This window comes from Bartonella sp. CL435QHHD (assembly GCF_042195095.1).
Lineage (GTDB): Bacteria > Pseudomonadota > Alphaproteobacteria > Rhizobiales > Rhizobiaceae > Bartonella.
Window position 1 is genome coordinate 172,790 of the sequence record NZ_JBHINS010000076.1, and the last position, 57,671, is coordinate 230,460.

The 57,671-nt window shown below is 38.3% G+C and carries 42 protein-coding genes and 1 tRNA gene (2 of these 43 running past the window's edge); 20 read left to right on the forward strand and 23 right to left on the reverse strand.

All coding sequences use genetic code 11. From position 1 onward, the window contains the following. The 3 genes in view from truA to def are tightly spaced (at most 1 nt apart) and all read right to left on the reverse strand, a layout consistent with a single transcriptional unit that may run on beyond the window. Positions 1-435 carry the 5' portion of a tRNA pseudouridine(38-40) synthase TruA gene (gene truA, locus ACFILH_RS06590; RefSeq protein ID WP_375637220.1) on the reverse strand. It extends 309 nt beyond the left edge of the window, so 435 of the gene's 744 nt are visible here — the first part of the coding sequence; the start codon lies at positions 433-435; the stop codon falls past the left edge of the window. Between the two features lies 1 nt (position 436). Then, the gene (gene fmt, locus ACFILH_RS06595) at positions 437-1,366 is read right to left on the reverse strand and encodes a methionyl-tRNA formyltransferase (protein WP_375637218.1); all 930 of its coding nucleotides are present in this window, start codon (positions 1,364-1,366) and stop codon (positions 437-439) included. Further along, on the reverse strand, positions 1,366-1,902 hold the full coding sequence (gene def, locus ACFILH_RS06600; protein WP_273790310.1) for a peptide deformylase: 537 nt from the start codon (positions 1,900-1,902) through the stop codon (positions 1,366-1,368). The genes fmt and def overlap by 1 nt, the downstream gene beginning before the upstream one ends. A 96-nt stretch (positions 1,903-1,998) precedes the next feature. Between def and ACFILH_RS06605 the strand changes: the two genes are divergently transcribed. From ACFILH_RS06605 to ACFILH_RS06615, 3 genes are all read left to right on the forward strand, one after another. Further along, positions 1,999-3,180 (forward strand): DNA recombination protein RmuC, encoded by a 1,182-nt coding sequence (locus ACFILH_RS06605; protein WP_273790242.1) that lies wholly within the window; start codon positions 1,999-2,001, stop codon positions 3,178-3,180. A 111-nt stretch (positions 3,181-3,291) separates the two neighbouring features. Then, complete coding sequence (locus ACFILH_RS06610) at positions 3,292-3,879, forward strand: hypothetical protein (protein ID WP_273790243.1); 588 nt, start codon at positions 3,292-3,294, stop codon at positions 3,877-3,879. After that, positions 3,870-3,992 (forward strand): hypothetical protein, encoded by a 123-nt coding sequence (locus ACFILH_RS06615; protein ID WP_375630550.1) that lies wholly within the window; start codon positions 3,870-3,872, stop codon positions 3,990-3,992. The genes ACFILH_RS06610 and ACFILH_RS06615 overlap by 10 nt, the downstream gene beginning before the upstream one ends. A gap of 1,479 nt (positions 3,993-5,471) precedes the next feature. Here the strand turns inward: ACFILH_RS06615 and ACFILH_RS06620 are convergent. Together ACFILH_RS06620 and ACFILH_RS06625 are read right to left on the reverse strand one after the other, a co-directional pair. Then, a tRNA-Ala gene (locus ACFILH_RS06620) sits at positions 5,472-5,547 on the reverse strand. A gap of 117 nt (positions 5,548-5,664) precedes the next feature. After that, a complete protein-coding gene (locus ACFILH_RS06625; protein ID WP_273790244.1) occupies positions 5,665-6,045 on the reverse strand; it encodes a TIGR02300 family protein in 381 nt (126 codons plus the stop codon). A gap of 187 nt (positions 6,046-6,232) precedes the next feature. Between ACFILH_RS06625 and aroA the strand changes: the two genes are divergently transcribed. The 5 genes from aroA (at position 6,233) to pncB (ending at position 20,276) form a co-directional block, all read left to right on the forward strand. Further along, positions 6,233-7,561, forward strand: coding sequence for a 3-phosphoshikimate 1-carboxyvinyltransferase (gene aroA / locus ACFILH_RS06630; RefSeq protein WP_375642996.1), 1,329 nt, complete (start codon positions 6,233-6,235; stop codon positions 7,559-7,561). Further along, positions 7,558-8,205: a (d)CMP kinase gene (cmk, locus tag ACFILH_RS06635; protein ID WP_375617510.1), complete on the forward strand. Its 648-nt coding sequence runs from the start codon at positions 7,558-7,560 to the stop codon at positions 8,203-8,205. Before aroA ends, cmk begins: the two co-directional genes overlap by 4 nt. A gap of 133 nt (positions 8,206-8,338) precedes the next feature. Next, complete coding sequence (rpsA, locus tag ACFILH_RS06640) at positions 8,339-10,039, forward strand: 30S ribosomal protein S1 (RefSeq protein ID WP_026500132.1); 1,701 nt, start codon at positions 8,339-8,341, stop codon at positions 10,037-10,039. Between the two features lie 228 nt (positions 10,040-10,267). Continuing rightward, on the forward strand, positions 10,268-18,838 hold the full coding sequence (locus ACFILH_RS06645) for a GH36-type glycosyl hydrolase domain-containing protein (protein ID WP_375667550.1): 8,571 nt from the start codon (positions 10,268-10,270) through the stop codon (positions 18,836-18,838). Positions 18,839-18,971: 133 nt separating this feature from the next. Next, positions 18,972-20,276 (forward strand): nicotinate phosphoribosyltransferase, encoded by a 1,305-nt coding sequence (gene pncB, locus ACFILH_RS06650; RefSeq protein WP_273790248.1) that lies wholly within the window; start codon positions 18,972-18,974, stop codon positions 20,274-20,276. Between the two features lie 1,561 nt (positions 20,277-21,837). On the opposite strand, the gene ACFILH_RS06655 is transcribed toward pncB, so the two are convergent. The 10 genes from ACFILH_RS06655 to nth all read right to left on the reverse strand — a co-directional run bounded on the left by ACFILH_RS06655 (position 21,838) and on the right by nth (position 31,582). Next, entirely contained in the window at positions 21,838-22,224 is a 387-nt protein-coding gene (locus tag ACFILH_RS06655) for a YbaN family protein (RefSeq protein ID WP_273790249.1), read from the reverse strand. Positions 22,225-22,632: 408 nt separating this feature from the next. Then, positions 22,633-23,538, reverse strand: a complete 906-nt coding sequence (locus ACFILH_RS06660; protein ID WP_273790250.1) for a metal ABC transporter permease — start codon at positions 23,536-23,538, stop codon at positions 22,633-22,635. Next, entirely contained in the window at positions 23,535-24,401 is an 867-nt protein-coding gene (locus tag ACFILH_RS06665) for a metal ABC transporter permease (protein WP_273790251.1), read from the reverse strand. Before ACFILH_RS06665 ends, ACFILH_RS06660 begins: the two co-directional genes overlap by 4 nt. After that, positions 24,398-25,228 (reverse strand): manganese/iron ABC transporter ATP-binding protein, encoded by an 831-nt coding sequence (locus ACFILH_RS06670; protein WP_273790252.1) that lies wholly within the window; start codon positions 25,226-25,228, stop codon positions 24,398-24,400. The genes ACFILH_RS06665 and ACFILH_RS06670 overlap by 4 nt, the downstream gene beginning before the upstream one ends. After that, on the reverse strand, positions 25,225-26,133 hold the full coding sequence (locus ACFILH_RS06675; protein ID WP_375667552.1) for a metal ABC transporter substrate-binding protein: 909 nt from the start codon (positions 26,131-26,133) through the stop codon (positions 25,225-25,227). Before ACFILH_RS06675 ends, ACFILH_RS06670 begins: the two co-directional genes overlap by 4 nt. 289 nt (positions 26,134-26,422) lie before the next feature. Beyond that, positions 26,423-28,837 (reverse strand): phenylalanine--tRNA ligase subunit beta, encoded by a 2,415-nt coding sequence (pheT, locus tag ACFILH_RS06680; protein WP_375657967.1) that lies wholly within the window; start codon positions 28,835-28,837, stop codon positions 26,423-26,425. Between the two features lie 39 nt (positions 28,838-28,876). Beyond that, positions 28,877-29,953: a phenylalanine--tRNA ligase subunit alpha gene (gene pheS, locus ACFILH_RS06685; RefSeq protein WP_375630537.1), complete on the reverse strand. Its 1,077-nt coding sequence runs from the start codon at positions 29,951-29,953 to the stop codon at positions 28,877-28,879. A gap of 94 nt (positions 29,954-30,047) precedes the next feature. Then, positions 30,048-30,449, reverse strand: a complete 402-nt coding sequence (gene rplT / locus ACFILH_RS06690) for a 50S ribosomal protein L20 (protein WP_012754515.1) — start codon at positions 30,447-30,449, stop codon at positions 30,048-30,050. Between the two features lie 33 nt (positions 30,450-30,482). After that, on the reverse strand, positions 30,483-30,686 hold the full coding sequence (rpmI, locus tag ACFILH_RS06695) for a 50S ribosomal protein L35 (RefSeq protein WP_183193590.1): 204 nt from the start codon (positions 30,684-30,686) through the stop codon (positions 30,483-30,485). A 155-nt stretch (positions 30,687-30,841) separates the two neighbouring features. Then, positions 30,842-31,582 carry an endonuclease III gene (gene nth / locus ACFILH_RS06700; protein WP_375667553.1) on the reverse strand — a complete coding sequence of 247 codons (741 nt, stop codon included), beginning with the start codon at positions 31,580-31,582 and terminating at the stop codon, positions 30,842-30,844. Positions 31,583-31,702: 120 nt separating this feature from the next. On the opposite strand from nth, the gene ACFILH_RS06705 reads away from it, so the two are divergent. The 3 genes from ACFILH_RS06705 (at position 31,703) to ilvD (ending at position 35,244) form a co-directional block, all read left to right on the forward strand. Continuing rightward, positions 31,703-32,134 carry an Hsp20 family protein gene (locus tag ACFILH_RS06705; RefSeq protein ID WP_012754518.1) on the forward strand — a complete coding sequence of 144 codons (432 nt, stop codon included), beginning with the start codon at positions 31,703-31,705 and terminating at the stop codon, positions 32,132-32,134. 26 nt (positions 32,135-32,160) lie between these two features. Beyond that, positions 32,161-32,412 carry a DUF1150 domain-containing protein gene (locus ACFILH_RS06710; RefSeq protein WP_012754519.1) on the forward strand — a complete coding sequence of 84 codons (252 nt, stop codon included), beginning with the start codon at positions 32,161-32,163 and terminating at the stop codon, positions 32,410-32,412. Between the two features lie 993 nt (positions 32,413-33,405). Then, the gene (gene ilvD, locus ACFILH_RS06715; RefSeq protein ID WP_273790257.1) at positions 33,406-35,244 is read left to right on the forward strand and encodes a dihydroxy-acid dehydratase; all 1,839 of its coding nucleotides are present in this window, start codon (positions 33,406-33,408) and stop codon (positions 35,242-35,244) included. A 1,038-nt stretch (positions 35,245-36,282) separates the two neighbouring features. On the opposite strand, the gene mutS is transcribed toward ilvD, so the two are convergent. Continuing rightward, positions 36,283-39,027: a DNA mismatch repair protein MutS gene (gene mutS, locus ACFILH_RS06720; protein ID WP_375667555.1), complete on the reverse strand. Its 2,745-nt coding sequence runs from the start codon at positions 39,025-39,027 to the stop codon at positions 36,283-36,285. Between the two features lie 195 nt (positions 39,028-39,222). On the opposite strand from mutS, the gene ACFILH_RS06725 reads away from it, so the two are divergent. Continuing rightward, entirely contained in the window at positions 39,223-41,523 is a 2,301-nt protein-coding gene (locus tag ACFILH_RS06725; protein WP_375637207.1) for an NADP-dependent malic enzyme, read from the forward strand. A 66-nt stretch (positions 41,524-41,589) separates the two neighbouring features. On the opposite strand, the gene secB is transcribed toward ACFILH_RS06725, so the two are convergent. Together secB and ACFILH_RS06735 are read right to left on the reverse strand one after the other, a co-directional pair. Continuing rightward, positions 41,590-42,066: a protein-export chaperone SecB gene (gene secB, locus ACFILH_RS06730; protein WP_375630527.1), complete on the reverse strand. Its 477-nt coding sequence runs from the start codon at positions 42,064-42,066 to the stop codon at positions 41,590-41,592. A 143-nt stretch (positions 42,067-42,209) separates the two neighbouring features. Continuing rightward, positions 42,210-42,704, reverse strand: a complete 495-nt coding sequence (locus ACFILH_RS06735; protein ID WP_375662942.1) for an FxsA family protein — start codon at positions 42,702-42,704, stop codon at positions 42,210-42,212. 174 nt (positions 42,705-42,878) lie between these two features. Here ACFILH_RS06735 and ACFILH_RS06740 point away from each other — a divergent pair, with 174 nt between their 5' ends. Both ACFILH_RS06740 and ACFILH_RS06745 read left to right on the forward strand, forming a co-directional pair. Next, positions 42,879-43,571 carry a Tim44/TimA family putative adaptor protein gene (locus tag ACFILH_RS06740; protein ID WP_273790262.1) on the forward strand — a complete coding sequence of 231 codons (693 nt, stop codon included), beginning with the start codon at positions 42,879-42,881 and terminating at the stop codon, positions 43,569-43,571. Between the two features lie 52 nt (positions 43,572-43,623). Beyond that, complete coding sequence (locus ACFILH_RS06745) at positions 43,624-44,214, forward strand: Smr/MutS family protein (protein WP_273790263.1); 591 nt, start codon at positions 43,624-43,626, stop codon at positions 44,212-44,214. A 914-nt stretch (positions 44,215-45,128) separates the two neighbouring features. Here the strand turns inward: ACFILH_RS06745 and ACFILH_RS06750 are convergent. Further along, positions 45,129-45,665 (reverse strand): GcrA family cell cycle regulator, encoded by a 537-nt coding sequence (locus ACFILH_RS06750; RefSeq protein ID WP_375642988.1) that lies wholly within the window; start codon positions 45,663-45,665, stop codon positions 45,129-45,131. A 486-nt stretch (positions 45,666-46,151) separates the two neighbouring features. Here ACFILH_RS06750 and ACFILH_RS06755 point away from each other — a divergent pair, with 486 nt between their 5' ends. Genes ACFILH_RS06755 through ACFILH_RS06765 form a run of 3 tightly spaced genes read left to right on the forward strand, consistent with a single transcriptional unit; the run spans position 46,152 to position 49,336 of the window. Next, positions 46,152-47,366 carry an aspartate aminotransferase family protein gene (locus ACFILH_RS06755; protein ID WP_273790265.1) on the forward strand — a complete coding sequence of 405 codons (1,215 nt, stop codon included), beginning with the start codon at positions 46,152-46,154 and terminating at the stop codon, positions 47,364-47,366. Continuing rightward, positions 47,363-48,298 carry an ornithine carbamoyltransferase gene (argF, locus tag ACFILH_RS06760; protein ID WP_375630517.1) on the forward strand — a complete coding sequence of 312 codons (936 nt, stop codon included), beginning with the start codon at positions 47,363-47,365 and terminating at the stop codon, positions 48,296-48,298. Before ACFILH_RS06755 ends, argF begins: the two co-directional genes overlap by 4 nt. Before the next feature lie 36 nt (positions 48,299-48,334). Then, positions 48,335-49,336 carry an Hsp33 family molecular chaperone gene (locus ACFILH_RS06765; RefSeq protein ID WP_375667557.1) on the forward strand — a complete coding sequence of 334 codons (1,002 nt, stop codon included), beginning with the start codon at positions 48,335-48,337 and terminating at the stop codon, positions 49,334-49,336. Positions 49,337-50,183: 847 nt separating this feature from the next. On the opposite strand, the gene ACFILH_RS06770 is transcribed toward ACFILH_RS06765, so the two are convergent. The 4 genes from ACFILH_RS06770 to ccmA form a co-directional block, all read right to left on the reverse strand. After that, positions 50,184-50,798, reverse strand: coding sequence for a DsbE family thiol:disulfide interchange protein (locus ACFILH_RS06770; RefSeq protein ID WP_375637349.1), 615 nt, complete (start codon positions 50,796-50,798; stop codon positions 50,184-50,186). 191 nt (positions 50,799-50,989) lie between these two features. Next, entirely contained in the window at positions 50,990-51,769 is a 780-nt protein-coding gene (locus tag ACFILH_RS06775) for a heme ABC transporter permease (RefSeq protein WP_375657962.1), read from the reverse strand. Positions 51,770-51,815: 46 nt separating this feature from the next. Beyond that, a complete protein-coding gene (gene ccmB / locus ACFILH_RS06780) occupies positions 51,816-52,481 on the reverse strand; it encodes a heme exporter protein CcmB (RefSeq protein ID WP_375630511.1) in 666 nt (221 codons plus the stop codon). Between the two features lie 11 nt (positions 52,482-52,492). Then, positions 52,493-53,104: a heme ABC exporter ATP-binding protein CcmA gene (gene ccmA / locus ACFILH_RS06785; RefSeq protein WP_273790270.1), complete on the reverse strand. Its 612-nt coding sequence runs from the start codon at positions 53,102-53,104 to the stop codon at positions 52,493-52,495. A gap of 297 nt (positions 53,105-53,401) precedes the next feature. Here ccmA and acnA point away from each other — a divergent pair, with 297 nt between their 5' ends. The 3 genes from acnA to dnaA form a co-directional block, all read left to right on the forward strand. Further along, on the forward strand, positions 53,402-56,095 hold the full coding sequence (gene acnA / locus ACFILH_RS06790) for an aconitate hydratase AcnA (RefSeq protein WP_375637199.1): 2,694 nt from the start codon (positions 53,402-53,404) through the stop codon (positions 56,093-56,095). A gap of 238 nt (positions 56,096-56,333) precedes the next feature. Continuing rightward, a complete protein-coding gene (gene rpsT / locus ACFILH_RS06795) occupies positions 56,334-56,600 on the forward strand; it encodes a 30S ribosomal protein S20 (protein ID WP_273790272.1) in 267 nt (88 codons plus the stop codon). Between the two features lie 700 nt (positions 56,601-57,300). Continuing rightward, positions 57,301-57,671 carry the 5' portion of a chromosomal replication initiator protein DnaA gene (gene dnaA / locus ACFILH_RS06800; RefSeq protein ID WP_375637197.1) on the forward strand. It continues 1,201 nt past the right edge of the window, so the window shows 371 of its 1,572 coding nt (coding positions 1-371); the start codon lies at positions 57,301-57,303; the stop codon falls past the right edge of the window.

A 57,671-nucleotide genomic window follows, 5' to 3' on the forward strand; every position in this document is an offset into this window, starting at 1 on the left:
TTCATGCATGGCGTCAGCATTAAGAGGCTTTGGCAACCACCACACGCGTTTGGCATTTAAAGCTGGTGGAGAGCGACGATTGAGGATTTTGAAAAGATAATGGCGTTTGGTTGCGGAAAATCGTGCATCAAAGTCATCAGGGACATTTTCTACATTTAAGATTGAAATCGCCTCTCCCTGTTTACGTAAAAGAGCATTGAGCGCATCTCGTACAGTATGGGAGAGCCAGTTTTTTTCAAAATCAACATGCGCAACTTGTCCGGTAGCGTGTACGCCCGCATCCGTTCGTCCTGCTGTTGTTATGGTCAATTGTTGTCCACTAAAGCAAAAACACGCTTGTTCAAGAGCTCCTTGTATCGTGTGAAGTTTTGCTTGACGCTGCCAACCAGCATAATTTGAACCATCATATTCAAGAGTGAGTTTAAAACGTGGCATCTTAAAAAACAGCAGAAATATGAGCACCTCGCAAAAAGGTTGCGCTATCAAGAATTTTACCGCCAGATCTTTGGAGAGAGGTTATTTCTATCCGTCCTTGCCCACAATGGATAATCAAAGAATCTGGTTCTATCCGTCCAATTTCAAGAGAAGGACCTGTTGTTAAGCGACTATCAAAAATTTTTACACGTTCTTCTCGTCCACCGATATTCATATTGCACCAGCAACTAGGAGAGGGAGAGAGCGCGCGAATATGCCTATGAATAAACTCTGCTGGTTTTGTCCAATCAATGCGGGTCTCTTCTTTTCTAATTTTGGCGGCATAGGTGATGCCTTCTTCTGATTGTGGGGTCAGTTTAAGTCGTCCTTTTTCAAGAGTGGATAAAGTCTCTACCATAAGTTCTGCGCCAATATGTGAAAGTCTGTTTGAAAGCTCAGCAGTGGTGGTGTTATCCGTAATGGGGATGGAGCGAGAAAGAGCGATAGGCCCCGTATCAAGTCCTTCATCCATTTTCATGATCATGATACCTGTTTCTTTATCACCAGCCATAATTGCTCGTTGAATAGGCGCAGCACCACGCCAACGTGGTAAGAGTGAAGCGTGGGCATTAAAACAACCAAAACGCGGCGTTTCGAGAATAGCTTTGGGTAAAAGGAGTCCATAAGCCACCACAATAGCAGCATCAACAGAAAGTGCTGCAAATTGCTCCTGTTGTTCGATTGTTTTAAGTGTTTGAGGTGTAAAGATGGGTATAGATTTCTCTTTTGCTACGGTGTGAACAGCGGAGGGGATTAATTTAAGCCCTCGACGTCCTGCTGGGCGAGGGGGTTGACTATAAACAGCAACAACATCATGACCTGCATCCAGTAAAGCATGTAAAATAGGAACAGAAAAATCTGGTGTTCCCATAAAACTTAATCGTAAAGCCATTACAAAACTGCTTCCTGCATGTTTTTTTCTTTTGCGCGTTTTTTAAATTTTCGTATCACCATATCGCGTTTGATCTTTGAAATGTAATCAATAAAAAGGCGCCCATCTAAATGATCAATTTCATGCTGCAAGCAAGTTGCTAAGAGATCGTCTGCTTCAATTTCTGTTTGTTTTCCTTCACGGTTCTGATAGCGAACACGAAGGCGTTTAGGACGTTCAACCTCTGCAAAATAATCAGGAATAGAAAGACAACCTTCTTTGTAAATATTACGCTCATCTGAAAGCCATAAAATTTCAGGGTTGATAATAACAAGTGGTTTTTTCTGCTCATCTTCAGAATTTCCAGAGACATCTATAACCAACATACGTAGCGGTATACCAATTTGAATAGCAGCAAGACCAACGCCCTTAGCATTATACATGGTTTCCAACATGTCATCTGCAAGTTTTTGGAGAGATGAATCGACCTGCTCAACAGGTTTGGACACTTCCCGTAAAATCGGATCAGGTAAAGTAATTAAAGATCTCATTGGCATAGGCATAAGTAGAGATTAATCAATGGTTTGTTATTGGTCAATATTGAATAACGGATTCTTGCGTTTTTTTACAATAAGAGCGTTATATTACAATTTATGTTTGATTCGTTTTTTTCCATACTCGCTGGTGATTTTTTTTCTAAACTAGTGCTTTTGCTTTTATTTATACTTGTCTGTTTGGCATTTTTTATGTTGATACATTCTCATCGAAAAAAAGCATTTTTGGAAAATGAAATTGCTGAACGCGCACGTGAGGCACAAATGCAGATGGCTACCTTGCTGAAAACACAAGCTGAAATGCAAGGGCGAATGCAAACGATGGCGGAAATTTTTGGTCAACGGCAGGCTGAATTGAATAAATCACTCAGTGAGCAACTCAATGGGATGACAACAAGCTTAGGCCAAACACTTCAGGTACAGACTAAATCCACTTATGAAAATTTGAATCGTTTGCAAGAGCGTTTAGCAGTGATTGATGCGGCACAAAATAATATTCAATCGCTTACGGGACAAGTTGTTCAGTTACAGTCTATTTTAAGCAATAAGCAGACACGTGGTACTTTCGGTCAGGGGCGGATGGAAGCTATTATTGCCGATGCCTTACCAACAAACGCTTATGCTTTTCAGGCCGTTCTTTCTAATGGAAAGCGCCCAGATTGTCTCATTCATATGCCCAATAAAGCCCCTTCTCTTGTTGTTGATGCTAAATTCCCTCTGGAGGCTTGGAATGCTATGCGTAAGGCAGAATCAGCGCAAGAGCGTCAAGAGGCAGAACGCCAATTTCGTACCAATATGGAAGTCCATATTCGTGATATTGCACAAAAATATTTGATTCCTGGAGAAACTCATGACACTGCTTTCCTTTTCGTGCCATCTGAATCGATTTTTGCAACAATTTATGAGGACTTTGAGGCATTGGTACAAAAATCCAATAGAGCTCATGTGATTATTGTTTCACCATCTTTGTTGATGCTCTCTGTCCAAGTGGTACAAACCATTATGAAAGATGCGCGGATGCGTGAACAAGCGCATTTAATTCAATCAGAAGTAGCAAAATTGATGGAAGATTTTGGACGAATGGATATGCGTGTTCGCGCATTACAGAAGCACTTTCACAAAGCAGGTGAAGATATAGAGGGAATTTTGATATCGTCCTCCAAAATTATGAAACGGGCAAATCGCATTGAAACTGTTGAATTAAAAGAAAATTACTCTGAACCAACAAAAATGACAACATTAGCTCAGTCGCAAACATTGCGTTTTGCTGATGAGGAATAAAGCAAAGCAAGCTTCTTAAATATCACAAGTTAGATCATGTTCTTTATTGATTGGTAATCATTTTTTAGTATCTCTATCTTGTTTTATTTCTTAAACGAGAGGAATAGGAATATGCGACACCTTTTGTTTTTAGGGGCACTGGTGTTTTTGCTAGAGGGATGTGCAACAACCACTCCCATCCACACAAATAATGCTTGTGCTATTTTGGCACAAAAAAATGGTTTTTTTGACAATTGGGGTAAAGTGTCTCAAAGAGCGGAAATGCGCTATGGAATTCCTATGCCTATCATTCTTGCAACCATTAAGATGGAATCGAGCTTTCGTCACAATGCACGTCCTCCACGCAAAAAACTACTTGGTTTTATCCCATGGAAGCGTCGGTCGACAGCTTATGGTTATGCTCAAGCGCTTGACAGTACATGGGCAATGTATCTTCGCTCGACAGGAAAGTCTTTTGCATGGCGTACGAATTTCGCAGATGCTGCTGATTTTGTTGCTTGGTATCATCGCCAAAGTGTTCAACGCAATGGGGTGAGATTTGATGATGCATATAGCCTTTACTTAAATTATCATATGGGACATGGTGCTTATGCGCGTAGTGGCGGGCATGCCACTACGGCACTCTCACAGGCAGCACAGCGCATGGCAAGGATATCGAGGCTCTATGAACAGCAATTAAAAAGATGTGGATGGCATTAGGGAAGATTTTTGAAAATCTCAATCAGGGAATTGATGTGGTAAAATCATTTGAGGGAAAAATTTTTTATGATACGACAAGGCTGTCTCGTTTTTCTGATCATTCAATGAAATAAATTGTTATTTTTTAGAATAAACTCAAGCAACAGAAAGCTTTTGCAATACACAATATATTTGAAGATACTCTCGACATTTTTACCTCCTTTGTTTAAAAAATTTACAATGGAAACTATCTTCTATTTAGCGCTGGCATTTCGCATTGGGCTAAGTACTAGAGGTTATTGAAGAAAAATTTTAAAATATAATATCATTTTTTATTTTCATTATGCGTATTACTGGCTGATTATTATATGAATATTTTCTTTGTTAAGCGTATAAAATAGCAATTAAAACAAATGCAATTCGGGCATCATAAAAAGGGTGAAATATTCAATATAAAAAAACGAGAAATGCATTAAACGAAAAAACGTTGTTTTGTATAAAGAGGGCGCTACAGTCCTCAAAAGAACTAAGTATATTTAGTATTGTATGAAATAAAACATACTCGTCCATCCAGTCCATTTTAATTGAAAGACGTTATCTTATTGTATTGTAAAAACACTATCGTTTATAGGATGATAAGGTATATGCAACTTTACACACAATGAATATTCAGGGTAGGGAGTATTCAGAGAAAGATTTGTAGCGCCTATGAAGTAACAAGTCAGTCTCCAATGTTGTGATAGCTTTTGCATTTGAGAATATTTATGAGAAGCATTTTTATTCTTTTTCTTAAATTGTTTAAGCATATTGATTTATAAAGATAATATATCGTTATTCATATTAAAGTAAGAATTTCGAATGACGTAGGGTTTTATCGTTTCAGATCTCTTGAGGTTGAATCAATAAAACCATTGGTTTGCACATAACAAGCGCAATTGGCATGTGGATAAAAACTGTGAAAGAAAAGACTAAAAATGTTTTTTATGAACATTCTAAAATGTAAGAATTATCGCCAACATTGGGAATTAGCACAATAATGATGGCGCTACTTTGCTCTCACACCTCAACCTTTCTTGTGATGCACAAGGAAAAAAACAATTGATTCAATATATTATTTAAGCGTTAATATACCTTAGTATTGAGCAGGTAGATGCTAATCAAAGTGAGTAATTTTTTTGGCAGGACATCTGATCAGATTAAAAATACTCAAAAAAAGCTCTAATTTTCAATAATTGAGAAGTATATTTTAATATTTTATTCTCTACTCTTTGTTTAAGCACTTCATACCTTTTAAAAAGATATCGGTAGCCAACATATTATGATTTTGTGGAAATATTGTGGTAAAGGAAATTCAAACTTTGTCCTTGAAGACAAGGCGTAGGTTAAACAGCACATTTTCTATTTCTGTGCAAAACATAAAAGAATTATCTACTTTCACGGTTGCAACAGTAAAATTTTATAATCCAACAAATGATTAAAAACGTATTATAATATCATTAAAATGCAAGGAACAAGCGCTATTGGAATTATGATTAAATAGCAAATAAACCTTTTAAATTGATGTACACATCCTTTATTATAATTGATTCCCTTGATAGAACAGTTTGTCCTTTTGGTGGAGCTAAGCGGGATCGAACCGCTGACCTCTTGCATGCCATGCAAGCGCTCTCCCAGCTGAGCTATAGCCCCTATAAAAACAAATTTTTCCAAAAGGACAGTATACAATTCCAACTTTTCTAGAACGATCAAAGTTGAAGATCAAGAAGAATTTACATTCAATGGAAAAGATGTCCTTTTTTATTTCTCTTAAGCATCGTCATCATTAGAAACACCGCCTCCGAGAATATTAGTAACGTCATCATCTTCATCGTCACCATCATGAGATAAAAATGTATCATCATCATCACCAAGATCTACATCACTATCTTCTAAATCAGGAAGATCGTCATCTTTAGAATCCTCATCATCCTCTTCAAGAAGCATAAAAGCAGATTTTTCAAGTGCTGTATCAAGCTCTTCAGTATCAACTTCTTCCTCATTGTTTGCTTCAGCTGCTGCAACTTCAAAGTAAGAACGCGGATAAGAAATTCCTGTATAGGGCGACACAATAGGATCGCGATTTAGATCGTAAAATTTTTTTCCTGTTTCTGGATCAACACGTTTAGTTCCAAGTTCTTGTTTTGCCATAAACCGTGCCTCTTTGATTAACTATTATTCCATTAAAAGATAAATTTTATGGTGCTTAATCGAAAAATAATACCTTTGTCAAAGATAAATACACTGTTCCACAGTGATTTTTTCATGACGTCTTTTAAAGCATGTGCTAAAGGATGCACAATTTCATAAAAGTTAGATAGAATTAAATAGAATTTCCATGCAAAAAGCAATCCCTATAACCACCTATAAATCGAGTAGTCTCTCTGGAAAAATTCAAATACCAGGAGATAAATCAATCTCTCACCGCTCTCTTATATTGGGAGGATTAGCAAGTGGTGAGACATATATTCATGGATTACTTGAAAGCGCTGATGTACTCAATACAGCTGCTGCTATGCAAGCTATGGGTGCCTGTATTATTAAAAAAGATGACTTCTGGATCATACGAGGAACAGGGAATGGTTGCCTTTTAGCTGCACAAAAACCTTTAGACTTTGGAAACGCTGGAACAGGTGCTCGTTTGGTTATGGGAATGGTTGGTCCGTATCATATGAAAACAACCTTTATTGGTGATGCTTCTCTCTCTAAACGTCCAATGGGACGTATCCTTGATCCACTGCGTCTCATGGGGGTTGAAATTGAGGCAACGCGCGACGATCATCTTCCTTTAACGCTTTATGGTCCGAAAATGGCTAATCCGATTCGTTACCGTGTTCCAATAGCTTCCTCCCAAATTAAATCAGCAATCCTGCTTGCTGGACTCAATACCGCCGGCATTACAACTGTTATTGAACCAGTTCTGACACGAGATCATACGGAAAAAATGTTAAAAGCATTCGGTGCGCAACTTGAAATAGAAAAAGATAACGAAGGTGCGCGTTTGATTCACCTTAATGGTCAACCCCATCTTACTGGGCAAACGATTCATATTCCGGGGGATCCTTCTTCTGCTGCTTTTCCAATTATCGCAGCCCTTCTTATAGAAGACTCTGATATCACCATTGAAAATGTTTTGATAAATAACTCTCGAATAGGACTTATCGAAACATTGTGGGAAATGGGTGCTCAAATTGAATTTTTGAACCGACGTCAAACAGGTGGAGAGGATGTTGCTGATCTACGAATAAAATCATCGGTCCTTAGAGGCGTTACGGTGCCCAAAGAACGTGCTCCATCGATGATTGATGAATATCCTGCTTTGGCAGTAGCAGCAGCCTTTGCAGAAGGCAAAACAGTAATGCTAGGAATTGAAGAGTTGCGTGTAAAAGAATCAGATCGACTGTCTGCTGTTGCTCAAGGACTCAAAATTAATTGCGTAGACTGTGAAGAAGGTCAAGATTTTCTTATTGTTTATGGAACAGGTTCTGCCAAAGGTTTGGGTGGTGGACATGTCTCCACACATCTTGATCATCGAATTGCTATGTGTTTTCTCATTTTTGGGCTTGTATCAGAAAAACCTGTTACTATTGATGATAAACGAATGATCGCTACGAGCTTTCCAGAATTTATTCCTTTTATAAAACAACTTGGGGGAAAAATCGCTTGAAGCCTTTTGTTATCGCCATTGATGGACCTGCAGCCTCAGGCAAAGGAACCTTAGCACGCAAAATTGCTGCACATTATCGCCTTCGCCATCTCGATACTGGTCTTACTTATCGTAGTGTTGCTCATACGCTTTTACAACAAAATTTAGCTCTTAATGATGAAAAAAATGCTATTATTTATGCTAAAGAACTTGATTTTAATACCTTAAATCCTTCTCTTCTTTCTTCTCATGAACTTGGTGAAGCGGCTTCAAAAATAGCAATTAATCCTGCTGTACGCAAAATTCTTGTCGAAAAACAACGCAACTTTGCTAAAGTTTTGCCCGGCTGTGTGCTTGATGGGCGTGATATCGGAACTATTGTTTGTCCTGATGCCGATATCAAGTTTTATATTCTAGCCAATGTCCAAACACGCGCCAAACGTCGCTACCAAGAGATTTTAAAAAAAGGTGTTCAAGCAAATTATCATGAAATCCTAGCTCAACTTGAACAGCGCGACAGTCGCGATATAACGCGCAAACAAAGTCCATTAAAACCAGCAAAAAACGCCCACTTGCTTGATACGTCAGAATTGAGTATAGAAGCAACATTTGAAGTTGCATGCAGTTTTATTGATCCAATCATAAAAATGCATATAATTGGATAAATTCGTTAAGGTAACTTCCAGCCTAGCGCTAACTTTTTTTCCTTTATTCAAGGAAAAAGGCTAAGAAGTTGCTTATGTTAACACTAACCCAGCGCTCATACCTTATAATACAAGGTATATATTAGGAGTTCTTATGTCACAATACAATCCCACAACAGCGGATTTTGAAGCCCTTTTAACAGAATCTTTTCAAACTAATGATCTTAATGAAGGATCTGTTGTTAAAGGTCGTGTTATTGCAATCGAAAAAGACATGGCCATTATTGATGCTGGTCTTAAAGTCGAAGGACGTATTCCTCTCAAAGAATTTGGAGCTAAAGCAAAAGATGGTTCTTTGCAAGTTGGCGATGAAGTTGAGGTTTACATTGAACGCATTGAAAATGCGATGGGTGAAGCTGTTTTATCGCGTGAAAAAGCACGGCGCGAAGAAAGTTGGGTCCGTTTGGAGGAAAAATTCAATGCTGGTGCACGCGTTGATGGAGTGATCTTTAGCCAAGTAAAAGGTGGTTTTACAGTCGATCTTGATGGTGCCGTTGCTTTCTTGCCTCGCAGCCAAGTTGATATTCGTCCCATTCGTGATGTTTCACCCCTCATGCATAATTCACAGTCCTTTGAAATTTTGAAGATGGATCGTCGTCGTGGCAATATTGTGGTTTCACGTCGCACTGTCTTAGAAGAAAGTCGCGCTGAGCAACGTTCAGAAATCGTACAAAATCTTGAAGAAAACCAAATCGTTGAAGGTGTGGTGAAAAATATTACAGATTATGGTGCCTTTGTTGATCTTGGTGGGATTGATGGTCTCTTGCACGTTACAGATATGGCATGGCGGCGTGTTAATCACCCATCTGAGGTGCTCACAATTGGCCAAACGATTAAAGTTCAGATTATTCGCATTAATCAAGACACGCACCGTATTTCTCTTGGAATGAAACAGCTTGAAAGTGATCCTTGGGAAAGCATCAGTGTCCGGTATCCGATTGGTAAAAAAATTACGGGTGCTGTTACCAACATTACTGATTACGGTGGTTTTGTTGAAATTGAACCAGGAATCGAAGGGCTGATCCATGTTTCTGAAATGAGCTGGACAAAGAAAAATGTTCATCCTGGAAAAATTCTGTCTACATCACAAGAAGTAGAAGTGGTTGTTCTTGAGATTGATCCTTCTAAACGGCGTATTTCTCTTGGCTTAAAGCAAACATTTGAAAATCCATGGGAAGCTTTTGCCAATAAATTTCCTGTCAATTCGCAAATTGAAGGAGAGGTTAAAAATAAAACAGAATTTGGTCTGTTTATTGGGCTTGAAGGCGATGTTGACGGTATGGTTCATTTGTCTGATCTTGATTGGAACCGTCCTGGTGAACAAGTTATTGATACTTATAATAAAGGCGATATCGTTAAGGCTGTGGTCCTTGATGTTGACATTGAAAAAGAGCGCATTTCTCTTGGAATTAAGCAGCTTTCCAGCGATAAAGTTGGAGAAGCAGCTGCTTCTGGCGAATTGCGAAAAGGTGCTGTTGTAACATGCGAAGTGATTGCTGTTAACGACAATGACATTGGTGTGAAATTGATTGATCACAACCTTGAGACAACCATTCGGCGTGCTGATCTCGCGCGTGATCGTGATGAGCAACGTCCTGAGCGTTTCGCAATTGGGCAAAAGGTTGATGCTCGCATCACAGCATTTGATAAAAAAACACGTAAAATTTCAGTATCGATTAAAGCTTTAGAAATTGCAGAGGAAAAAGAAGCTGTTGCACAATATGGTTCTACAGATTCAGGTGCTTCTCTTGGTGATATTCTTGGTGCAGCTTTGAAAAAACAAGAACAAGATTAATCATCAATCATTAAAGTTAGTGTTATTATTAAGGTCACTCATTTTAGGAGTGACCTTTTTATTTTCTAAAGAAATTGTCTGCTTATTTTTAAATTATTGAAACAAAAATTATAAATGCTTGCAAATAAAAACAAAAAGTTTGTTTTTTGTCTAACAACGGTTCACTATTCAGATAAAATGCTTAAAATTTAAATAAAAAACGATGTAATTGAATAACAATGGGACATTATGACGTGCATAAGACCTTTCATAAAGTGCTTTTTTTCTCAAAAAGAGAAAAAAGACCATTTTATTAATACGGATTTTCCTCTTCGTGCAATTTATAAGGTACAGGAAGATCTTTATAACTTAGGGCATGATATAGCTTCTGGTAAAGAAATTTTACTCCCTGAATATGAAGGAGTAGAAGATTTTCGCAAGAGATTGAATGAAAATGCTAAACTTATTCTTCATGCCTTTCATACCAGTGATTTTGCTGCCCGAAATGATGAAACCATCGCACCTTCTGCTCAATGGCTCATTGATAATCATTACACCATTGATAAAACCATACAAAAGCTACGTCGTAATCTACCCAAGTCCTTCATAAAGCAACTTCCTCTTTCTACACACAAAGCGGGAATACCACGAATTTTTGCTTTAACTTGGCTTTATATTGCGCATACCGATAGCAGCTTTTCACAAGAAACACTCACTGCTATGACCAACGGATTTCAAGAAATTTGTGCGCTCACAATTGGTGAATTGTGGGCTCTTCCTTCAGTTATGCAAATGCTGCTCATTGAAAATGTCCGTCGTCTTTCAGTACGTATCGAAAAAGCGCGACATATGCGCCATCTTGCTAGTCAAGTAGCTGATAAAATTTCTCTTGTAGAAAATAAAACAAATCTACACTCTCTTTTTACGCAGTATAAACCATTTACTGTTAATCCAACTTTTTCAGCACATTTATTCTATCGCCTGCGCAGTGCATCTGTCGATTCAACCGTAGCATTAACTTGGCTTGAAAAGCAATTGAAAAGCCAAGGCAGTAGCTTAGAGATTGCAACAGCTGATGAACATACCCGACAAGCAGCAGATGGTGTGACCATGGGAAATATTATCCGTGCTCTTAAAGCTATAGATGATGTTGATTGGATAGCATGGTTTGAAACAGTGAGTTGTGTCGATTCTATTTTGCGTAAAAATAGTGATTTTTCTGAAATTGATGCTCACTCACGCAATATTTATCGACAAGTCATTGAAAAAGTTTCACGCTTTTCGCCTCTTAGTGAACTGGAAGTTGCACATAAAGTTGTAGAAATGGCAAATTCCACTTCTAAAGATATGCCTCATCATTCTTGTGTGGGGTGGTACCTTGTTGATGATGGTCGTGGCATATTTGAAAAGGCTTGTGGGTATATTCCGCCCTTTCTCATAAAATGGACACGCGCTTCCTGTTGCTCAAAATTGAGAGTCATCGCCCTTCCTGTCTCTTTTCTGACGCTTTCTCTTTTGCTGGTAATTTACGCCCTTTTACAAATATCTGGCATGACACAATGGATGTCTTTTTGCTTTACTGTATTGGCGCTTTTTCCTGCTATTGATGCTTCTTTTGCTTTATTTAACACTGTTGTTTCGTGGTTTGTCCCATCAAAACAACTCATTGGTTATGAATATAAAGAAGGTATTCCAAAACATGCACGGACAATGGTTGTTGTACCTACTTTGATGACATCACGCGCTAATGTTGATGAACAAGTGCGCAATCTTGAAGTGCACTATCTTTCCAATCCTAAAGGTGCCATTCATTTTGCGCTCATTACAGATTGGGTGGATGCTCCATTGAGAGAAACGCAAGATGATCTTGATTTATTGCACTATGCGCAAAAGAGTATTGATAAACTCAATAGTCGTTATCATCGTGATGAACTTCCGCTTTTTTTCCTTTTACATCGCCGACGCCTTTATAATGCAAGCGAAAAATGTTGGATGGGATGGGAACGAAAGCGAGGAAAACTTCATGAACTTAATCGGCTCTTAAGAGGCGATAAAAATACAAGCTTTTATCCTCCCAATCCACATCTTCCTATGGATTGCCGTTTTGTTATGACGCTGGATTGTGATACACGTCTTACTCCAGAGAGCGTCGCGAAACTTGTTGGAAAGCTTAACCATCCACTCAATCATCCCGTTTTTGATCCACAAAGTGGAAAGGTTGTAAAGGGCTATAGCATTTTACAACCACGCATTATTCCTTCTCTTACAACAGGAAAAAAAACATCAATTCTCCAACGGGTTTTTTCTATCAACCGTGGCATTGATCCTTATGTTTTTGCTGTTTCTGATACTTATCAAGATCTTTTAGGAGAAGGCACCTTTATCGGTAAAGGTCTTTATAATATTGATGCATTTGAACAAGCGCTTGATGGCAAAATTAAAGAAAATACTATTCTTAGCCATGATCTCTTAGAGGGAGGTTATGCTCGTACTGCTCTGGTAAGTAGCATAGAAGTCATTGAAGACTATCCAACCGCTTACAATATTGATGTTATGCGTTATCATCGTTGGGTCCGCGGTGATTGGCAGCTTTTGCCTTATCTTTTTTCCTACCGTCAAATAAGTTTCGTGACGCGTTGGAAAATGCAGGATAATTTACGTCGTTCTCTCACTCCACTTATGTGGTTAATCGCAGCATTTGCAGGATGGGCTTTTTTGTCTTTAAAGAGTGCAATCGTCTGGCAAATATTCTTGTTGTTTAGCTCCTTCATTTCACCCATTCTATGTGTATTAAAAACGCTTGTCTCATCTAATATAGATCATTCTTTGCGTGGACATTTTCAATTAATTGGGAACAAAATTGCTCTTACAAGCGCTGATATATTTCTTAAAACGACGTTTCTTGCTCATTCGGCGTATTTTATGACCGATGCGATTATTCGTACACTCTATCGTATGACGATTTCAAAACAGCATCTTCTTGAATGGAAAACTTCTGCCGCAACAAAATCAATGCCCAATAGTTTGCGTTTCTATGTTTTTACAATGGCACCAGCATCGCTTATCGGTGTTCTTACTATAGCACTCCCTCTTTTTTCTGATAGTTTTGCAAGTTTGGTTGCTTTACCTTTTGGGATAGCATGGTTTTTTTCACCCTTTATTGCTTGGATTGTGAGTCAACCTTCAACCTTTCAAGATAGCCTTTATCTTTCTTCAAAAGATGAAAAAAAACTCCGCTCTATTGCACGGCGGACATGGCTTTATTATGCAACCTTTGTCAACGAACAAAACAACTATTTGCCTCCCGATAATTTTCAAGAAGATCCTGAACCTCTTGTTGCTCAACGTACATCGCCTACGAATATTGGCGTTTATCTCCTTTCTATTATTGCAGCACGTGATTTTGGCTGGATTGGTTTTGAAGAGACCATCACCCGTATTGAATGTACATTACGCTCTCTTACAAAAATGGAAAAGTTCCGTGGTCATCTCTATAATTGGTATGAAACGGATACACTTAGGCCTCTTTTGCCTATTTATGTATCAACCGTTGATTCGGGAAATCTTGCCGGTCATTTGGTAACACTCTCTTCTGCGTTAAGTGAATGGGCTGAAAAACCGCCTCTTTTTTTTCAAAGTGATCGAGAAGGCTTATCGGATGTTCTTGCTATTCTTGAAGAAACTGTCAGAGAAATTCCAGATCATCAACCCAGTTTACGCTCTTTACGCCAAAAAATCGAAGAAAACATCACTCGTTTTCATGATTCTGTCTTCACTTTTATAGAACAAGAAAATACGATCCCTTCTCACGTCATAGATCTTTCACTTGCAGCCCACGATATTGTGCACTTAGTCGGTGAACTTGACCACAAAATTCAAACGATAGAATCTGCTCGTGCACTTTCTTGGGCTAAATGCCTTATCGACACCTGTAACGCTTATCATCATGATGCGACTGCTCATTGTGATACTGAAAAATTACGTAAAAAACTAAACAGGCTGGCTATAGTGGCACGGCAAATAGCCTTTGATATGAAATTTGATTTTTTAGAACAGCCTAAACGGCATCTCTTATCCATTGGATATCGTGTTCAAGAAAACAAACTCGATGAAAATTGTTATGACCTGCTTGCTTCAGAAGCACGTCTTGCAAGCTTTTTTGCCATCGCAAAAGGAGATATAAAACTTAAACATTGGTTTCGTCTTGGTCGACTTCTCGTACCCATAGGTGGGAAAGGTGCACTCCTATCATGGTCTGGATCAATGTTCGAATATCTTATGCCATCTCTCATAATGCATGAACCTTTAGGGTCTCTCCTAGATCAAACAAATCGATTGATTATTCGTTGTCAAATACAATATGCCCATAAACGGGAATTGCCATGGGGTATTTCAGAAGCCGCATTTAATGCTCGCGATCATTTAATGAATTACCAATACGCTCATTTTGGTGTTCCAAACCTCGGACTCCAACGTGGTCTTTCACGCAATGCTGTCATTGCTCCCTATGCCAGCCTTCTAGCGGCACAATATGCTCCTGCTTGCGCTGTCGCTAATTTAAAACGACTTCGTGATCTTGGAGCTTTAGGAACATATGGTTATTATGACTCTGTTGATTTTACCCCTTCACGCGTGAAAACAGGGGAAAAATGCGCCGTTGTACGCAATTATTATGCGCACCATCATGGCATGTCTATCCTTGCTCTTAACAATGTTATTTTTCAAGGGCGAATGCGTGATCGTTTTCACCGTGATCCCGTTATTGAGGCAACACAATTGCTCTTACAGGAAAGAGCGCCTCATCTCATTCCTATTATTCATACCAAAGCTGTTAATCGTATGCGCAATAAGTCTCAAGCATTTGATGCAGCCCCTTTGCGCATTATTACAAACCCGTTACTCAAACCACGAGTGACTTTACTTTTGTCTAATGGCTTTTATTCTACCATGTTAACAGCGAATGGTTCTGGTTACAGCCGTTGGCACGATTATGCGATTACGCGCTTTATTCCTGATGCAACAGAAGATCAACAAGGTACTTTATTCTTCTTGCGTGACACGCATAGTGGACGGTGGTGGTCTGTTACTGGTGAGCCAACACGTGTTATTGAAGAAGAAGCTGTCAGCATTTTTACAGATGAAAAGGCTGAATATACAAAAATGGTTGATGGTATTAAATCAACACTTGAATGTCTTATTACATCTGAAGGATGTGGCGAAGGGAGACGTATTCAATTGATGAATACGACAAATAAAGACCGATTCATTGAAGTGACTTCTTATGGTGAATTAGCGCTTGCCACGATGGATACAGACCAAGTTCATCCTGTTTTTTCCCGTATGTTTATAGAGACAGAAATTGCTGAAGAAGGTAAAACAATTTTTGCCAAAAGGCGCAAACGCTCGCCTAATGATCCTGAAGTCTATGTTGCCCATTTTGTTTCTAGTAAAACAGATATTCTCCAAGAGACAGAAGCTGAAACAGATCGCTCTCTGTTTATTGGTCGGGGGCGATCCATTCATCGGCCCGCTGCATTTGACCAAAATGCTCGTTTCAGTAACAGTCAAGGTTGTGTTCTTGATCCTGTTATGTCATTGCGATGCCGTATAAAAATTTCAGCCCATGAAAAAGCAGAACTTATTTTTTGGACCTTTGCTGCTCATACAAAAGAAGCGCTAAATAATCATATTAAACATTATCGACAACCTGATATGTTTCAAAAAGAACTTTCAATGGCATGGACGCGCTCACAAGTCGCACTGTATCAGAGCGGAACCCAGCTTAAAGAAGCTATTATCTATCAAAAATATGCAACACCGCTTATCTATCCAGAAAGAACGTGGCGTCTTCCTTCTGAAATATTAGCAAAAACGCTAGGAAAACAGTCTGATCTTTGGCCCATGTCTATCTCAGGAGACAATCCACTCTGTCTTCTTAGATTAAATAACGAGGGAAATATAACCGTACTGCGCGAGCTCCTTAAAGCACACGAATATTGGTGTATGCGCGGACTCATTGTTGATTTGGTCATTCTTAATGAACAAACATTTTCCTATATACAAAATACACAACGCGCTCTCGAGTGGGTCTGTGAAACTTATTATCACCACACGCAAAAAGCAGATGAACGCCAACATATTTTCATGCTTCGACGCGATCAAATGAGTGAACAGAGTTTTAAAACGCTTCTTGCATCAGCACGCATCGTTCTTGATGCCCAAAATGGCTCTTTATCTGAACAACTTAAACGACTTGATGAGAATGATTTTAATCTCACAATTCGTAAAAATTATCAAGAATCTTATGATCAATTAGACTTGCCAAGATATAACGAAGGACAGCAATTTACAACACAAACTGAACAAAATCTTTTTTCTTCCATTGGTCTTATTAGCCAACAAAAACCATCCTCTTTTCTCCCAAATGGAGAAGATCTAAGATATTGGAATGGTTACGGTGGTTTTAATCAGCACAATCATTATGTAATACGTCTTCATGGATGTACCACCACACCACATCCGTGGATTAATGTCATTGCTAATCACAGATTTGGTTTTCATGTCTCTGCTGAAGGTGCAATTTTTACTTGGGCTAACAATAGCCGCGATTATCAACTAACTCCTTGGGCGAATGATCCAACGTCTAACCGGCCAGGAGAAGCTCTTTATCTGGTTGATCGCCAGTCTTTAAAACGTTTCTCACCCGTTTCTACTGTTGAATGTGACGAAAATATTGTCTATGAGGCTTGTCATGGGTTTGGATTCTCAACTTTTAAATCAACACATTCAGAAATCGCATTAGAACTGACTCATACACTTGATCCCGAAAAACCTATTCGCTTTTCACGTCTTATCCTTACGAATGAAGGGAAAAAACCACGTAGTTTACGCCTTTATAATTATGTTGAATGGGTTTTGGGAAATATCCGTACAAAATATGCCCCCTTTATTGTTTCCTCTTATGAGGCCAGATGGGGTGCACATTTTATTCAAAATCCCTATCACATCGAGAAATCTCAACAAGTTACATTTTTATCAGCATCCGAAATGCCAACCAGCACTACGACCAATCGCGCTGAATTTATTGGTGCAACGGGAACCGTAACACGTCCAAATGCGATCCGTAAAGCCGGTGCTCTTTCGAATACCATTGAAGCAGGATGTGATCCTTGTTCAGCATTCGCCTATGATATTGATCTTCAACCAGGGCAAACAAAAGAAATCATCTTCTATCTTGGCAGTACTGAAAATAGGCAAGAAGCTGAAAAATTACTTAATCAAGTGCGTGCAAGTGATTTTGAAATTCAGCTCACAAAACAAAAACAGCAATGGAGTGATTTTGTTTCTCCTTTCCAAGTCAAAACACCTGACGCTTCTTTTAATCTTATGGTCAACCATTGGCTTCCTTATCAAATCTACTCATGCCGCATCATGGCACGCGCAGGCTTTTACCAAGCTAGTGGTGCATTTGGTTTTCGTGACCAGTTACAAGATAGCCTGTCTTTGTTATTGCTGGAACCACAATTAGCACGTGAACAATTGTTAAATGCAGCAGCGCACCAATTTCTTGAAGGTGATGTGCAACATTGGTGGTTGCCTGACACAAATGCTGGTGTTCGTACATACATTTCTGATGATATCGTTTGGCTTGCATATGCAACAGCTCTTTATGTCAATACCACTGGCGATAATGCCTTTCTTGATACGCTGATTCCTTTTATTGAAGGTGATGTTCTCAAAAGTGGGCAACAGGATGCTTATTTTCAACCCACCCAATCCTCAAAGGTTGCAACAGTTTATGAACATTGTGCTTTAGCTTTAGACCTTGCCATTAAACGCTGCGGACCACATGGTCTCCCTCTTATTTTAGGTGGGGATTGGAATGATGGCATGAATTTGGTCGGTGTGGAAGGAAAAGGCGAAAGCATTTGGTTAGGATGGTTTCTTGGGCACACATTACAAGCATTTATCTCTTTAGCCAAAAAACGTGGTGACAATAGCCATATGCAAATATGGAGTACGTACCTTGAACATTTAACAAAATCCCTAGAGAAAAATGGTTGGGATGGTGCTTGGTATCGACGTGGTTATTTTGATGATGGAACGCCTCTGGGCTCTAAAGTCAATGATGAATGTCAAATTGATACCATTGCTCAATCTTGGGCTGTCATTTCTCAAATGGCATCGCTTGAGCGCCAAAAACAAGCAATGACATCAATGCTGGAACATCTCTATGATAAAAAAGGTGGACTCATTCGCCTTTTTTGGCCGCCTTTTGATAAAAGTACGCTCGAGCCTGGTTACATAAAAGGTTATCCTCCAGGAATTCGAGAAAATGGTGGTCAATACACGCATGGTGCCATTTGGAGTATTTTTGCGTTGGCTGAAATGGAACAAAACGATAAAGCTTATGCTTTATTTTCTATGATAAACCCAATTACCCACGGACAAGATCCTGAAATTTATCGTGTTGAACCTTATGTGATGGCCGCAGATATTTATGCTGTTGAACCACGATGTGGTCAAGGCGGTTGGACTTGGTATACAGGTTCAGCCGGTTGGTTTTATCGCGCCGCAACACAAGCTATTCTTGGAATACAGCGTCAGGGAGACCTCTTGTTTTTGCAGCCACATTTACCCTCTATTTGGCCAAAATATGAAGCAACAATGAAGTTTTATGATGCCGTTTATAGCATTAAAGTAAAATGGGGACCTAAAAATATGCTCTATGTTAATAGCAAAGAATATACCGAATTTCATACAGGGATAAAGTTACAAAAAACAGGTCAGCATGAAATTATACGTATTGTCAAATATTAAAGATGAAAGATGAAAAAAGAGAGCAGACTTTTTTATTCTTGCCCAAAACTGTAGAGTTGTTATATTGCACCGCCTATATTAGCCGTGTTGGTGCATAATATTTTAGATTTTATGAAACTGAAAGAAAAAGGTTATGAATCATCCGGATATTGCTAGACGTGTTTACAATCATACTTGGAAACTTGATCCCATTATTCGTTCACTTCTCGATACGGATTTTTATAAGCTTCTTATGGTGCAGATGATTTGGGGGTTATATCCTAATGTTGATGTTACTTTTTCCCTCATAAATCGCTCTAAAACAATACGTCTTGCCGATGATATTGATGAGAGTGAATTACGTGCTCAACTTGATCATGCTCTTAGTTTGCACTTTACAAAAAAAGAAATGATTTGGCTTGCTGGTAATACATTTTATGGACGCAAACAAATTTTTGAACCGGATTTTCTTCAGTGGCTTGAGAATTTTCAACTCCCAGAATATGAACTAACCCGTAAAGATGGCCAGTATATTCTTCATTTTTATGGTTCGTGGGCTCATAGCTCTATGTGGGAAATTCCAGCCCTTGCTATTATAAGTGAATTACGTTCACGTGCTGCTCTCAAAAAACTAGATCGTTTTGCTCTTGATGTACTTTATGCGCGTGCTAAAGCAAAAATGTGGAGTAAAGTTGAACGTCTCAAAAAATTGCCTGATATTAAAATATCTGACTTTGGGACAAGGCGCCGCCATTCTTTTTTATGGCAGCGCTGGTGTGTGGAAGCATTAAAAGAAGGGATTGGTAATTCTTTTACTGGAACTTCTAATGTTCTTCTTGCCATGGATACGGATTTAGAAGCTCTTGGAACCAATGCACACGAATTGCCCATGGTTATTGCGGCTCTCAGCAATAACGATGATGAATTACGCAGAGCTCCGTATCAAGTCTTGCAGGATTGGAACCGTTATTATGGTGGAAATCTTCTCATTGTTTTACCTGATACCTTTGGTACAGAAGCATTTTTACGCAATGCACCAGATTGGGTAGCTGATTGGACGGGTTTCAGACCCGATAGTGCGCCCCCTATTGAAGGTGGCGAACGTATTATTCAATGGTGGAAAGAAAAAGGAAAAGATCCATGCAAAAAACTTCTAATTTTTTCTGATGCTCTTGATGTCAATACAATTGAAAAAACCTATCATCATTTCCATGGTAAAGTGCGCATGAGTTTTGGGTGGGGCACGGATCTTACCAATGACTTTACAGGCTGTGCACCTCAGGAAATCGAAACTCTTGATGCTCTTTCCCTTGTTTGTAAGGTGACCTATGCCAATGGTCGACCAGCCGTGAAACTTTCAGATAATCCTGAAAAAACGATCGGTGATTCAAAAGAAGTACAACGTTATATCAATTTTTTTGGTAATACAAAGCGAATTGCTAGACCTATAAAGACGTAGTTTTCGGCTCTTTAAACAAGTATATTGCCTCAACATATTGTTTATAAGATTGATTTTTGTTCTGCCCTAAGGATGAGGATTCTTAACCTTTGCTGGTCTGAAATAGTTCGGCTGTTTTTTGAGCAGATTCTACTTAGTCTATCAACGCATACGCTTCACTTACATAAGGCGCGATAGATAAGACTTAAAAATATTCACTACGCATTAAAAAAATACTTAACGCGCTAGGGAAGTTTAGCCAAGGAGGCTTCCTTATATCATTTGTCATAAATAACAGTGTTATACAGCATAACAAGATACTATCATTTTGCATGTTGAATGAGCGTGCGCGAGTATCATAAGTTTTTCTCATTTCAATCCTGTTAAATCAAGCACACTAATCCCCTTGCATATATGAAGGTTTTCAAGTTTTAAGAGTTATTGTTGTAGTTTGACAGTAGGTTTTATACTAAGTGGAAAGAGGCGGGATTAAGTAGGAATACGTGGTAATTTGTTGTTTTATGTACAATTTTTACCATTAAATGCGCGTTTTATCAAAATAGATTTTGACACCTAAAATTACAAAAATTACCGAAAATCAGAAAAAAGTGCGTTTCCATAGTAAAAATGAGAAAAGGCTTTCAAAACCCTTTGAGAACACCTTTAAAACTCTTTGAAAAAAATAAATTGGTACAAAATCTAGTGTCAAAATATACAAAACCAGATGACAAGCTACAATTGCAACATTAGAAATTACTAAGGCAACATTGGAGGATGATAAATAGCATGGTGACTATCGGTATGCATTTTGCAAGGCAAGGATGATGGTGCTCAAATAGATTTTATACACTTTACAGGAGATTTTACTTTATCCATGTATGGTCTGCTATTATGAAATGAGTAAAGCGTTGAGAAATGTTTCATTAAAATAAATGTGTAAATAACATGATTTGGGAGACCTTTTGTTTTACGTGAGGGGCATGACTTCATTAAAAAACAGAGAATGCAATAATATTTTTATTTCGAATAAGCTTTATATCAAGACAGAGAAATTATTTATTCGCATATTATAATAAGAATGCGTGTATGTATAAACCATTTGAAAAATTCTGTTGTTTCTTATGAATTATTCTTAAGTTAAGAACAGATGTAACCTTAAAGATTGATATAATAGACCGGCTTCTTAACTGTATAAGTATAAAAATGAGGGTATTTAGTAAGCTTTGTATTATATCCTCATTAAGAGATATGAAAACAAACGAAATGTCTATCATATCAATGACTTTTCAATGATGTATATATAGAGATTCATACAAACATGCTTTACAAAAATAATGACTCTCTTCCATGAATGTGATTTATCATTGTTTACCAAGTGAGAACATTTTGAGTATTCGTAAACAATCTTCTTTGTTCATAAAAATTATTTCACAAACATATTATTAATTAATTGCGCTCAAAAAGCTTGCTATTTCATATGTATTTTGGATATGGAGAGCTTATATTCAAAACTTAAAAGTCCTCATAGTTTTTACAAATAAGTCGAAGCTAAAAAGAGTATCTCATAAAGCCTTTTTTATCATTAAGAAGATGGACGTGTTACAATATAAATGGCAATCAGCAATAATATAACCGCAACAAGTAAGGAAATCCATAAAGGAGGGTGTAGCATTACGAAAAAGGATAAAAATCCTCCTGTCATACTCATCATTGCAAAAACTTTAACGAATGGAGAGATTGCTTTTTTTTCTTCCCATCGCTTAATAGGGGGACCAAAAATACGATGATTATTCAACCATTGATGAAAACGTGGAGAAGAACGCGTAAAACACCATGAGGCAACCAATAAAAAAGGCACCGTTGGCATAATAGGTAATACGACACCGATAATACCTAATATAACCATCGCCCACCCTGCTATATAATAGCAGATACGTAAAGGGTGCGATATCTTCGAATCTTTTTTCATTCTCTCGTACTATTTTCCTCTACGCAAAACCCTATACAAAAACATTGTATCTGTTTTTTTCTGTTTACATGTCTGAGTGCACAATTACGCTCTACCCCTTCATGCGTAAGTGTCTTTGCTGTTATAAGTTCCTTGAAAATACCGAATAGCTTACACAATATGATAATCATTTTAAATGATTTCAAGAAAAGAGGAGAGATTTTAGAAAAACAAAAAAATAAAAAGGCTGCAGAAGAAATCAATGCAGCCTCTTAATTAAGAATGCAGTGTTGGGGGGGAGAAAATGTACTGCACTCATCTGCTAGATATTAGGAGGAAAAACAACCTAGCACCCCAGACTCTAATTAAAATAAAAATGAGAAACAATATATAAAAATGCATGGCTGATATGCATGAATTTTAACACTTTCAAGTTTCTTGAACTGTGTTTCGACGAAAGAAAATCATCATGAAAATAGCCATAAAAATCAACGTCAAGATCAACACAATTGTGGAAGCAGAATCAGAGCCGATAAATAAGCTGAGATAAATCCCTAAAAAACCAGAAAAAGCTGCAACAAGTATCGCGATCATTAACATAAAAGAAAACCGCTTTGTGACAAGATAGGCAATTGCTCCTGGTGCTATCAGTAAAGAAATAACGAGCACGATACCGACAGCTTTCAAAGCTGCAACAATTGTAAGAGAAATCATCGTTAGAAGGGTATAGTGGAGTAGAGATATTGGTAACCCCATTGCACGTCCTTGAACTGTGTCAAAAATATACAGCATAAAGTCGCGCCATTTTGCTGCTAAAATAAAAGTGACAACAGCAGAAATGATTGCCGTCTGCGTTATATCAAGCCAGTTAACACCCAAGAGATTACCAAATAGAATATGATTCAAATCTAAGCTACTATAAATAGACGTGGCTAAAACAAGCCCTAAACCAAACATTGAAGAAAAGACCACGCCCATCACCGTATCCTGTTTGATACGGCTATTGCTCCCTAAAAAACCCGTTAATAGTGCACACACCATTCCTGCAACAAAAGCACCGCAAGTAATCAAAGTCATTGTAATATTCTCTGGACGCATATGCTGAAACCAAGCAAATGGCAAAGAAGTTAAAAATGCGATTACCCATGGTGTTGTCATATAACCAACAACAACACCTGGAAAAACTGCATGAGAAATGGCATCGCCTAACAGCGCCCATCCTTTCAAAATAAGAAAACAGGAAAGCATCGCCATGGGAATAGAAAGAATCATGACAATAAGCATACCCTTAAGCATAAAAGAAAACTGAAACGGAAGCAGTAATTGATCAATCATGATAATATTACACCCTTTTTTGCTGCATTTATGCGTAAGCGCGCGGCAATAAACCCATGTTTAGGAGCAAAAATAAAAGCTAAAACAAATAAAGATGCTTGAAAAAGCACAACAACCCCCCCCGTTTGTGCATTCAAAAAATAACTCACATAAACACCCAAGATACTTGTGAAGGTTCCAATTACAACTGCAATAACCAAGATGTTCACGAAACGATCACTTAAAAGATAGGCCGTTGCCCCAGGTGTCACAACAAGACAAATGACTAAGAACGCTCCAACGGTTTGCATCGCAGCAACGGTACAAGCGGCAAGCAATGTGAAAAAGAGAATCTTTAAAAATTTTACGTTTAATCCAATGGCATGCGCATGCGTCTCATCAAATAACGAAACAAGAAGATCTTTCCATTTCAAAAGCAATATAAGCAACGAAACAAAGCCGATAAAAGCCAATTGTAGAATATCTGTTGAACTAACTGCTAAAATATTTCCCAAAACAATCGTATCAATATTAACAGCCATTGGTTTTAATGATTTGAGAAACAACCCAAAGGCAAAAAAGGAAGAAAAAATGAGCCCAATAATGGTATCTTCTTTAAGTTTTGTCCGGTGGTTAAAAAAGAGCATTGCTGCTGCTGCAAGACCACCAGAAAAAAAAGCGCCAAGTGAAAAAGGTAACCCTAAAAGGTAAGCTCCTGCTACACCAGGAACAATCGAATGGGAAAGTGCATCACCAATCAATGACCAACCTTTTAACATCAAAAAAGCCGAAAGAAAGGCACAAACACACCCAACTAATCCAGAAACCCACATTGCATTCACCATATATTGATAGCTCAGTGGCTCAAGCAACCAAGAAATCATGCAACGTGCTCCACTCTTTCAATATCTTCACAAACGGCAGACTGCTTTCTTCCCATGAAAACATCATTTTTTTTTGTGGTTTGAAGATCAAAAATATGGTGGTGCAAAGACCCTCCAAAAGTTTTCTCCAGATTTTCCTTTGTAAAGATTTTTTCTGTTAACCCAGAAGCTAAAACGGTCCCTTTTATTAAAACTGTATGATCACAAAATTCGCGAACAGAACCCAAATTGTGAGTTGAAACCAAGATCACTGCTCCTTCTTTACGAAGATCTTGTAACAAAGCAATGATTTTATCTTCTGTTGTAACATCAACCCCTGTAAACGGCTCATCTAATAAAATAGCTTTTGCTTTCTGTGCAAGAGCGCGCGCTAGGAAAACACGCTTTTTCTGTCCACCAGAAAGTTCTCCAATTTGGCGCTTGGCAAAAGCCAACATATCAACGCGTTCTAAGGCAATACGAACGGCTTCATAATCTTGTGTACGGGCATAGCGAAAGAAATTCATATGACCATACCGCCCCATCAATACAACATCTTCGACCAAGACAGGAAAATTCCAATCAACATCTTCACTTTGAGGAACATAAGCAATGAGGTTTTTTTTCAAAGCTATATCAACAGGTAAATCAAACATGCGAATTTTTCCCTTTGAGGGGCGTACAAACCCCATAATCGCTTTAAATAACGTTGACTTACCGGATCCATTAACACCAACCAATGCCGTAATAGAACCCTTTGGACTTTCAAAATTCACTTCGCGTAAAGCTGTATGTCCATTACGATATGTTACCGTTACTCCTTGGGCAAATATTCCACATTCCGTCATTGGCTTTTTACTCCCTCTACTAAAGCATTGCTAATACGCCCACTCGTGACACGTAATAAATCAATATAAGTGGGTACCTCACCATTTTTCTCACTTAAAGAATCAACATAAAGAACACCACCGTATTTAGCCCCTGTTTCTCTGGCAACCTGCTTAGCAGGCGCAGGGGAAATAGTGCTTTCAGAAAAAACTGCATGAATATTGTATTTGCGAACCATATCAATAACATGCTTGACCTGCTGTGGTGTTCCTTGTTGGTCAGCATTGATGGGCCATAAATAAAGTTCTTTTAGATCAAAATCACGCGCCAAATAGCTAAAAGCCCCCTCACTTGTCACAAGCCAACGTTTGTCTTGCGGTACAGCTTCTAATTCAGCCCTAATTGGATCAATCGTTGCACGAATTTTCTGTTTATAAATTTCAGCATTCTGTTTATAAATTTCAGCATGTTCAGGATCATATTTTACAAAAGCATCGCGAATATTATCAACGTAAATCAAAGCAGAGGTCGGTGACATCCACGCATGAGGATTAGGTTTACCGCTAAAGGGGCCCTCACCAATTTTAATGGGTACAATACCTTTTGAAACAACAACACTTGGAACATCCTTGATATTTTGAAAAAACTTTTCAAACCAAAGCTCTAACTCTAAACCATTCCACAATACAAGGTTAGCTCCCTGAGCACGCATAAGATCGCGTGGGGTGGGTTGGTATTCATGAATTTCCGCACCTGGTTTTGTAATGGATTCAACATCAGCGGCATCACCTGCTACATTGCGTGCCATATCAGCAATGATAGTGAATGTCGTAACAGCTTTAAATTTACCAGCACACAAAGCAAAATTGGGTGTAAAAAAAATAATACTTCCAAAAACTATGGTGAAAAACGTTCTTACGTTCATTGATTCTCTCTTTCCTTTATATGCCTTCTTTTTATTGCAAATAATTTGCATTATCATTTAGCAATAGCAGTTATCTTTTACATTTGCAATGAAGGATTAAGAGAAAAATAACTTTTCAAAATGTTTAAAAACAGTTTTTTCATATTGAAAAAATTGATGATTTAAGCAGCTTGTTTTGGTAAGGAGGTCCCCTTTCAAGAAGTTCTATAGCTCTTGAATGCCAAACAAAAAGGGAGCACTCAAAGATGCTCCCACTTCATGTAAAATATCTCATAAAAAATGAGAATACTCAGTAGCGTAAATATGCACCTGTCATTTTGGTAACATTATCCACGATCTTTGAGGCAAGCTTTTCTAAATCTTCATCCGTTAGAGTCCGTTCTATGGGCTGAATAGTTACTTCAATTGCAACAGATTTTTTATCTTCACCAAAGCTTAAATCTTCGAAAACATCAAAAACTTGCACTGAATGAATAAGTTTTTTATCGGCTCCACTTGCCGCCCGAATAATAAGAGAAGAGGCAACAGTTTTATCCGCTATAAAGGCAAAATCACGCCGCACCATTTGAAAAGGTGAGAGTTTCAAAGGAGGACGGCTTTTGGTCGTTTTTTTCTTTGATTCTGGAATTCGGTCTAGAAAAATTTCAAAGCCGCATAAAGGTCCACTGACATCTAACTTTTCTAATGTAGCAGGATGAAAAACACCAAAAAAACCAAGAATAATCTTTGATCCAAGTTTTATGACACCTGAACGACCAGGATGATACCAATCTGGTGCTCCAACTTCAATCTGCACTTTCCCAATATCCATATCACATGCTTCTAAAATAGCTAAAGCATCTGCTTTGGCATCAAAAACATCAACGACGGTTGCATTTCCATTCCAAAAGCGCCCAGCACCTTTAAATTGCTCTGTTCCGCGACGAATCCCACTAACAACACGGTGTTGTTTATCAGGGGTGTCACCCTCATAAATACTGGAAACTTCAAACAAAGCAAGATCGGAAAAACCACGATCAGCATTTCTTTGTGCCGCCATAATCAAACCAGGTAAAAGGGAAGGACGCATCATTGACATATCAGCAGCAATAGGATTAACCAATTTAAGCTCTTCTTGACCTCCTCCAAAAGCAAGAGCTTGATTTTCAGAAATAAAAGACCATGTTACCGCTTCTTTCATACCGCGTTGCACTAAAGCCAAACGTGTAGCACGTGAACGAATTTGTGCGCATGTTACAATCTGATCTTTTTCTTCTACGAAGTTTTCCAAAGGAATAGGTTTAATTTTATCTAACCCATAAATTCTCATGATCTCTTCCACCAAATCGGCTTTACCCATAATATCAGGGCGCCATGATGGTACTTTTACCGTAACGACATCTCCTTTTCCTTCAACAAAAAATCCAAGTTTTGTTAAAATAGAGATGATTTTTTCAGGCTCTATTTCCAAATTTGTTAAACGTTTAATTTCAGAAAAAGGAAAAGCGATCTGTTTGATTTCTTGTTGCTGATAGCCAACGATCCTCTTCTTAGATACTTCACCACCACAAAGATGCAAGACCAATTCTGTTGCAATCTCAAGCCCTGTTTCTATAAAAGCCGGATCAACACCTCGTTCAAATCGATAACGTGCATCACTGATAAGACCTAATGCTCTTCCTGTTTGTGCAATGCTTTGCGCATCCCAAAGCGCCGATTCAATAATAACGCGATGTGTTGTTTCATCACAACTCGTTCTTTCTCCGCCCATGATACCGGCAATCGAAACAACTCCCTCGTCATCTGCAATGACACAATTCTTAGCGCCCAAATGATAGATTTTTCCGTTCAGTGCTTGAAGCTGTTCTCCCTCACGCGCACAACGTACACACAAATTACCTTTAATTTTATCTGCATCAAAAACATGGAGTGGACGACCAAGGTCAAAACTGATGTAATTGGTCATATCAACAAGCGCATTAATCGGTCTCAAACCAATTGCATTCAAACGCTGTTGCATCCACTGGGGTGATTCGCCATTTTGAACATTGCGTACTTCACGCCAAGCAAAACCTAAACATAATGATGAATCTTGCGAAAAATCTAATGAGACATTGAGAGGTGTTTCAAAGGAAGGCTCAAATTTTGGTAAAGACAATTCTTTTAATTGTCCGATTCCTGTAGCGGCAAGATCACGGGCAATACCACGAACACCTGTGCAATCGGAACGATTAGGGGTCAAACCAATATCAATGACCGGATCATCTAAACCAGCATAAGCTGCAAATGAACCTCCAATAGGACTATCTTCTGGAAGTTCAATAATCCCATCATGCTCATTCGATAATTCAAGCTCTGCTTGTGAACACATCATCCCAAAACTTTCAACACCACGGATTTTTCCTACAGATAATGTTACATCAAGTCCTGGAATATAAGTACCTGGTAGTGCCAGAACACCAATAAGACCTGCACGCGCATTTGGTGCTCCACAGACAACTTGAACAGGTGTGGAAGTCCCTGTATTGACGGACAGAATCTGGAGTTTATCTGCATCAGGATGCTTTATTGCTGTTAAAACTTTTGCAATCACAAAACCTTTTAAAGAAGATCGATCATCAACGGAGTCAACTTCAAGACCGATAGCTGTTAGTTTCTCACAAATTTCATCCAAAGATGCATTTGTCTCTAAGTGATCTTTTAACCACGACAATGTAAATTTCATTTTAAAACCTCACATGAAAGCGATGACTAAGATCACACATTATCTATTAGGAAAAAAAGCAGGCATATCAAAGAAACGAAAGCCATAGTGGTCTAACCAACGCAGATCAGCATCAAAAAAAGCCCGCAAATCAGGCATACCGTATTTCAACATGGCAATACGATCAATGCCCATTCCCCATGCAAAGCCTTGATATTCATCGGGATCTAAGCCAACATTTTTCAACACATGAGGGTGCACCATTCCGCATCCTAAAATTTCCAACCAATCCTGCCCTTCTCCGAACTTTACGTCTGAACCAGAACGATCACATTGAATATCCACTTCCATAGATGGCTCGGTAAAAGGGAAAAAAGAGGGACGAAAACGCATTTTTACAGAGGGAACTTCAAAAAATTCTTTACAAAAGGTTTCATGTAGCCACATCATATGGGCAATGGTGGAGGTTTTATCGATGACAAGACCTTCTACCTGATGGAACATGGGAGAATGTGTTGCATCCGAATCCATGCGGTAAGTTTTTCCAGGAATAATGATCCGTATCGGTGCTTTTTGTCTTTCTAGTGTGCGAATTTGTACAGGTGATGTATGGGTCCGCAATAATTTTCGTTCTCCCATTTTATCAACATCAAAAAAGAAGGTATCATGCATTTCGCGTGCTGGATGCCCTTCAGGAAAATTCAATGCCGTAAAATTATAATAGTCTGTTTCAATATCAGGTCCCTCTGCAAGAGAAAAACCCAACTTCGTATAAATGGCAATAATTTCCTCAATCACTTGTGAAATAGGATGAATGCGTCCCCGTTCTATAGGTGAAGAGCGAATAGGCAAGGTAACATCAACTGTTTCACGAGAAAGACGGGCATCCATTGCCTGTCTTTTCAGAAGATCACGCTTTTGCGCCCATAATTCTAAAATACGATTTTTTAATCCATTAAGAACTGGTCCAACTTTATGACGCTCGCCAGCATCCATTTTTCCTAATTCTTTTAATTTTTCAGAGATACTACCTTTTTTACCCAATGCTGCAATACGCACTTCTTCAAGAGCTTTTTCATCACCTGCTGCCTCTAAGGCTAAACAAATTTCTTGTTCCAGACGCTCAATATCATTCATATTTTTGCCTATTTTTTAATAAAGAAAAACCCGCACTTGCAATAGCCAGCACGGGACCTCAAATAAATGAATGCTTTAAGAGAACACGACTGGCTTATTTGACAGCGCCTTCGAAAGCATTAGGTGTCGTATCTTTTAAATATTCTAAAGCTTTTTTTGCCGAAGCTACTAAAGCAGAAAATGCTTCCGCCTCGTGGATTGCTATATCTGAAAGAACTTTACGATCAACTTCAATACCAGCTTTTGATAAGCCATCAATAAAACGTCCATAAGTTAAACCTTCTGCACGAACAGCCGCATTAATCCTCTGAATCCACAAAGCACGGAAAGTACGTTTTCTATTTTTGCGATCACGATAAGCGTATTGCTTTGAACGATCAACCGCTGCTTTAGCTGCACGAATGGTATTTTTACGACGACCGTAAAAACCTTCAGCCTGTTTAAGAACTTTTTTGTGCTTAGCGTGTGCTGTCACACCTCTTTTCACACGAGCCATATTATAATCTCCTCAAAATCAAAAGCGTAAGGTTTAAATACCATTCGGCAAATAATGCTGAATGACTTTTTTAGCATCTTGTTCACACAAAACCATTGTTCCACGTGCATCGCGAATAAATTTATTCGAACGCTTAATCATGCCGTGGCGCTTACCGGCAGCTGCTACTTTAATTTTGCCTGACGCAGTGATTTTAAACCGCTTTTTAGCGGATGATTTGGTCTTCATCTTGGGCATTTTGCTACTCCGTACATTAATTTATTCAATCAAAAAATTTATTCACTCAAGCGGACCAACGCTTGAACAAGCATTTAAACAGCCACGGCATGCCCTGCCGGGCGGCTCTTAAAGACGTTTTCATAAGCTAGTATACACAAAATTGCAAGACCGTATTACAAAAAAATCGGCGCTCCATTGCCTTGAAGCTCAACTAAAGGTGCTGGAATTGCATTTGTTTTGATGGCTGCTTTACATAAATCGGCAATAATGCATTGCGTACATTGTGGTTTACGGGCTTGACAAATATAGCGACCATGTAAAATCAGCCAATGATGTGCATGGCGAATATAATGAACCGGTATAATCTTTAATAATTTTTTCTCAACAATTTCTGGTGTTTTGCCAGGCGCTAAACCAAGACGATTGCTTAAGCGAAAAATATGTGTATCTACTGCCAATGTAGGTTGACCAAAAGCAACATTCAAGACCACATTAGCCGTTTTGCGCCCTACTCCAGGAAGGGCCATGAGTGCTTCACGCGTATCGGGTACTTGACCGCCATAATAATCAATTAAATAGTTGCAAAGCGCATAAACATTACGTGCTTTTGCACGCCAAAGACCAATTGAACGGATATGATATGCTATTTCTTCTTCTCCTAATGCAACCATTTTTTCCGGTTGATCAGCAAGACGAAATAATTCTTTTGTCGCTTTATTAACGCTTACATCTGTCGCTTGAGCCGAAAGCACAACGGCAACTAAAAGCGTAAAAATATTTGTATAGATAAGATCACTCTTAGGCGCTGGGCGTTGCACAGAAAAACGGCGAAATATTTCTGCAATTTCATTTTCATTATATAATATACCAGATAAATTTCGCACTTTTGACAATTTTATGGTACGTTGAGGCATTGAACTCTCTTAAATCTTCTCTCTTGAAGTTATCATTCACGCTCGCCATATGAGAGAAATGCAGCGAACACTTTTATAGAGTGTGGTCAAGTAAAGCCGTTTTAAAGAGGATACTCATGAATGACACATGTGACGCCTTTCTCCAATCCCTTTCTTTTAGGGTTTGAAACCGTAGAAAAAATATTGCAACGTATCGGTAAAGCTGATGAGGCTTACCCAGCCTATAACATTGAACGTTTGCATAAAAATGATGATGCAAATCATATCCGGATAACTTTGGCTGTTGCTGGATTTAAGATTAACCATCTTAATATTTTGCTTGATGATAATCAATTGGTTATTCATGGTAAACAAACAGACAACCAAAATCATCAATATTTATATCGCGGTATAGCTGCGCGACAATTCCAGCGAACCTTTGTTCTCGCGGAAGGGATGCATGTTACAAATGCGGAGTTGAAAAATGGTCTTTTATCAATTAATCTGTATCAACCAAAATTAAAAAAAGAAATAAAACAGATTCCAATTAAAGTCAGTAGTGGTGAGTCATAAAAGTTAAGGCGTAAAGGAACAGTGAAATGGGAGAACATAAACAAAACTTGTCGTTTCAGAACACATCCTACTCTGATGCGGGACAGATTGCCTATTTAAAAAAAGTTTGTACAGATGATCTGGCTAAAAACTTTCCAGATCTTCCACCGATGACCCCAGGCATTACGATATGGGCTCTCTTTGGTGAAACAGGTTATCCTATCATTTTATCCGATGAGCGTTCTATCGCTCTTGCTGGAGCCAATGAGCATGAACTACAAATTGTAACTCTGCACTAGATTACCTTACGAGAAAAAGCTGTACTCTTTTATAAATTCTATCTGTTTTTTCGTAAAGGGTGTAATGTGGGTTATAATGAGATTAAGTATTGATTTATATTCATAATTAATTTTTTACAACTGGAATGAGAGTCCCGAATATCATAAGGTTCTCTCATTTGAGATCTTCTTATATTGAAACAATTAAAGTCACTTGCTTGATGTCATAAGCAGGGAGAGCCATGTGGATAAAAACACTTGAAGAAAGGAATAAAAATATCTCTTTTTAATTGTCTCAATTACCAAAGACATTCACAATATGGGGATGAAAAAATGTATGATGGTGTCAGTTTTCTTCTTCATAAGTGTGAAGATGTCCCTTATAGATTTATATTATTCACGAGGGCTGTTATACCATTCATGGGCGCTATCGTGAAATGGGCTCGAGTTACATTGAAAGATGTCTCTTTAAAATGAGTACATAAAGGCTATACAAGTGTATTTTGTTTGGTGTGTTTTGTTCTTCCTGAGGGGAGTAGCTCTATTGAAGAGTGTAAAAACAAAAGCATGAGATAATGCGTCATAATTATTTAAAAGATATTTCTATGAATGCGTTTGAAAGGTGTAAAGCTGAATTGTAAGGAGATGATAGATTTTTACCACGATGCCTTTATATTCTTTCCAAATGAGGCTGTCTTCTTGTTCCAGAAATTACGCAAACAAATAGATGCAATATACTGACCAAATCTGGCATACAAAAATCTGGAACAGTTCGTTCCACACTGAAGCGTTTTGATATTTGTCTCAAACGTGGACTTGCACAGGGATTAGATGTTGATTAACAGGTAAGAAAAAAACAAAGGCTTTATGAAAAAGTTTATACAGGGCTTTTAATTTTGTGCTTCAAATGCCTCAGTACGAGGTATTTTGCTCTTTTGAATATTAAAGCTCTTGTTTTTATAATGAAGTTACAGCACAACAAGCAAAATGGAATTATTTGAGGGGAAAAAAATAATGCCTTCTTACCGTTCAAGAATATCAACCCACGGGCGTAATATGGCAGGAGCCCGCGGACTTTGGCGTGCAACAGGGATGAAAGATACTGATTTTGGTAAACCCATTATTGCGATTGCGAATTCTTTTACACAATTTGTACCAGGGCATGTCCATTTAAAAGATCTTGGGCAATTAGTCGCACAACAGATAGCTGTTGCCGGTGGTGTTGCGAAAGAATTTAATACCATTGCTGTAGATGATGGAATTGCGATGGGGCACGATGGAATGCTCTATTCTTTGCCCTCACGTGAAATCATTGCTGATTCTGTAGAGTATATGGTTAATGCACATTGTGCGGATGCACTTGTCTGTATTTCTAATTGTGACAAAATTACGCCTGGTATGTTAATGGCTGCTTTACGGTTGAATATTCCGACAATCTTTGTTTCTGGCGGTCCTATGGAAGCAGGTAAGATTAAATGGAAGGATCAAGATCTAAGGGTTGATTTGGTCGATGCCATGGTCGCAGCAGCTTCAGAACAAAATTCAGAAGAAGAAGTTGCTGAAATGGAGCGTGCAGCTTGTCCTACATGTGGTTCTTGTTCAGGAATGTTTACGGCCAACTCCATGAATTGCTTAACGGAAGCATTGGGGCTTTCTCTTCCTGGAAATGGATCAATGTTAGCAACACATGCAGATCGGCGGATGCTTTTCGAAGAAGCTGGAAAACAGATTGTTGCATTGGTTAAGCGTTATTATGAAAATGATGATGAAACAGTTTTGCCACGCTCTATTGCTTCACGCAAGGCTTTTGAAAATGCAATGACCGTTGATATTGCCATGGGGGGATCAACCAATACAGTACTGCATCTTTTAGCCGCGGCGCAAGAAGGTGAGGTGGATTTTACCATGACGGATATTGATCATCTTTCACGTCGTGTTCCTGTTTTATGTAAGGTTGCTCCTGCTGTTGCAAATGTACATATGGAAGATGTTCATCGCGCTGGTGGTATTATGGGGCTTTTAGGCGAACTGGATGCGGCGGGACTCATTGATACATCAACTTATACGGTTCATGCAAAAACAATGAAAGAAGCTCTTTACCGCTGGGATGTAAAGCAAACTAATGAGCCAACAGTTCGTGCATTTTATCGTGCTGCTCCAGGTGGTATTCCGACACAAACAGCTTTTAGCCAATCTTGTCGCTATGAGACCCTTGATCTTGATCGTGAAAAAGGTGTGATTCGCAATAGAGAACATGCATATTCACAAGATGGAGGATTGGCAGTTCTTTATGGAAATCTTGCAAAAGATGGCTGTATTGTAAAAACAGCAGGCGTTGATCAATCAATTTTAACTTTTAAAGGTCCGGCAAGAATTTTTGAAAGCCAAGATTCAGCTGTTTCAGCTATATTAACTGATAAGATTAAAACAGGTGAAATTGTTTTAATCCGTTATGAAGGTCCACGTGGTGGACCTGGAATGCAAGAAATGCTTTATCCAACGAGTTATCTCAAATCTAAAGGATTAGGCAAGGTTTGTGCACTTGTTACGGATGGACGTTTTTCAGGAGGAAGTTCAGGGCTTTCGATAGGACATATTTCTCCAGAAGCTGCGGAAGGAGGAGAAATTGCGTTAGTGGAAGAAGGGGATATCATAGAAATTGATATTCCAAATCGTAGAATTCATATGTTGGTGGATGACGTTGAGATGAAGCAGCGTCGTGCTAAGATGGAAGCAAAAGGAAAAGGCGCTTGGCAACCGATTGAGAAGCGTCAGCGTAAAGTTTCAAAGGCTCTCAAAGCTTATGCAGCGATGACTACATCTGCTTCAAAAGGTGCAGTACGTAATATTTGATGAGTTGAATAGAGACAGTACTCTGATTTTTTGCATCTTTTGCACGATATTCTGAGCTAATTATTTTATGAGTTTATGAACTTATCAGAATATTTCGAGTCATGGATGAGTAGGATTAAAAAGCTATCAATACAACTAAAAGCAGCTGCGGATTGCTTATTTTAGCAGCTATGTAAGATAGATAAAGATAGATACAGTATCATTACTTTTCATATCATATTCCAATCTTATACGAAATTACAATTTCCTGTTCTCATATTTATGGAAGATATTTATTGTACTGGTGGCATTATCTTGTTGTACCGTAAAACACTGTCATTTAGGACTGTGATATACGGCATCCTCCTTAAATATTAAGTGTTTCTTAGTGCGTGGTGAATATTCTTAGACTTGTTTGTAAAGCTTTTAGTTTAAGTGAATCACATGACTAGGAAATCAAGATAAATTCCTTAGAATCTGGATTGTTTGCAGACTTGATTCGAATGAAAATCTCTATCCTTTGAGATGTAAGAAGGAGTTTAAGGATATTTAGGAAAATAAAATGCTGCTGTGATATATCTGATTATATGTTCCATATGAAAACAGTAAAAGAGCTCTTTATAGCTTAAAATGTGAAGAAAATACGAGACCCATTATCCATGAATTTATTATGCAAAATGGGATGGTATCCCAACACCAACAGCTTTAAACTAGAAATGTTGCTATGATAACAATAATATCGATCGTGAAAAAGCATAATTCACTAAATATGGCGTATTTGCAAGGTGGAGGAGATTTCATGACAATCTTTACAAAAAACGACTATCTTGTAAAAATAGTCGATCTTGACCAATTTTTTGTATAAGAGCCAATATTAATCTAAGGGAATATGAAATATAATGCATATGGTTTTGCTTCTATAGGCAATTATACTTACAAATATATTATGTAGAAAAGCGATGGGAATACGATAAATAACTGTTTATGCTGTGGTATATCAAAAATGGTTACGTTATCTCCTATTAAGAAGGTTTTTTAATAAAAAATAACATCTGTTTTCTATAAAGGGTTACTCTTTTCAAGTTGTTTGAGGTGGTAAATTGCTTCTAAAGCTTGTTTAGGAGAGAGTTCATCGGGATGAATATTTTTTAAAGCTTCGTGAAGTATACAATGTTTGTTTTTTGCTTCATTGACTGGAGATGTTGCTTTAAGAGAAAAGAGTGGTAAATCATCAATGAGTTTATGTCCTTTTCCAGCCATTTCGCCTTGTTCTAATTGATGGAGTACATCTGTTGCTCGTGTAATAACGGCTGGGGGAAGTCCAGCAAGCTTTGCGACTTGTACACCATAGGAACGGTCAGCGGCTCCAGGTGTGACCTCATGAAGAAAAACTACATCACCATCCCAATTTTTGACTTTCATGGTTACGTTATGCAGTCTGTCAAGTTTTTCGGTAAGTGCAGTCATTTCATGAAAATGGGTAGCAAGAATAGCACGACAATGGTTAACTTCATGGAGATATTCAACAGCAGCCCAAGCAATAGAAAGTCCATCAAAGGTTGATGTTCCACGTCCTATTTCATCAAGAATAACAAGGGAATGGTGGCTAGCATGATTGAGAATCGTTGCTGTTTCAACCATTTCCATCATAAAGGTTGAGCGCCCCCGTGCAAGATCATCGGAAGCCCCAACGCGACTAAATAGGCGATCAACGACACCAATATGTGCTGAAGTTGCTGGAACGAAGGACCCCATTTGCGCCATAATAGCAATAAGAGCATTTTGCCGCAAAAAAGTTGATTTTCCTCCCATATTAGGCCCTGTCAACAGCCAGATTGCTGCATATTGCTGATTTTCTTGCACAGAGAGATCACAATTATTGGCAATAAAAGGTTCTGCTGCTTGTTTGCGGAGTGCTTGCTCGACGACAGGATGGCGTCCTGCTGTAATATGAAAGGTAAGTGAAAGATCAATTTTAGGGCGGCAATATCCTTGTTCTTCAGCAAGATATGCTAAAGCGACAGAGACATCTAAAATAGCAAGTGCTTCAGAGGCTTTACGAATAAAATCAACTTGTTCGGTAATTTCCTGAACGAGAATATCAAAAATCTCTAGTTCAAGTGTCAATGCGTGATTGGCAGCATGGGCAATACGGCTTTCAAGGTCAGCGAGCTCTGTTGTCGTAAAACGCATAGCGTTTGCCATTGTTTGCCGATGAATAAAACGTGCTTTAGCTTGTGGATTATTTGTAAGGGAAGATGCTTGTGTGCTGGTTACTTCAATGAAATAACCTAGAATATTATTATGCTTTATTTTAAGCGTCTTAATATCTGTTTCATGGGCATATTGCGCTTGAAGTTCAGCAATGACACGGCGAGATTCATCACGTAAAGCACGCATTTCATCGAGCTCTTTATGATAATTAGAACGAATAAAACCACCATCACGTTTAAGGAGTGGGAGATCATCAGCTAATGCCTGTTCTAAATGAAAGTATAACGCTGTGGGTAATTTTGAGAACACCTGTTGTACATCACTTATTTCTTGAGGCAGAAGCTCATTATCAAGAAGTTGATGCAATTCACGAATGATTTCAAAGCCACGCTGGATTGTCGCCATATCACGGGGACCTCCTCGTCCAAGAGCCAAACGTGAAACGGCGCGGGGCATATCTGGTCCCCCCTTTAAAATAAGCTTTATCGCTTCTGCAAGAGAAGGATTACGTAGAAAAAAATCGATAGAATCCAAACGCGTATCAATAGCCGAAGGAGTGGTGAGGGGAGCAATAAGGCGGTCAATAAGAAGGCGTGATCCTCCTCCTGTTACAGTGCGATCAATAGCTTTTAATAAACTTCCATCCCGTTGACCTGATGTCGTACGAATAAGTTCAAGGCTTAATCTGGTTGCGGCATCAATAAAAAGAGTCGCACTTTCATTTTGGCGCTCAGGCTGCATGAGGGGAGGGCGATGCGTGATTTGTGTTTTTTCGATATAACGAATAGCAGCTACAATTGCAGAGAGTTCGGAACGTGAATAATCGGCAACGCCTTCAAGAGTTGAGAGTTTAAAATAATTGCAAATATCGCGTTCAGCGGTGAGTGCATCAAAGAGACAAGCAGGTTGAGGTGAAACGATACGATCAAGAATACTAAAAAGTGACTTGTGAGATTTATCATGAAAAAATGAATCAGCAACAATGATTTCTTGTGGATCAACACGCATAATATCTGCTAAAAGTTTTTCTTGGCGGCTTTCTGTTACACGAAATATGCCTGTTGAGATATCAATCCAAGAAAGAGCAAATTCCTCTCCATCGCTAGTTTTTATACGGGAAAGTGTCATCAAATAATTTGCGCGTGTTGGATCAAGGAGTTTTTCTTCTGTTATCGTTCCAGGTGTTACAAGGCGAACAACATCACGCCGAACAACAGATTTTGAGCCACGTTTTTTTGCTTCAGCAGGATCTTCTATTTGTTCACAAACAGCAACTCGGTAACCACAAGCAATCAGTTTTTGTAAATAATCATCAGCAGCATGAACGGGAACACCGCACATAGGAATATCTTGTCCTAAATGTTTTCCGCGTGCTGTGAGTGTGATTCCTAAAGCCTGAGCAGCTTCAATCGCATCATTAAAAAATAATTCATAAAAATCCCCCATTCGGTAAAAGAGAAGGGAATCATGATGGACGGCTTTGATTTCTATGTACTGCTCCATCATAGGTGTAAGACGTTCTTGAGAGGAAGCAGATGAGGAGGCAGGCTGTGGAATTAAATTATTTTTATGATTGTTTTTTTTATCCATTTGTACGAGGCCTGTTTCCTTTAAGTGAAGTTTTTACTCTTTTTTATTTACTTCAATATCTATTTATCTCTAAATTGCAACGCATCATCAGATTTGCTAAGGCAAGAATAGCGATTTCTAATATATGAATCAGATTTAATGACTATACGCATTATCAAGCAAAATTTACACTGTTTTTGGAGAAAATAAAGTGAGATGAAAAAGAGCGAGCAAGATCAGAAAATATCTCAAACTGTTTACAGTGCGAGCGAAAGAGAAGCTCTAGATTTTCATAGTCGTGGTCGACCAGGAAAGCTTGAGATTGTTGCAACAAAGTCTATGGCAACACAGCATGATTTAGCACTTGCTTATTCACCAGGTGTTGCCGTTCCAGTTAAGGCAATTGCTCAAAATCCAGCGCTAGCTTATGATTATACAGCAAAAGGCAATCTTGTTGCTGTTATTTCAAATGGTACAGCTATTTTAGGGTTAGGCAATTTAGGTGCACTTGCTTCTAAGCCGGTCATGGAAGGAAAAGCAGTGCTGTTTAAGCGTTTTGCGGATATTGATTCCATTGATTTAGAAATTGATATAAACGATACAGAAAGTTTTATCAATTTGGTGCGCCATTTAGAACCTTCTTTTGGTGGAATTAATCTTGAAGACATTAAGGCGCCAGAGTGCTTTATGATTGAAAGCCGCCTACGCGAGGTAATGAATATACCTGTTTTTCACGACGATCAACATGGTACAGCAATTATTGTTGCTGCTGGTGTTCTCAACGCTTTGACTTTAACAGGGCGCGATATGCAAAATACGCGGTTAGTCTGTAATGGTGCTGGTTCTGCAGGAATTGCTTGTATTGAACTGATTAAAGCGATGGGCTTTCGTTCCGAAAATATCATATTATGTGATACAAAGGGTGTGGTCTATGAAGGCCGCAAAGAGGGAATGAATCAGTGGAAATCTGCGCATGCTATTCAAACAGATAAACGTACGCTTATGGAAGCAATGGAAGGTGCAGATATATTTTTTGGGGTTTCTGCTAAAGGTGCTCTTACTCCTGAAATGGTAAGATCCATGGCACCCCAGCCGATCATTTTTGCTATGGCTAATCCCGATCCAGAAATTACGCCGGAAGAGGTTATGCAAGTGCGTCATGATGCCATTGTCGCAACAGGACGTTCCGATTATCCAAATCAGATTAATAATGTTCTCTGTTTTCCTTATATATTTCGTGGTGCGCTTGATGTGCGTGCAAGAGTTATTAATGAAGACATGAAGATTGCTGCGGCAAAGGCTCTTGCTAATTTAGCGCATGAAGAAGTGCCTGACAGCGTTGCGGAAGCTTATCATGGAAAGCGATTAAAATTTGGTCCTAATTATATCATCCCTGTTCCTTTTGATCCGCGTTTATTTACGGTTGTTTCAATAGCGGTAGCAAAAGCAGCAATGGAAAGCGGTGTTGCGCAAAAGAACATAGATGATTTAGAGGCCTATGAGCGCGATTTGAATGCGAGACGTGATCCTACTTCCTCGATGATGCGTGGGGTTTATAACCATGTTCGTCAAGCGCCAAAACAAATTGTCTTTGCAGAAGGTGAAGAAGAGCAAGTTATGCGGGCAGCCGTTTCCTATGTCCATCAAAAATTAGGACAAGCGATTTTGGTTGGTCGTGAAGAGCAAGTAAGAGAAGCGGCTGTTATCGCTGGAATTGATCTGGAGCGTGAAGGTATTTCCATTATGAATGCTAAGCTTTCTTGCCGTACAGATGCTTATGCGAATTATCTTTATAAAAAGATGCAGCGTCAAGGTTGGCTGTTGCGTGATTGTCATCATCGTATCAATAATGATCGCAATTATTTTGCTGCGTGTATGGTGGCACTAGGAGATGCTGATGCAATGGTTACAGGGGTGACACGCAATTATGAAACAGCGTTAATCGATATACGTCGTGCAATTGATGAAAAACCAAAAGAACGATTGATTGGTATTTCAATGGCTATTTGCCGTGGACGAATTGTGTTTATTACGGATACAGCCGTTTATGAAAATCCTAATGCTGAAGAACTTGCGGATATAGCGGAACAAGCAGCTTCATTTGTGCGAGGATTTGGATATCAACCACGGGTAGCATTTTTAGCATTTTCTACATTTGCTTATATGAAAGGGCAGACGACGCAGCAAATTCAGGATGCGATTAATATTTTGCATGAACGCAAAGTTGATTTTGAGTTTGATGGAGAAATGAGTGCTGATGTGGCACTCAATTCCAAATTGATGCAGCAATATCCATTTATGGGATTAACGGAGCCCGCTAACATTTTGGTTATGCCTGGATATCACGCGTCTTCCATTGCAAGCAAAATGTTACAAGAACTTGGTGAAGCAACCATCATTGGTCCTATTTTAATTGGATTGGAAAAATCTGTCCAAATTGTACCATTTAGTGGAAGCGATACAGATGTTGTCAATATTGCAATGCTTGCGGCTTATCATGCCGCAAAAGTCGTCTAAAGGAAAAAGCCCCTACTATACCAAGAATATATCAAGGGGCTTTTTAATAACAAAAGAATAAACTTTTTAAGAGGGCTGTATTTGACTGTCTTTTTGTTCTTCAGAAAGACGCTTTTGGAAGAGTGCTGCAAAATCAATAGGATCAATCCACAAAGGTGGAAAGCCACCGTTTTGAGTAGCATCAGATATAATTTGGCGAGCAAATGGAAATAAAAGACGGGGACATTCAATAAAGACCAGAGGCATAACATGTTCTTGTGGAATGTTTTTAAGGTGAAAAACACCACCGTAAATCAATTCTACATGAAATAAGGTTTCAGTTTCATCATTGGCTTTGACGGAGAGAGACAAAACGACATCATAATTGTCATCACCAATTGGGTTAGCATTGACGTTAATATTGATATCAATTTGTGGTGATTTTTCACGTGCACGCAATGAACGAGGAGCACCTGGATTTTCGAATGATAAATCTTTTAAATATTGAGTTAATACAGCAAAAACCGGCTCTCCACCACTGTTATTCATTTCACCTTCGGCCATACGACGAACCTCTCTTATTATAATATGTATAATTTATTTTAGATCTAAAGACCAGATTGGTTATCACGCCTTGCAAAAGGTTGCAAGAAATGCGCTCTTTATCTTGAATATTTTTTTAGTTTGTTGCAGATTTTTTAGGCATTTCAATGGTTATCATCATTTTTGCGCCATGGAGATTCTGTCGTATCATGAATTGTGTAATCTTCTGCTTTAAGATCAATTATTTTTTCAGAGTCATTTTTTCTTTTAGTATTGGGATTAATTTTGTTTTTTAATGATATAAAGAAATGCCAAGCAACAGAGCGAATTGGTTTAATAAGAAGTAATATTCCCAAGAAATCACTTACAAAGCCGGGAAGAATAAGTAAAATTGCACTAAAGATGATGAAAGCATCATTAATAATATTATTCTCTAATGTGCGTCCTTGGACAAGTTCAGTTTGTATATTTTTTAAAAGGCTAATCCCTTGAATTCGCAATAAAACAACCCCAACTATGGTTGTGAGAATAACCAAACTCAAAGTTGCCAAAATACCAATTTCTTGACCAACAAAGATAAAACCAGCAATCTCGATTAAAAGAATGCAAAGAAAGATAACAACAAAAAAACGAGGATTTATAGAATAAAGTTTTATCACATGAAAATTTCCTTCTGGATGAGTAGGGGGAGAAATTCTTAAGAGCACTCCGTTTAAATACAAAATCTATAAAAATATTTGAATGATAAGATTCCTTATTTTACATATTTATTGATAAATGGTATTGACTGCAATGTTTATTAGAGACTTAAGCTTTGGAGATTGACAGCGCCTATGGAATTTGACGTTATACTTGTCATAGCTCTTGTTGTTATGGTTGTTATTTTTGTGCAACTCCGTAATGTATTAGGGAAACGAATTGGGTTTGAAAAGCCACCCTTTGATCCTTATTCACGTCGTTCTAAAAAACAGGTTGAAGCAGAAACGGCTGATAATATTGTTTCGTTCCCTCATCAGAAAAATTCACAAAAAGACGACTTTAGTGAAATTGATAAAATTTCACCGGAGGGGAGTCTTTTGAATAAAAATTTGCGGGAATTGCATAGAATTGATTCTCATTTTTCTCCTCAACTTTTTATAAAAGGTGCGCAAATTGCTTATGAAATGATTGTAACAGCTTTTGCCAAAGGTGATCGCAATCAGCTTAAAAGCTTGCTTTGTCAGGATGTTTTTGAGAGTTTTTGTACGGCTATTGAGCAACGAGAAAAAAATAAAGAAAGAATAGAATTCACTTTTGTTGGAATTAATAAGATCGAATTTATTGCGGCGGCAATACAAGAAAAGGATGAACTTTTAACGATACGTATTGTCAGTGAGATGATTTCTGTTACTTATAATGAACAGGGCGAGCGTATAGACGGTGATCCTGATGCTATTGTAGAAATCAGAGATATTTGGACTTTTGTTCGCAATAGTTTATCGTCAGATCCCAACTGGAAGCTTTTTGCTACAGAAAATGAAAATTAAAATACTTTTTGTTTTTCTTCCATAAGCATTCAATGATTTATGAGAAATTAAAATGTCCTCAAGTAAATGGAGACAAAAAAGAGATTTATTGGCTTCACAAGATCGCCTTTTATGGGAGATGGTTTGTCGTACGATAACACCGCTTCACGGTAAGATGCTCTCTTCTACTTCAGAAATTATTGCAAATATTAATGATAAAAATCAACCTGTAACTCAAATCTCCTCATTGTCTCAGGAAAATCAACAACCCTCGACAATTATTAAAAGAGAAAAGAGGGCAGTTATACAAGCACAAAAGATTCATTTCTTTGATCATGTTGCATATCGTAAAATTTCCCAAGGTCGTTATCCTCTTGAGGCGCGTCTTGATCTTCATGGTTATATGCAGGAAGAAGCTTATTTTTTCTTAAAAAAATTTCTACAATCCTCTCAGCAGAGAGGATTGCGTTATGTCCTTGTGATTACAGGAAAAGGACGATCCGTTGGGAGTGATGGAGCTTTGTATAGATTTGTTCCGTATTGGTTATCAACACCAGCTTTTCGATATTATGTCCACGCGTTTGAGCAAGCAGCACGTCAGCATGGCGGAGAAGGTGCGCTTTATGTTTGGTTGCGCCGTTTTATGTCGGGAGAAGGAATGTGATGTCATTATGGTCGTTTCAGGTTTAATATTTATTTATACTTATAATTTATTGTTTTCGTATATTTCGTAAGAGCCTTGAATACAATATTCCCTTCGTTATAATTTTTTATAAAGAATTATAAAGATATTATTTTACATTCTACGTATTGCTTCACGCTTTTGTTTATAGCATTCGTTAACGGGGCACATCCCTCACACAAAACAGAACGACATTGAATTGAATATATCCACAGGCTTGTTTTAAAGAAACATCTTTCAACGCTCTCAAGCTTATTTTGCGACAGTATCCGTGAAGAGTATAATGATAAATCCATGAAGCACCCCCCCCTATCTTTATGCTTAGTAAAAGAGTAAGCTGGCATCATCATACACTTTACCATCTCCCAATGTTGCAACAACCCTTTAAGTCCTTGGTATTTTAAAGCGTTTATACAGAGGCATGCTTTTCTGTAAGTGTTTTTACTCTCCGCAGTTCTCATCTCGCGCGTGACGCCCAAACGAAAGATTTTGATCGATTCAATATAAGAGGACTTAAAATGAGAGAGATATAGATGGATCTCATTCAGGTTGCAAAGCGATAAATTATTTTTATAAACCACAGCATTACTCTATTAAATACACGAAGAATAAAAACATGAGAAATTGAGAACTGTATTATTCAAAAGACATTGCTATGGATAGTGTTAACAGCAGTACAACTAAATTAAAGAGAATCGTGAAAATAAACAAGAATATAACTTTACAACACATAGCTGCGCAGTAGCATCAAAAGATACAGTTTCGTTGAATAATTTCATGAAGAAATTTTTTCATTCATTAAAAGCTCCATCAAATTTCGTTCTCATAATAATTCGATAATTAAAATTTAATAACGAAGCGCAGAAGACGTAAAATACGAGATTCAATTGAGGATATTACACTCTTATCCGACGTCTTTCAGATATTGGTTGAAATGCTAGCTTAGCATGAAAGGCACAATAGGGGCTACTTTCATCAGAATCTGCACCACAAAAATGAAAATCTGCTGATAATGGATCGCCAACCGGCCATCTACATGTATTTTCACTCAATTGTAGAAGATTAAGTTGACGTGATATAGGCACCACTACATTGGATTTTGTGGACATATCAACTTCTTTTACATCTTCCACTACAAATTCTGTCTTTAAAGCTGTTTCTTCAATACTTACAGATGATGTGTTTACTGGCGATACCGTGGATGTGTTGCGACGCACACGTGGAGATGATGGGCTGCTGCTTCCCACGGGAGTTTTTTGCGCACGCGTGCTTCCTTGAGCTGTCTTACCACGTCCTGGTAACTTTAATCGATGTACTTTGCCGATGACTGCATTTCTGCTGACCCCACCTAATTGAGCAGCAATTTGACTTGCACTTAACCCTTCACTCCAAAGCTTTTTAAGAAGCTCAACGCGTTCACATGTCCAACCCATACCAGCACTCCATTCCGATTACGTCACTAAGATGCTCTCCCCCGTTGCATCTTCAAATGTTTAAATAATGTTTTCATTACGCTGAATGAAAGAACTTTACACTCTAAACGAGCATAAGAAAATCATCCAGCCTGTGGACTTACAAATCAAAACACATCATCTTGCTTATTATATTGTAAATTACAATATGCACTCACTCTATGACAAGAGTCTTTACCTCTTGAAGAGTTTATTTAGAATGTTTTCCCCAACTTGCAAATCAATCATAGGTTAAACTTTCACTTTTGTTTAAGGCTTTTCCCCAAAATGCTTATTTGTAGAACCTTCATTGACTTTTTTTCAATTGGTGTAATGATCTATTCTATAGGTGTAATCACTAATCGTAATGAAATGTTGAAAGCACCGTAACGAAATGTACCATGCTGTTTTATTTGTAGTGTTGCTTTGTATATATATTGAAAAGGTTAAAATATAAAGGGAATTATGATGGATGCTGTCTCTATACAACCACTTTATGAATGCTTCGCACGACGAAATTTGCATTTTGAACAGGGGCATGGTGTATGGCTTATTTCCGATAAAGGAGAACATTATCTTGATTTCACATCTGGCATTGCTGTTAATGCATTAGGGTATTCACATCCAAAATTGGTTGATACGCTCAAAATACAAGCTGAAAAACTTTGGCATGTTTCTAATATTTTTCAATCTCCTGAACAAGCATCTCTTGCCACGCGGCTTTGTGCAAATAGTTTTGCGGATAAGGTTTTTTTCTGCAATTCAGGTACTGAAGCATTGGAGTGCGCATTCAAAACGGCACGTCATTATTACTATGCTGCTGGTCATTCAGAACGCATTGAAATAATTACTTTTGAAGGGGCATTTCATGGACGTACACTTGCAGCACTTGCTGCGACTGGGCATGAAAAATATCTTGAAGGCTTTGGACCTAAAGCTGGTGGATTTATTCAAGTACCTTTTTGTGATGAAATCGCTTTGTGTAATGCTATTAATAAAAATACCGCCGCTATTCTTATTGAACCTATTCAAGGAGAAGGAGGAATACGAACGGTCCCTCATGAATATTTAAGATTTTTGCGCAAAATATGCGATGATAATGGTCTATTATTGATTTTAGATGAAGTCCAAACGGGTATAGGACGAACAGGAAAGCTTTTTGCTTATGAATGGAGTGATGTCACACCTGATATTCTTACCCTCGCAAAAGGATTAGGAGGGGGATTTCCATTAGGCGCTTGCCTTGCAACGGATAAAGTTGCAAAAAGCATGACACTTGGGACACATGGTTCAACCTTTGGAGGAAATCTTCTTGGAATGGCTGTAGGAAATAGTGTTCTTGATATTTTGTTAGAGCCAAGTTTTCTCAACCATGTTCAGCGCATGGGGGATAAACTAAAAAGTGGACTTTTGCATATTCTCAATATCTATCCTGATATTATCCGCGCAGTTCCGGGGATGGGGCTAATGTTGGGTATTCAATGTGTTGTGTCTTCAAATCTTGTCGTTAATGCTTTAGAAAATGAACATCTCTTAAGTGTTGCTGCCAACAACAATGTTGTGCGCTTATTGCCTCCTCTTATCATTAGGGAAGAAGAAATAGATGAAAGTTTGCATCGTATTGAAAAAGCAATAGCTTATCTTTCGCAAGTAAACAAAGAAAGACAAATATCACACACATGACAAATGCTCTTCGTCATTTCACGGACTTATCCATTTTAACGCCAGCAATAGCACGCGCACTGATCGATTATGCGAAGATCCTTAAAGCATCTTTTAAAGCAGGAAAAGGTTCAAAACCTTTTATAGGTAAAACACTTGCGATGATTTTTGAAAAACCATCCACACGAACCCGTATTTCATTCGATATCAGTATGCGCCAGCTTGGCGGAGATACAATCATGCTCACGGGTTCAGAAATGCAGCTTGGTCACAGTGAAACTATAGCTGATACGGCTCGTGTTTTATCTCGTTTTGTGGATATCGTGATATTACGAACAACAAAACATCAACGTATGCTCGAATTGGCACAATATGCACAAATTCCTGTCATTAATGCCCTTACAGATGATACACATCCTTGCCAAATTCTAGCAGATATATTAACCTATGAGGAGCATCGGGGGCCTATTTCTGGTAAAATATTTGCGTGGATGGGGGATGGTAATAATGTACTCCATTCCTTAATTGAAGCCGCAGCTCTTTTTGATTTTCATTTGCGTATTGCTACTCCAAAGGGCAGTGAACCACAGGAAAAATTTATCCATTGGGCACGTGAACGAGGAGCGCATCTTACACTAACCCATAATCCCCAAAAAGCAGCTCAAGATGCTGATTGTATTATGACCGACACATGGGTCTCCATGGGACAAGAATTTCGTGCTCGCAGTCGTTCTACTTTTCAGCCTTATCAAGTCAATGAATCTCTCATGAAATTAGCAAAATCTGATGCTCTTTTTATGCATTGTCTTCCTGCTCATCGCGGTGAAGAAGTTGTTGATTCTGTGATTGATGGACCGCACTCCGTTGTTTTCGATGAGGCTGAAAATCGTCTTCATGTTCAAAAAGCAATTCTTTCTTGGTGTTTACAAGATGCGTTTTTCTCTCCACAATAGCCTCCCTACAACAAATTATATAAAAAAGGCAAAGCTATGAGTGAACAAGCTAAAGATGACGCCTCTCTCAACAACAACTTCTTGCGTGAAGATGATAGTGTTATTCCCTTTCAAGTTGAAGAACTTGATATCCGTGGACGTGCCGTACAACTTGGGGAAACTTTAAATTCTATTCTTAACAGACATCAATACCCTGAACCGGTTTCTTATCTTCTGGCAGAAGCTTTACTTTTAACGGTTCTGCTTGGAACTTCTCTAAAACTTACGGGAAAATTTATTCTACAAACCCATTCCGATGGACCGGTTAATATGTTGGTGTGCGATTTTTCGCCTCCTTCCAGTTTACGTGGATACGCTCGTTTTGATAAAGAACAGCTGAAACAAGCCATAGACAATGGTCAAACCTCTTCAGAAACACTTTTAGGAAAAGGCACTTTAGCCTTCACAATTGATCAAGGTCCCCATATGCAACCCTATCAAGGGATAGTTGCATTAGATGGATCAAATTTACAAGAAGCTTCTCGTATTTATTTTGATCAATCAGAACAAATTCCTACCGATATCCGTCTGGCTGTTGCTATATTAATTAATCGTGACCAACAAGGAAAACCGCAGAAAAGCTGGCGAGCTGGAGGTATTTTGATCCAACTTTTACCCCAAGAATCGTCTCATCATAAAATAGATGCCCCTCATCAAAAGCGAGAAGAAACGAAAACTCATACCCAATTGGATAACCAATGGCAGGAATCTAAAATACTCATGGAAACGATTGAAAGTTCAGAATTAACAGATCCCCAAGTCGGTAGTAAACAGCTCTTGTTCCGTCTTTTTCATGAACAAGGTGTTAGAGTTTTTAAGCCTTTTTCTCTTGTCGATCAATGTTCTTGTTCACACGAAAAAATTAAAGGAATCCTAGAAGGATTTTCTATTGATGAACGCAATGAAATGGTTAAAAATAAATATATTTCAGTCACATGTGAATTTTGCTCAAAAACATATTGTTTTACACCGCAAGAATTTTTAGAAGAAAAAACATAATCAAATATTTTTCATAAAAAATGATGATTGCAACAAAAGCCTATTTTATTTGCGTCATAAAAGTTTGCGCATAAGCTCATATGAACTTCTAGAATATTTTTTGTCTTAGAGTTTTTTAATGTATACGAGTGATTTTTCTGTTGAGATCAGTAATTACGTTATAGAGTGCTTAAAAAAGAGTTCTCTGTAAAATATATTTTCTCCTCTCGAAAAAGCTTCTTTTATACTTTTTACATCTCAAAAGTTTATTTCTTACAATGAATTCTTTTATAATGTTCATTGATAGATTGATTATGTATTCATAACTTATCTTCTCTGTTAAATGAGACTTTTTGATTGTAGTCATATTTTCTTACTCGAATTTATCTTATTAAGAGTCAAAAAAGCTCATTAGTTATAATCATAAGAGAAATTATCGATAGAATAAGAATGTATAGACTCAATATGGACTTTATAGAGTCTATTACGAACAGATAGTATAATGGGAATAAATATAACAATGACGCTGCGAAGGAACGGGTTTGTTATTTTATAAAAAAGATGAGAATAGTGGTGAAGTCCCCTCATAACAATGTGCATTTTAGATAAAAAGCGAAGACAAAATACTATATGACTTTGAAAATAATAGTTGGTTGCTGTCACTAATCTAACGATGGTTCTATAGCAATATTGTTTTTGTCCAAGTAATCAAAAATAAAGCTCCCAAACAGATATTTCTTTACACATGTTTTTGAATCAACAATGGTAATGCTCTTGTAAAATTTTTCTAAGAAGAATGCGGGTCCGTATAAATAAAATAGCATACATAGCATGATAAAACGTTATGTTTTTACAAACCTGCATTATTTTATTTTTCTTCTGTCATAATCGCTTGTTCAATTTTTGGTAGAATTTTTTTTTGATAAATTTGCCACGTTAAGGGACCAACATGTTTGGCAATAATGATGCTCTCTTTATTCAAGAGAAAGGTTTCTGGGGGGCCATATATTCCCCAATCAATGGCTGTATATCCTGAAACATCAAAGCCAATAAATTTAAAAGGATTACCAAAACTGTTTAAAAAACGCAGGGCATTTGTTTTATTATCTTTATAATTAATACCAATCAGATCAAAACGTTTATCTTGTGCAATTTGCATAAGAATAGGATGTTCTTCGCGACAGGGCAGACACCAAGAGCCCCAAAAATTGACCAATGTGACACGTCCTTTAAACTGTTTTGAATTGAGATAACTTTCTTTATCAAGAAGAGGAAGATGAATATTGGGAGCAGGTTTTTCAGCCAATGCGTTTGCGAGAAGAGAAGAATCTTGAAGGTGTTTTTTATCCATAAAGTTGAAAAAAAACACCATGAGAAGAAGAAAAAGAACAAATGGTCCAAAAAAAACAAGCAGAACAGGCAAAGATATATTTTTTTTAAGTTTGGAGGGATGTTTTTCATTATACTTTTCTTTTTGTGACAGCTCTTTTTTGTTTAGTTGTTGGAGAATTTTTTTTTGGTATAGAGCTTTGCAAAGAATATATCCAATAAGACATAAGAGGGATATTGCAGAAAGCACATAGCTTAAAACAACAATTTGCTCGTGTTTAAGGGTGCTAAGGAAAAAATCAATTTTCTGAGATAGATTTCCTAAAAGTCCGCTGTGGATGCCATTTAGGTCGAGCATGATGAAGCGTCCTGTTGTTGTGCACGACGGGATTTTTTAATCTGAAGTATTCGGATATAATGACTATTGATTTCATTTCGCATAGCCATCAAATAAAGCACAATAAACATAAAGATAAAACAAAAGAGCATTGTTATAAGGGGCCATAACATAGCATTGTCGATTGTTGATCCTCCAGCACGTAACAATGATGCTGGTTGATGCAATGTATTCCACCAATTAACGGAAAATTTAATAACAGGGATATTAACAAATCCAACAAGTGTAAGAATTGCAGTAGCACGAGCGGCTTTTACTTGGTTGTCAAAAGCACGCCCAAGCAGGATAATGGAGAGATAGATAAAAAGCAGAATTAAAACTGATGTTAACCGTGCATCCCAGACCCACCATGTTCCCCATGTAGGTCGCCCCCAAAGCGCTCCTGTCATGAGAGCCAAGGCGGTAAAAATTGCCCCAATAGGCGCTCCACATTTAAGTGCCACGTCAGCAAGATGATATTTCCAAATCAGATTTCCTAATGCCGCTGCACTCATCGTTACATAGCAGAATGTAGACAACCACGCAAAGGGAACATGAAGGTACATAATCTTAACAGTAATGCCTTGTTGATAGTCATCAGGAGAATGCATCACCAGCATAAGCCCTAAGATAAGGAAACACAATGTTATGCTGGCCAACCAAGGTAAGACGATACTGCTTATTTTCATGAAAAGGGTGAAACTTGCAGGGAGTGACTTGATTTTATATGTACGAGATAGTTCATTCATAAAATTCATAATAGGCAGAGTTTTGCTATGCGGCAATCATCTTTTATTATTCTGATAAAAGTTTAAGCGTTATTGCAGCAACAAAAGAGCTAAAGAGACTCAAAAGAAGTGAAAAAGCACTGAGAAGAGCTAGGGAAGTGAGAAAAGAGGTATTTGGGTTTATTGGGGCTGTAGCAGCCGAAACACCAAAAATCATAATTGGAATGATCCACGGCAAGATAATGATAAAAATAAGCAAAGTACTGTGCAACAATGAGGTTGCGAGTGCAGCGCCTATAGCACCAATAAAAATAATAGCTGGTGTTCCGCATAAAAGGGTGAGTATTGTTGTAAAAGTTATTGTTACATCTAAATGGAGCATGAGGGCTAAAATAGGTGTGGCAAAAATAAGAGGAAGCATCGTTCCTACCCAATGGGCAAAACATTTGGTAAAGACAATTAGAGTAAAACTTTGTCTTTGTCCTGAAAGGATAAATTGGTCGAGATTACCATCATCGCGATCGATTTGGAAAAGTTTGTTCAGATTGAGAAGCCCTGCAAGAAGGGCTCCAAACCACAATATACCTGGTCCTATTTGTGCAAGAATTTTGGGGTCTGGCCCAATGGCAAAGGGGGTTATGACAACAACAGCGATAAAAAACAATAATCCTGTTAGTGAAGAGGCTTGTAGCACTAATAATAGTTTAAGATCACGCCAGAACAGTGCTTTCATTTTATTCTCTCCTAGAGAGGTAAAAATTTTTCCAGAGCGATTTTATGGTTTTCTGGAATGCCTATGGAATTATGAGTTGCAGCGATAATCATACCACCTTGATTGAGATGACGCTGGAAAATACGAGCAAGGAGTTTTTGAGCATGGTTATCAAGCCCAGATATTGGTTCATCTAAAATCCAAAGAGGACGATAGGAGAGCAAAAGGCGAGCAATAGCTACGCGTCTTTGTTGTCCAGTTGACAGAGCGTTAAAGGGTAAATGTTCAAGGTTAGAAAGACCAATATCGGCAAGAGCTTCATGCGCAAAACGTAAATGTTGACCGTAAAAATCTGCCCAAAATTGCAAATTATCAATGACAGATAAAAGAGGTTTCATAGCATTTTGAGGACCAAGATAATGACAGGCAGTTGCAACAGGGTATATTTGATCATGGTCTTTAAGTATTATATGACCTTCAGCAGCTTCAAGAAGACCGACAATGATTCGGAGTAATGTAGACTTTCCGATACCATTAGGACCGGTGATTGTCATAAGTTGCTGTGAAAATAAACAAAAAGAAAGACCTTTAAACAGAATTTCTTCGTTTCTGTAAGCGGCTAAATCTTTGCCTGATAACACCATGTGATTGCCTATTTTGTTTTTATTTTCATATTCTTTATTGTATTATAGAATAAAAAACACATTTTTTATGCAATTGTACCTAGAATAGTTCTAGAAATAGTTCTATAAAGGATACCTTACATCAATATCTGGTGTAAAATGGTTTCTGGCGCTGATTTCCGCATTTGCCTATGAGAGGGTGGAGGGGAAATGGATAGCGGAGGTAATTGCGTCTGCGCTCAAGCTGCGACCTTGACTCGTAGTTTGTGTTGTTCATTCCTGGAAATTGGGTGGTTATAGTATTGAGGGTGGACAGTCATGACTCAAATTGATAGCTTTAATTGTCGCAGAGTATTAAATGTTGGTGGCAAAGAATATATTTATTATAGTTTGATCGAAGCGGAGAAGAACGGACTTGAAGGTGTTTCTCGTTTACCGTTTTCGATGAAAGTTATTCTCGAAAATTTATTGCGATTTGAAGATGGTCGCACAGTTAAAAAAGAGGATATCCTCAATGTTGCTAAGTGGTTAAACGACAAAGGGAGTGCCGGGGCAGAAATTGCTTACCGTCCTGCGCGTGTTCTTATGCAGGATTTTACAGGTGTTCCAGCAGTTGTTGATCTTTCTGCAATGCGTGATGCTATGGTTAAACTTGGTGGTAACGCTGAAAAAATCAATCCTCTCATTCCCGTTGATCTCATCATTGATCACTCAGTTATTGTTGATGCTTTTGGCACTTCCATGGCTTTTAAGGAAAACGTCGAGCATGAATATGAACGCAATGGTGAACGCTATCGTTTCCTTAAATGGGGGCAGCAAGCCTTTCAAAATTTTCGTGTTGTTCCTCCAGGAACAGGGATTTGTCATCAGGTTAACCTAGAATATTTAGCACAATGTGTATGGATGAAGAATGAAGAGGGGTGTGAGACGATTTATCCTGACACCTGTGTGGGAACTGATTCGCATACGACTATGGTAAATGGTTTAGGGGTTTTAGGTTGGGGTGTTGGTGGTATTGAAGCAGAAGCAGCAATGTTAGGCCAACCTGTTTCTATGTTGTTACCTGAAGTGATTGGTTTTCGTCTAACAGGTAAACTTAAGGAAGGTGTAACAGCCACCGATCTCGTATTGACGGTGACTCAAATGCTACGTCGGAAGGGTGTTGTCGGTAAATTTGTTGAGTTTTTTGGTCCTGGTTTGGAGCATATGACACTTGCTGATCGGGCAACGATTGGAAATATGGCACCTGAATATGGAGCAACGTGTGGTTTTTTCCCAATTGATAAGGAGACAGTGCGTTATCTCAATATGACAGGGCGTGATGAACATCGGATTGCCTTAGTGGAGGCTTACACCAAAGCACAAGGGATGTGGCATGATGAAATGGTAGCTCATCCCATTTTTAGTGATACAATTGAATTAGATATGGGAACTGTTGTCTCTTCTATGGCTGGTCCTAAACGTCCTGAAGGACGTATTGCATTGGAAAACGTTGGGCAGGGTTTTGAGAAGGCATTGGTCGAAGACTATAAGAAGACTTCTGGACAAGATAAAGATAAGCGTTATCAGGTCGAGGGTGAAGAATATACGCTTGGTCACGGTGATGTGGTGATCGCTGCGATTACGTCGTGTACGAATACATCGAATCCAAGTGTTCTTATTGCAGCGGGTCTTTTGGCACGAAATGCTGTGGCAAAGGGGCTCAAGAGTAAACCATGGGTAAAAACTTCTCTTGCACCTGGTTCACAAGTCGTTGAAGCTTACCTTCAAAATTCGGGTCTGCAAAAAGATTTAGATGCACTGGGATTTAACTTAGTAGGATTTGGGTGCACAACATGTATTGGGAATTCTGGTCCTTTGCATCCAGCTATTTCCAAAACGATTAATGACAATGGTATAATTGCATCTGCGGTTCTTTCAGGAAATCGTAATTTTGAAGGGCGTGTTTCCCCTGATGTGCAAGCGAATTATTTAGCTTCACCACCGTTAGTTGTTGCACATGCGCTCATCGGGACGGTGTGTAAGGATTTAACCAAGGAGCCTCTTGGTGAAGATTCAAATGGCCAACCCATTTATTTGAGAGATATTTGGCCAACTTCTCAAGAAATACAGGAGTTTATCGAAAAAAATGTCACGCGTAAGGTTTTTGCCGAAAAGTATGCAGATGTTTTTAAGGGAGATGAAAATTGGCAAAAAGTTCAGATTCCTACGGGTTCTACCTATTCTTGGGATGAGCGATCCACCTATGTACGCAATCCACCTTATTTCGATGATATGCAGAAAACGCCTGATATCTTACCAGATATTAGAGATGCACGGATTTTAGGTTTATTTGGTGATAAAATCACGACGGATCATATTTCTCCTGCTGGTTCTATTAAAGCAGCTTCTCCTGCCGGAAAATATTTAATGGATCATGGTGTTAAAGTAGCTGATTTTAACCAGTATGGAACGCGTCGTGGGAATCATGAAGTTATGGTGCGTGGGACCTTTGCCAATATTCGCATTCGTAATTTTATGTTAGGGGAAAATGGTCGAGAAGGAGGTTATACGGTTCATTATCCGTCAGCGGTAGAACAAACCATTTACGATGCAGCAATGGCGTATAAACAAGAAGGTATTCCGCTCGTTGTTTTTGCAGGTGTTGAATATGGTAATGGATCATCACGCGATTGGGCTGCCAAGGGGACCAATCTTCTTGGTGTCAAAGCGGTGATTGTGCAATCTTTTGAAAGGATACATCGCTCTAATCTTGTTGGTATGGGCATTGTCCCTTTTGTCTTTGAGGAGGGGCTAAGTTGGAAATCTTTAGGCTTAAAGGGAGATGAAAAGGTGACAATTGAAGGGATTCATAACTTGAAACCTCGTCAAAAGACTGTAGCGAAAATTACTTTTTCTGATGGTACGGTAAAAACCGTTCCATTATTATGCCGTGTTGATACTGAAGATGAGCTAGATTATTTGCATCATGGTGGAATTTTGCAATATGTCTTGCGTAAGTTAGCCGTTTAAATTCTTTTGTTTGTTAAGGAATATCTATTATTAGGCTATAAAGTTGCGGATCAAAGAGTTTGGCTTCGTTTTTTTATGACTATCTTTGAAAATCTAATTGACGTTAGCTTTGGGATTGCGTTATAAACCACACGAGTTATAGGCAGCTTTATAGTTTTGCTTGGGTTGGATTTATTTATATTGGTAGAGTTGTTATTGAGACTCATTTTACCAAGGTGTTGAAAGAGAGATTATATTTATGGCGAATACACCTTCTGCTCGAAAAGCGGTGCGCAAGGTTGCGGCGCGCACACAGGTTAATAAGGCCCGCCGTTCACGCGTTCGTACTTTTATACGTAAGTTTGATGATGCTTTGGCGGGTGGCGATAAGGCATCTGCGGAGATTGCATTTAAGAATTTTGAGCCTGAAATTATGCGTGCAGTTTCTAAAGGGGTTTTTCATAAAAATGCTGCTGCGAGGAAAGTATCGCGTTTAGCTAAACGGTTGAAGGCTCTCAGCGTTTAAACTTTTTCTCCTTTAATTGAGAAAAAAGCCAGTATCCATGAGGATGCTGGCTTTTTGTTTATTATTTCAAAAAGTTTCTATTGAAATAAGAATCGATAATGATTCTCCACTTGAAAAAGGAGAGAAAGTTTATAGAGGGGGGTATGGTTATCCACAAGCTTTGTGGATTTTTACAGAGTCTTTTTTGTCAAGCATTTTATTTTTTTTTTAAATCTGAAGAGATTCTTTAATTATTGGTAAATTTAGAGAAAAAAAATGAATTGAATCAATATTTTTTTCAGTCCTCATTAATATAAGCATTTTTTTTGGGTTTTTTGATTTTATTTTGACCTCTTGCATTTTACCTCTGCTGTTTTGTATGGTTCTTATGAAGACTAAAAAGCATGAAGGGGTCACATCAGCGTATTATTCTGTACTTTGTTGAATACAAGATGTTTTGATTTAGGCTTTTCTAAACTTTTGTGTTGGAGAGGTTTTCTGACGGTTTTTTAGTTTTCTTAATGGATATGTTTACCATTTTAGAAGGGTGGGTCATATCATGAGTGCAAGTAAATCTTATTGGTCATCTTTGTTAGTGGGGTTGTGATGAGGCTATCCTAGGGGAGGGTGAGTAATCTTATTTGGGGTAGGGCGTTTTGCCTTCGCTAGATTTATTTTAGCTGTTTGGCAGGACAAAATTTTATTTTTATCAGGATGGAAGATGGTGGATAAATTGAACTCTAAAGCTAGTTCCTTTAAAAGGGTTTCGGTAAATATCCTGTCGGCAGAGAACATAATAAAGAATAGGATGACGGAGAGTGATAAGAATGTTTGTAGAAGTGCTCCTATAGGGCATTCTATTGTTTCAGAGGAGGAAAGTGCAGCGGCTTTTATACGTGTTATGGCGCAATTAAAGGTACAGGTTGGTGTTGAGGCTTATACCAGTTGGTTTGGGCGCGTGAAGCTTGCTGAATATAGTCATACTCTTGTAAAGCTTTCTGTTCCTACTGCTTTTTTACGTTCATGGATTAATAATCACTATGGTTCTCTTTTGACTCATTTATGGAAACAAGAGAATTCAGCAATTCTTCG

Coding starts and splice junctions, on each gene's coding strand:
- fmt (WP_375637218.1), bottom strand. CDS start 1,366: ATGGCTTTACGATTAAGTTTTATGGGAACACCAGATTTTTCTGTTCCT.
- def (WP_273790310.1), bottom strand. CDS start 1,902: ATGCCAATGAGATCTTTAATTACTTTACCTGATCCGATTTTACGGGAA.
- ACFILH_RS06605 (WP_273790242.1), top strand. CDS start 1,999: ATGTTTGATTCGTTTTTTTCCATACTCGCTGGTGATTTTTTTTCTAAA.
- ACFILH_RS06610 (WP_273790243.1), top strand. CDS start 3,292: ATGCGACACCTTTTGTTTTTAGGGGCACTGGTGTTTTTGCTAGAGGGA.
- ACFILH_RS06615 (WP_375630550.1), top strand. CDS start 3,870: ATGGCATTAGGGAAGATTTTTGAAAATCTCAATCAGGGAATTGATGTG.
- ACFILH_RS06625 (WP_273790244.1), bottom strand. CDS start 6,045: ATGGCAAAACAAGAACTTGGAACTAAACGTGTTGATCCAGAAACAGGA.
- aroA (WP_375642996.1), top strand. CDS start 6,233: ATGCAAAAAGCAATCCCTATAACCACCTATAAATCGAGTAGTCTCTCT.
- rpsA (WP_026500132.1), top strand. CDS start 8,339: ATGTCACAATACAATCCCACAACAGCGGATTTTGAAGCCCTTTTAACA.
- ACFILH_RS06645 (WP_375667550.1), top strand. CDS start 10,268: ATGACGTGCATAAGACCTTTCATAAAGTGCTTTTTTTCTCAAAAAGAG.
- pncB (WP_273790248.1), top strand. CDS start 18,972: ATGAATCATCCGGATATTGCTAGACGTGTTTACAATCATACTTGGAAA.
- ACFILH_RS06655 (WP_273790249.1), bottom strand. CDS start 22,224: ATGAAAAAAGATTCGAAGATATCGCACCCTTTACGTATCTGCTATTAT.
- ACFILH_RS06660 (WP_273790250.1), bottom strand. CDS start 23,538: ATGATTGATCAATTACTGCTTCCGTTTCAGTTTTCTTTTATGCTTAAG.
- ACFILH_RS06665 (WP_273790251.1), bottom strand. CDS start 24,401: ATGATTTCTTGGTTGCTTGAGCCACTGAGCTATCAATATATGGTGAAT.
- ACFILH_RS06670 (WP_273790252.1), bottom strand. CDS start 25,228: ATGACGGAATGTGGAATATTTGCCCAAGGAGTAACGGTAACATATCGT.
- ACFILH_RS06675 (WP_375667552.1), bottom strand. CDS start 26,133: ATGAACGTAAGAACGTTTTTCACCATAGTTTTTGGAAGTATTATTTTT.
- pheT (WP_375657967.1), bottom strand. CDS start 28,837: ATGAAATTTACATTGTCGTGGTTAAAAGATCACTTAGAGACAAATGCA.
- pheS (WP_375630537.1), bottom strand. CDS start 29,953: ATGAATGATATTGAGCGTCTGGAACAAGAAATTTGTTTAGCCTTAGAG.
- rplT (WP_012754515.1), bottom strand. CDS start 30,449: ATGGCTCGTGTGAAAAGAGGTGTGACAGCACACGCTAAGCACAAAAAA.
- rpmI (WP_183193590.1), bottom strand. CDS start 30,686: ATGCCCAAGATGAAGACCAAATCATCCGCTAAAAAGCGGTTTAAAATC.
- nth (WP_375667553.1), bottom strand. CDS start 31,582: ATGCCTCAACGTACCATAAAATTGTCAAAAGTGCGAAATTTATCTGGT.
- ACFILH_RS06705 (WP_012754518.1), top strand. CDS start 31,703: ATGACACATGTGACGCCTTTCTCCAATCCCTTTCTTTTAGGGTTTGAA.
- ACFILH_RS06710 (WP_012754519.1), top strand. CDS start 32,161: ATGGGAGAACATAAACAAAACTTGTCGTTTCAGAACACATCCTACTCT.
- ilvD (WP_273790257.1), top strand. CDS start 33,406: ATGCCTTCTTACCGTTCAAGAATATCAACCCACGGGCGTAATATGGCA.
- mutS (WP_375667555.1), bottom strand. CDS start 39,027: ATGGATAAAAAAAACAATCATAAAAATAATTTAATTCCACAGCCTGCC.
- ACFILH_RS06725 (WP_375637207.1), top strand. CDS start 39,223: ATGAAAAAGAGCGAGCAAGATCAGAAAATATCTCAAACTGTTTACAGT.
- secB (WP_375630527.1), bottom strand. CDS start 42,066: ATGGCCGAAGGTGAAATGAATAACAGTGGTGGAGAGCCGGTTTTTGCT.
- ACFILH_RS06740 (WP_273790262.1), top strand. CDS start 42,879: ATGGAATTTGACGTTATACTTGTCATAGCTCTTGTTGTTATGGTTGTT.
- ACFILH_RS06745 (WP_273790263.1), top strand. CDS start 43,624: ATGTCCTCAAGTAAATGGAGACAAAAAAGAGATTTATTGGCTTCACAA.
- ACFILH_RS06750 (WP_375642988.1), bottom strand. CDS start 45,665: ATGGGTTGGACATGTGAACGCGTTGAGCTTCTTAAAAAGCTTTGGAGT.
- ACFILH_RS06755 (WP_273790265.1), top strand. CDS start 46,152: ATGGATGCTGTCTCTATACAACCACTTTATGAATGCTTCGCACGACGA.
- argF (WP_375630517.1), top strand. CDS start 47,363: ATGACAAATGCTCTTCGTCATTTCACGGACTTATCCATTTTAACGCCA.
- ACFILH_RS06765 (WP_375667557.1), top strand. CDS start 48,335: ATGAGTGAACAAGCTAAAGATGACGCCTCTCTCAACAACAACTTCTTG.
- ACFILH_RS06775 (WP_375657962.1), bottom strand. CDS start 51,769: ATGAATGAACTATCTCGTACATATAAAATCAAGTCACTCCCTGCAAGT.
- ccmB (WP_375630511.1), bottom strand. CDS start 52,481: ATGAAAGCACTGTTCTGGCGTGATCTTAAACTATTATTAGTGCTACAA.
- ccmA (WP_273790270.1), bottom strand. CDS start 53,104: ATGGTGTTATCAGGCAAAGATTTAGCCGCTTACAGAAACGAAGAAATT.
- acnA (WP_375637199.1), top strand. CDS start 53,402: ATGACTCAAATTGATAGCTTTAATTGTCGCAGAGTATTAAATGTTGGT.
- rpsT (WP_273790272.1), top strand. CDS start 56,334: ATGGCGAATACACCTTCTGCTCGAAAAGCGGTGCGCAAGGTTGCGGCG.